The 57,671-nt window shown below is 74.6% G+C and carries 43 protein-coding genes and 1 pseudogene (1 of these 44 running past the window's edge); 23 read left to right on the forward strand and 21 right to left on the reverse strand.

All coding sequences use genetic code 11. From position 1 onward, the window contains the following. Positions 1–731: pseudogene (locus IE321_RS07100) on the reverse strand (hypothetical protein); the annotation flags it as partial. Between the two features lie 819 nt (positions 732–1,550). Here IE321_RS07100 and IE321_RS07105 point away from each other — a divergent pair. Genes IE321_RS07105 through IE321_RS07165 form a run of 13 tightly spaced genes read left to right on the forward strand, consistent with a single transcriptional unit; the run spans position 1,551 to position 16,151 of the window. After that, positions 1,551–1,727 (forward strand): hypothetical protein, encoded by a 177-nt coding sequence (locus tag IE321_RS07105; RefSeq protein ID WP_190222166.1) that lies wholly within the window; start codon positions 1,551–1,553, stop codon positions 1,725–1,727. Next, a complete protein-coding gene (locus IE321_RS07110) occupies positions 1,724–2,926 on the forward strand; it encodes a Pvc16 family protein (RefSeq protein ID WP_190222167.1) in 1,203 nt (400 codons plus the stop codon). The genes IE321_RS07105 and IE321_RS07110 overlap by 4 nt, the downstream gene beginning before the upstream one ends. Continuing rightward, complete coding sequence (locus IE321_RS07115) at positions 2,923–3,198, forward strand: hypothetical protein (RefSeq protein ID WP_190222168.1); 276 nt, start codon at positions 2,923–2,925, stop codon at positions 3,196–3,198. Before IE321_RS07110 ends, IE321_RS07115 begins: the two co-directional genes overlap by 4 nt. After that, on the forward strand, positions 3,195–3,836 hold the full coding sequence (locus IE321_RS07120; RefSeq protein ID WP_043225519.1) for a hypothetical protein: 642 nt from the start codon (positions 3,195–3,197) through the stop codon (positions 3,834–3,836). Before IE321_RS07115 ends, IE321_RS07120 begins: the two co-directional genes overlap by 4 nt. Before the next feature lie 32 nt (positions 3,837–3,868). Continuing rightward, a complete protein-coding gene (locus IE321_RS07125; RefSeq protein ID WP_043225520.1) occupies positions 3,869–4,195 on the forward strand; it encodes a LysM peptidoglycan-binding domain-containing protein in 327 nt (108 codons plus the stop codon). Next, the gene (locus IE321_RS07130) at positions 4,192–5,313 is read left to right on the forward strand and encodes a hypothetical protein (RefSeq protein ID WP_190222169.1); all 1,122 of its coding nucleotides are present in this window, start codon (positions 4,192–4,194) and stop codon (positions 5,311–5,313) included. Before IE321_RS07125 ends, IE321_RS07130 begins: the two co-directional genes overlap by 4 nt. Then, on the forward strand, positions 5,310–5,858 hold the full coding sequence (locus IE321_RS07135) for a phage baseplate assembly protein V (protein ID WP_190222170.1): 549 nt from the start codon (positions 5,310–5,312) through the stop codon (positions 5,856–5,858). Before IE321_RS07130 ends, IE321_RS07135 begins: the two co-directional genes overlap by 4 nt. Before the next feature lie 7 nt (positions 5,859–5,865). Further along, complete coding sequence (locus IE321_RS07140; RefSeq protein WP_190222171.1) at positions 5,866–6,219, forward strand: hypothetical protein; 354 nt, start codon at positions 5,866–5,868, stop codon at positions 6,217–6,219. A gap of 5 nt (positions 6,220–6,224) precedes the next feature. Next, entirely contained in the window at positions 6,225–6,587 is a 363-nt protein-coding gene (locus IE321_RS07145) for a GPW/gp25 family protein (RefSeq protein WP_051842251.1), read from the forward strand. Next, positions 6,584–9,376 (forward strand): putative baseplate assembly protein, encoded by a 2,793-nt coding sequence (locus IE321_RS07150; RefSeq protein ID WP_190222172.1) that lies wholly within the window; start codon positions 6,584–6,586, stop codon positions 9,374–9,376. Before IE321_RS07145 ends, IE321_RS07150 begins: the two co-directional genes overlap by 4 nt. Further along, positions 9,373–12,588 (forward strand): putative baseplate assembly protein, encoded by a 3,216-nt coding sequence (locus tag IE321_RS07155; protein WP_190222173.1) that lies wholly within the window; start codon positions 9,373–9,375, stop codon positions 12,586–12,588. The genes IE321_RS07150 and IE321_RS07155 overlap by 4 nt, the downstream gene beginning before the upstream one ends. After that, complete coding sequence (locus tag IE321_RS07160; protein WP_190222174.1) at positions 12,585–14,726, forward strand: hypothetical protein; 2,142 nt, start codon at positions 12,585–12,587, stop codon at positions 14,724–14,726. The genes IE321_RS07155 and IE321_RS07160 overlap by 4 nt, the downstream gene beginning before the upstream one ends. Before the next feature lie 60 nt (positions 14,727–14,786). After that, positions 14,787–16,151, forward strand: coding sequence for a DUF6519 domain-containing protein (locus IE321_RS07165; RefSeq protein ID WP_190222175.1), 1,365 nt, complete (start codon positions 14,787–14,789; stop codon positions 16,149–16,151). 14 nt (positions 16,152–16,165) lie between these two features. Here IE321_RS07165 and IE321_RS07170 read toward each other — a convergent pair whose 3' ends face one another. From IE321_RS07170 to IE321_RS07210, 9 genes are all read right to left on the reverse strand, one after another. Continuing rightward, positions 16,166–16,501, reverse strand: coding sequence for a hypothetical protein (locus tag IE321_RS07170; RefSeq protein WP_107063257.1), 336 nt, complete (start codon positions 16,499–16,501; stop codon positions 16,166–16,168). A gap of 297 nt (positions 16,502–16,798) precedes the next feature. After that, positions 16,799–17,587 (reverse strand): AfsR/SARP family transcriptional regulator, encoded by a 789-nt coding sequence (locus tag IE321_RS07175; RefSeq protein WP_308076753.1) that lies wholly within the window; start codon positions 17,585–17,587, stop codon positions 16,799–16,801. Positions 17,588–18,265: 678 nt separating this feature from the next. Beyond that, entirely contained in the window at positions 18,266–18,868 is a 603-nt protein-coding gene (locus IE321_RS07180; protein WP_190222176.1) for a DUF2165 domain-containing protein, read from the reverse strand. Positions 18,869–18,987: 119 nt separating this feature from the next. Beyond that, positions 18,988–20,922 (reverse strand): ABC transporter permease, encoded by a 1,935-nt coding sequence (locus IE321_RS07185; RefSeq protein ID WP_190222177.1) that lies wholly within the window; start codon positions 20,920–20,922, stop codon positions 18,988–18,990. A gap of 91 nt (positions 20,923–21,013) precedes the next feature. Then, on the reverse strand, positions 21,014–21,823 hold the full coding sequence (gene modA, locus IE321_RS07190; protein WP_190222178.1) for a molybdate ABC transporter substrate-binding protein: 810 nt from the start codon (positions 21,821–21,823) through the stop codon (positions 21,014–21,016). An 84-nt stretch (positions 21,824–21,907) separates the two neighbouring features. Beyond that, the gene (locus tag IE321_RS07195) at positions 21,908–22,297 is read right to left on the reverse strand and encodes a TOBE domain-containing protein (RefSeq protein ID WP_043225540.1); all 390 of its coding nucleotides are present in this window, start codon (positions 22,295–22,297) and stop codon (positions 21,908–21,910) included. Positions 22,298–22,407: 110 nt separating this feature from the next. Beyond that, positions 22,408–22,908, reverse strand: a complete 501-nt coding sequence (locus tag IE321_RS07200; protein WP_190222179.1) for a molybdopterin-dependent oxidoreductase — start codon at positions 22,906–22,908, stop codon at positions 22,408–22,410. A gap of 140 nt (positions 22,909–23,048) precedes the next feature. Beyond that, complete coding sequence (locus tag IE321_RS07205) at positions 23,049–25,856, reverse strand: molybdopterin-dependent oxidoreductase (protein WP_190222180.1); 2,808 nt, start codon at positions 25,854–25,856, stop codon at positions 23,049–23,051. Further along, positions 25,853–26,689: an FAD binding domain-containing protein gene (locus tag IE321_RS07210; protein WP_190222181.1), complete on the reverse strand. Its 837-nt coding sequence runs from the start codon at positions 26,687–26,689 to the stop codon at positions 25,853–25,855. The genes IE321_RS07205 and IE321_RS07210 overlap by 4 nt, the downstream gene beginning before the upstream one ends. 226 nt (positions 26,690–26,915) lie before the next feature. On the opposite strand from IE321_RS07210, the gene IE321_RS07215 reads away from it, so the two are divergent. Continuing rightward, complete coding sequence (locus tag IE321_RS07215; RefSeq protein ID WP_190222182.1) at positions 26,916–28,445, forward strand: PucR family transcriptional regulator; 1,530 nt, start codon at positions 26,916–26,918, stop codon at positions 28,443–28,445. 13 nt (positions 28,446–28,458) lie between these two features. Here IE321_RS07215 and IE321_RS07220 read toward each other — a convergent pair whose 3' ends face one another. Further along, complete coding sequence (locus IE321_RS07220; protein ID WP_043225548.1) at positions 28,459–28,857, reverse strand: TOBE domain-containing protein; 399 nt, start codon at positions 28,855–28,857, stop codon at positions 28,459–28,461. 217 nt (positions 28,858–29,074) lie between these two features. Here IE321_RS07220 and IE321_RS07225 point away from each other — a divergent pair, with 217 nt between their 5' ends. The 4 genes from IE321_RS07225 (at position 29,075) to IE321_RS07240 (ending at position 36,421) form a co-directional block, all read left to right on the forward strand. Then, the gene (locus IE321_RS07225) at positions 29,075–31,651 is read left to right on the forward strand and encodes a S8 family serine peptidase (RefSeq protein ID WP_190222183.1); all 2,577 of its coding nucleotides are present in this window, start codon (positions 29,075–29,077) and stop codon (positions 31,649–31,651) included. Then, positions 31,651–34,608 (forward strand): hypothetical protein, encoded by a 2,958-nt coding sequence (locus tag IE321_RS07230; protein ID WP_190222184.1) that lies wholly within the window; start codon positions 31,651–31,653, stop codon positions 34,606–34,608. Before IE321_RS07225 ends, IE321_RS07230 begins: the two co-directional genes overlap by 1 nt. Before the next feature lie 143 nt (positions 34,609–34,751). After that, entirely contained in the window at positions 34,752–35,588 is an 837-nt protein-coding gene (locus IE321_RS07235) for a DUF2182 domain-containing protein (protein ID WP_190222185.1), read from the forward strand. Between the two features lie 176 nt (positions 35,589–35,764). Then, a complete protein-coding gene (locus tag IE321_RS07240; RefSeq protein WP_190222186.1) occupies positions 35,765–36,421 on the forward strand; it encodes a DUF1326 domain-containing protein in 657 nt (218 codons plus the stop codon). A 36-nt stretch (positions 36,422–36,457) separates the two neighbouring features. Here the strand turns inward: IE321_RS07240 and IE321_RS07245 are convergent, their stop codons facing one another. The 4 genes from IE321_RS07245 to IE321_RS07260 form a co-directional block, all read right to left on the reverse strand. Further along, on the reverse strand, positions 36,458–39,097 hold the full coding sequence (locus tag IE321_RS07245) for a phospholipase D-like domain-containing protein (RefSeq protein ID WP_190222187.1): 2,640 nt from the start codon (positions 39,095–39,097) through the stop codon (positions 36,458–36,460). After that, positions 39,094–40,665, reverse strand: coding sequence for a hypothetical protein (locus tag IE321_RS07250; protein ID WP_190222188.1), 1,572 nt, complete (start codon positions 40,663–40,665; stop codon positions 39,094–39,096). The genes IE321_RS07245 and IE321_RS07250 overlap by 4 nt, the downstream gene beginning before the upstream one ends. Positions 40,666–40,747: 82 nt before the next feature. Further along, positions 40,748–42,166, reverse strand: a complete 1,419-nt coding sequence (gene pntB, locus IE321_RS07255) for a Re/Si-specific NAD(P)(+) transhydrogenase subunit beta (RefSeq protein ID WP_190222189.1) — start codon at positions 42,164–42,166, stop codon at positions 40,748–40,750. 1 nt (position 42,167) lies between these two features. Continuing rightward, positions 42,168–43,694, reverse strand: coding sequence for a Re/Si-specific NAD(P)(+) transhydrogenase subunit alpha (locus tag IE321_RS07260; RefSeq protein WP_190222201.1), 1,527 nt, complete (start codon positions 43,692–43,694; stop codon positions 42,168–42,170). A gap of 188 nt (positions 43,695–43,882) precedes the next feature. Between IE321_RS07260 and IE321_RS07265 the strand changes: the two genes are divergently transcribed. Beyond that, a complete protein-coding gene (locus tag IE321_RS07265; RefSeq protein WP_190222190.1) occupies positions 43,883–44,860 on the forward strand; it encodes an acetylxylan esterase in 978 nt (325 codons plus the stop codon). 49 nt (positions 44,861–44,909) lie between these two features. Then, a complete protein-coding gene (locus tag IE321_RS07270; RefSeq protein WP_190222191.1) occupies positions 44,910–45,839 on the forward strand; it encodes a LysR family transcriptional regulator in 930 nt (309 codons plus the stop codon). Positions 45,840–45,867: 28 nt separating this feature from the next. Here IE321_RS07270 and IE321_RS07275 read toward each other — a convergent pair whose 3' ends face one another. Continuing rightward, the gene (locus tag IE321_RS07275) at positions 45,868–46,338 is read right to left on the reverse strand and encodes a hypothetical protein (RefSeq protein WP_190222192.1); all 471 of its coding nucleotides are present in this window, start codon (positions 46,336–46,338) and stop codon (positions 45,868–45,870) included. 142 nt (positions 46,339–46,480) lie between these two features. Between IE321_RS07275 and IE321_RS07280 the strand changes: the two genes are divergently transcribed. Further along, a complete protein-coding gene (locus IE321_RS07280; RefSeq protein ID WP_190222193.1) occupies positions 46,481–47,851 on the forward strand; it encodes a carbohydrate-binding protein in 1,371 nt (456 codons plus the stop codon). A 59-nt stretch (positions 47,852–47,910) separates the two neighbouring features. Here the strand turns inward: IE321_RS07280 and IE321_RS07285 are convergent, their stop codons facing one another. From IE321_RS07285 to IE321_RS07300, 4 genes are all read right to left on the reverse strand, one after another. After that, positions 47,911–49,647 (reverse strand): methyltransferase, encoded by a 1,737-nt coding sequence (locus tag IE321_RS07285; RefSeq protein ID WP_190222194.1) that lies wholly within the window; start codon positions 49,645–49,647, stop codon positions 47,911–47,913. Between the two features lie 73 nt (positions 49,648–49,720). Then, complete coding sequence (locus tag IE321_RS07290; RefSeq protein WP_190222195.1) at positions 49,721–50,932, reverse strand: 4-hydroxybenzoate 3-monooxygenase; 1,212 nt, start codon at positions 50,930–50,932, stop codon at positions 49,721–49,723. 201 nt (positions 50,933–51,133) lie between these two features. Continuing rightward, positions 51,134–51,487 carry a hypothetical protein gene (locus IE321_RS41850; protein ID WP_226652713.1) on the reverse strand — a complete coding sequence of 118 codons (354 nt, stop codon included), beginning with the start codon at positions 51,485–51,487 and terminating at the stop codon, positions 51,134–51,136. A gap of 80 nt (positions 51,488–51,567) precedes the next feature. Beyond that, a complete protein-coding gene (locus IE321_RS07300) occupies positions 51,568–54,918 on the reverse strand; it encodes an ALF repeat-containing protein (RefSeq protein ID WP_190222196.1) in 3,351 nt (1,116 codons plus the stop codon). 472 nt (positions 54,919–55,390) lie between these two features. On the opposite strand from IE321_RS07300, the gene IE321_RS07305 reads away from it, so the two are divergent. Next, positions 55,391–55,876 carry a hypothetical protein gene (locus tag IE321_RS07305; protein WP_226652715.1) on the forward strand — a complete coding sequence of 162 codons (486 nt, stop codon included), beginning with the start codon at positions 55,391–55,393 and terminating at the stop codon, positions 55,874–55,876. Positions 55,877–55,997: 121 nt separating this feature from the next. Beyond that, entirely contained in the window at positions 55,998–57,518 is a 1,521-nt protein-coding gene (locus IE321_RS07310) for an FG-GAP-like repeat-containing protein (RefSeq protein WP_190222197.1), read from the forward strand. Positions 57,519–57,603: 85 nt separating this feature from the next. Here the strand turns inward: IE321_RS07310 and opcA are convergent, their stop codons facing one another. Beyond that, positions 57,604–57,671, reverse strand: partial view of a glucose-6-phosphate dehydrogenase assembly protein OpcA gene (gene opcA, locus IE321_RS07315; protein ID WP_043225565.1) — the end only. 847 nt of this gene lie beyond the right edge of the window; only the last 68 of its 915 coding nucleotides appear in the window; its start codon lies beyond the right edge, outside the window; the stop codon is at positions 57,604–57,606.

Here is a 57,671-nt window from a genome sequence, read left to right on the forward strand (position 1 = left end):
GTGCGGCTGGTGCGGCTGGTGCGGCTGGTGCGGCTGGTGCGGCTGGTGCGGCTGGTGCGGCTGGTGCCGACCGTACGGCCGGTGCGGACCGTGCGGCCGGTGTGGCCGGTGCCGACCGTACGGCCGGTGCGGACCGTGCGGCCGGTGTGGCCGGTGTGGCCGGTGTGAACCGTACGGCCGGTGCGGACCGTGCGGCCGGTGTGGCCGGTGTGAACCGTACGGCCGGTCGGGCTGCGGCTCGGACCTCGCCGGATTCGCCGTCCCGGCCTGTGGCTGCCGCCGGTGCCGGAGCCCATGGGGGTGCTGGTGCTGGTGCTGGTGCCGAAGCTGAAGCCGGCGCCGTGGCCCGGGCCGGTGCCGAAGTCGAAGTCCGTGCCGTGGCCCGGGCCGGGGCCGAAGTCGAAGCCCGTGCCGTGACCCAGGCCGGAGCCGGAGTCGGAGCCAGTGGCGGTGCCCAAGCCGGGGCTGGCGCCGCTGGCGAGGCTGGTACCGGTGCCGCTGGCGCTGGCGCTGGCGCTGGCGGGGCTGGTACCGAAGCCGGCACCGGTGGCGGCGTCGACGACGCGGCCGACGGGGTGCCTCCTGGTGAGCGGGGCGTGTCCGTGCTCTCGTACGTCGGCGACCCGCAGCCTTCCCGTACCGGCGCCGTGACCGGTGACCGCACCGCGTCGGACGGCTCGTCGCCGACGGGCGAGCACCGCACACGCGCCGCCGACGAGCGACAGGGGCATGGTTCCACGCACCCCGGCCACCCAGACCGTCCCAGCCACTCGGACCGTCCCAATCACCCCGACCGCCACGACCAGCCCGACCGCCGGTACCCCCGTCATCGGCCCACCCCCGGTCCCGGGCAGCGCCCGTTCGCCTTCCCGCCGTCGGGCGAGGGGCCCACGCCCGCCGTCGGCCCACCCGCCCGGACCGACCCGACGGGTCCCACCGCCACGCCGACTTCCGGCGAACCGCAGGCTTCGCCGTCCGCGCCAGGGGTGGTGCCGTCCGGATCGGCCGCTCCCCCACCGCGCCTGCGCTCACCTGCCGGCCGCACGTACCCGGGCGGATCGCCGCAGGAACCGATGCCCCGCCACGAGCCGGCGAGGGAATCGGCACCACAGCCGCGGCCAGGCACGGCTCCCGAAGTGTCGCGCACCCCGGGACAGGACCCCGCCGTGCCACGTCATCCCGCCCCCGCCCCCGCCCCCGCCCCCGCGGCGCATCCTGCCCACGCCGGTGGCCCCGCCGGGCCCCCCTCCGCGCCGACACACCGCACGTCGCCCCCCACCACGCCCCCTTCGACACCAGCGGCACCAGCAGCCACCCGCTCCGAGGCGGTCACGGAGGCCACAAACGTCGCCGAGAGCCTCAAGGCCCCCGAAGCCACAGCGACGTCACCAGGCCGCCCCGCCGCACCCCCCGTCACCGCGCACGCGCCCTCCCCGCAGTCGTTCGCCGCCCACCCCGCCGTCGACGGGTCCCGGACGTCCACACCTCCGCGTCCGCCTTCCGCGCCGCCCGTCCGCACCGCCACGGCCGTCACCCGTCGGTCCGCCCCCGTGACGCGCCGGGCGCCCTCCGACTCCCCGGCGGCGCAGCCTCCGAACACCGTCGTACGCGTCACCATCGACCGTCTGGTCGTGCGCACCGCGCCCGCCGAGCCCGTCGTCGACGCCCCGGCTCCGGGGAGGCGGTCCCGGCTGAGCCTCGACGAGTACCTCGGGAGGCGGCCGTGAGCGACGCGCTCGCCCTCGCCGCGGTGACGGAGACCCTGCGGGCCGTGCTCGGGGAGGCCGTCCGGCGCACGGTCCCCGGCGTGAAGATGACGGCCCGTCACCCCTACGACGCGGGCGGCGCCGACACCGCGGACGACGCCGGACCGGCGCTGAACGTCTTCCTGTACAGGACCGACGTCGACTCGGCCTGGCGGAACACCGATCCCGTCGGCACGCACCCCGGTGAGACCCGCCGCCCGGCGCTCGCGCTCGCGCTGCACTACCTGCTCTCCGCGTCCGTGTCGCCCGGTGACGACTCGGCCCTTCCGGAGCGGCTGATCGGAGCGGCGATGTCGGCGCTGCACGACCGGCCCGAGCTGCGCGCGGACGACCTCAGGGCCGCCGCGGACTTCAGCGATCTGCACCTGCAACAGGAACCGGTGAAGCTCACGCCGTCGGCGCTGACGGCCGACGAGATGTGCCGCCTGTGGACGTCCCTGGGCGGCGGCTACCGGCTGTCGGTGGCGTACGAGGCCCGCGTCGTGCTCATCGACAGCTCCGCTCCCGGCCGCGCGCCCCTGCCGGTGCTGCGTCGCGGGGAGGGCGGGGCCGGTCCCGCGGCCGCGCCGACGGCGGCGGCACCGTGGCCGGTGCTGGAGGCCGTACACCCCTCGGTCGCCGCACCGGGATCGGACGTCGTGCTCAGCGGCAGCGGGCTGGACTCGGGGGCGGTGAGCGTACGCCTGACGCACACGGTGCTCGGCGGGCCGCCGGTCGTGCTGCCGGCCCGTGCCGACACGGCCCGCGCGGTGCGCGCCACCCTGGGCGAGGACCTCGGTGCGGGCCGCTGGTCGGTGGTCGTGGTGCTCGCCGACGCCGACGGCGGCGAACGCACCACCCGGACCCGGACGTTGTGTGTCGCGCCGCGTGTCACGAGCCCCCTGCCGCTGACCGTCGCACGGGACCCGGAGGGAGCCGCGGTGCTGGAGGTGCGTTGCGCGCCCGCCGTTCACCCGGGCCAACGCGTGGAACTGCTCGTGGGCGGTCGGCCGGTGGCGGCCGACCCCTTCACACGGGCCACCGGCACGCTGCGGTTCCGGCTGGCCGCGGGCGGGCCGGGGCGGTATCCGCTGCGCCTTCGCGTGGACGGGGTGGACAGCCCGCTGACCGACGGGGACACCGGGCGGTTCGATGCCGACACGGCGGTGGTGATCACATGACGGCCGGCCGTGTCGACGTGCGCATCCGCCGGCTGGAGCTCGACGCGGCCGCCGCGCCGTCCCGGGCGGCGCTGTGCGCGGCCGTGGAGGCGGAACTCGCGGTGCGGCTCGGCCTCTCCCCCGCCGACCGGGGCGGGGCCGGCCCCGGTGCCGTACCGGCGGACGCCTCGGTCGCCGCGCTCGCCCGGCAGGTCGCCCTGGCCGTCCTGCGGGAGCTGGGCGCCCGCGAACCGGCGCGGCCACGGCCGCGGACAGGAGAGCGCAGGCCATGACCTCACCCGCGCCTCGCAGAGGCGGCATCGTCTTCCTCGATCCCGAGCAGGGCCGCGTGCTGCGCGTCGTGCCCTTCCAGTACAACCCCGACAGCATCGTCCGCACGCTCCGCCCGCGGGGCATCGGCGCGGACGCGGGGGACCGGCTGGAGGCGCTGCGGTTGCAGGGGCCCGCGCGCGAGACCTTCCGCGTCGACGCGGAGCTGGACGCCACCGACCGGCCGGGTGCGGCGGGCGGTCCCGCGCCCGCCGCGGAGTCCGGGCTGTTCGGGATGCTGTCCGCGCTGGAGACGGCCGTCAGTCCCACGGTCGAGCAGCTGACCCGGCAGAACGACCTGGCCGCCAGGGGCATCCTGGAGATCGCCCCCGTGGAGGCCCCGCTGCCGGTGCTGGTGCTCGGCCCGCGACGGGTGCTGCCCGTCCGGATGCTCGACATCGACGTGACGGAGGAGGCGTACGACGGGGACCTGAACCCGATCCGGGCGCGGGTGACGCTCACGGTGCGGATCCTCACCGTCGACGACGTCGGCTTCGGCCACCGGGCGGGCGGTCTGTACCTGCGGTACCAGCAGGGCAGGGAACGCTTCGCGGGACTCGTCGGATACGGCCCCGGAGCAGTCGGCTACGCGGGGAGCTGAGCCGTGCGTCACCAGGCCGGAGGAGGCCGGGCATGATCGAGCCCAACAGCAGGTACCACGCGGTGCCCACCACCACGTACACGCTGCCGGACGGCAGGACCGTCGCCCATCTGCGCCGCCGCTTCCTGCCCCGGCCCGAGGAACTCACGGCGGTGGGCGAGCACGTCGTCGCCGCCGGGGACCGGCTGGACCGGATCGCGGCCCGGAGGTACGGGGACCCCGAGCAGTCGTGGCGGATCGCCGACGCGAACAGGGCGACGCGTCCGGACGGACTGACCGCCGTGCCCGGCCGGCGGCTGCGGATCACCCTGCCCGCCGAGGCCTCCGCGCCGGACGTCGGCGGCGGGACGGCCCGGTGACGGCCCACGCCCTGCACCTTGTGCTGCTCCTCGGGGACGTCGTGCCCGCCCCGGCCCCGGCGGCGCTCGTCGACGCGCTGCACGGCGCGCGGATCACCACCGCCGGCGGCCGGACCGGCGGCTTCCAGCTGACCTTCGCCGTCAGTGCCGGGTCCGAGCCGGTCCGGGCCGTCCTGCCGGGCGGGGCGCTGCACCCGAAGCGGCGCGTCGTGGTCGCCGTGATCCTGGCGGGTCGGTGCCACGTCCTCATGGACGGGGTGATCACCCATCAGGAGCTGCACTCCGCGCGGGAGCCCGGCCGGTCGTTCCTCGTCGTCACCGGCGAGGACCTGTCGGCGCTCATGGACCTGAGACATGTCCGGCGCGCGTATCCCGGGCTGCCGCCGCACCTGCGGGCGGCCGCGGTCTGCGCTCCGTACGCGCAGTACGGCATCACCCCGCGGACCGTGGCTCCGGTGCTCACCGACCAGCCGAACCCGCTGGTCGACATTCCGGTCCAGTCGTCGACCGATCTCGCCTACCTGCGGTCGATGGCCGCGGACGTCGGCCATGTCTTCCACCTCGAACCCGGACCGGCGCCGGGCGTCAGCACCGCCTATTGGGGCCCGCGGAACCGCGACGGCGCCCTGCAACCGGCCCTCACCACCGGCTGCGGCGCCGCCGACAACGTGGAGGAACTGACCTTCGCCCTCGACGCCCTGGCCGACTGCGACCTGCGGAGCCACCGCCTCGAACCGTCGTCCACGACCGCCTCCGAGATCACCGCGCCCGATCCCGGCCTGCTGCGCCGGAGCCTCGCCGAGCACCCCGCGCAGGTCCTGCGCACCGGCCCGCTCGGCGGTCAGACCGGCCGCTCCCCGACCCGGACGCTGCTGGCCGGACTCGGCGGCCGGCTCGCCGCCGACGCCGTCACCGGCCACGGCACGCTCGACGTGCCGCGCTACGGCCACGTCCTGACCGCCCACGCCCTGGTGGGCGTGCGCGGAGCCGGACGGGCGTATGACGGGCGCTACCTCGTGGCGGGCGTCACCCACGACCTCACCCGCGATACCTTCAGGCAGCACTTCACGCTGGTCCGTGACGGACTCGGCGCCGACACCCGGACGGTGACCCCATGACACCCGTGACAGCAGGGACGACGGCCCGGACGGGGCAGTGGCAGGGCATGTACGAGGGTGTCGTCGACTCGGCCGTGGACCCGACCGGGGTCGGCAGACTCCTGGTGCGCGTCCCCGAGGTGCTGGGCACCGAGGCGGCCGTGTGGGCCGCACCGCAGCCCCCGCTGGCCGGCCCGGACTGCGGCGTGTACGTGGTGCCGCCACCGGGATCCGGGGTGTGGGTGCGGTTCCTCGACGGTGACCCGGAGCGGGCGGTGTGCGTCGGATTCCGGTGGAGCGGGCCCGGGGACGTCCCGCCGGCCGCCGGGTCGACGCCGCCGGGCGTCCCGCAGATCGTCCTGGCCACGCCCTCAGGGAACGCCCTGGTGATCAGCGACATGCCCGGCCCGGGCGGGGGCATCAAGCTCCAACTGCACGGCGAGAACGGACCGTTCATCAAGATCAACGAGATGTCGATCGAGATCTCGTGCGGGCCGGGACTGGCCACCCTGCGGCTGGCCGGTCCGCAGGTCACCGTGAACGACGGCGCGTTGTCGGTGCTGTGAGGAAGCCATGCCCGGACTGCTGCTCCACCACGGCGCTCTGATGATGTGCGCCCACCCGCCCGGCCTCGTGACCATCCCCGCGCCGGTCCAGCAGCGCGTCCTGGTGGGCCCCCACCCGGTCGCGACCGTCGCCGACACGTTCCTCGTGGCCGGGTGCGGCTTCCCGGCCGCCACGCTCGGCGCGCCGCCCTGCACGAGCGTCGTCTGGCTGCACACCTCGGCCCGGGTGCTGGTGAACGGCCTGCCGGCGCTGCTCCAGCCGTCCCCGCCCGTCGGCGTCGCCCCGGCCGTCGGCGTGGGCACGCCGCCGCCCAACCCGCCGATGGTCCAGGTCATGCAGCTCAGGGTCCGGGGGATGTGACCCGGATGGACATCGAGTTCCCCTACCGGTTCGACGCCCGCGGCCGCACGGCGACGGCGCGTCACGCCGACCACGTGCGGGACATGGTCGAACTGGTCCTGTTCACGAGTCCGGGAGAGCGCGTCAACCGGCCGGACTTCGGGTGCAACCACCTCGACCTGGTCTTCGCCGGCAACAGCCCCGAGCTGGCCGCGACCCTGGAGGTGGCCGCGCAGGCGGCGCTGCAGCGCTGGCTCGGCGACCTGCTCACGGTGGAGTCCCTCACCGTGACCTCGGAGGAGGCGACGCTGCACGTCCACGTCGCGTACGTCCTCACCGCGACCGGGGAGCAGCGCACCGTCACCGTGAGCGGAGGAGCCCCCTCATGACCGTGCTGGACGGCCCGGACGACGACCTGCGCGCGCGGGGACCGGCCGGTATCGCGGAGGTACGGGCGCACCCGGACCGGCGCGCGCTGACCGTCACCTTCTTCGGCGCCCTTCCCCGGTCCGTGAACCGGGACAGTTTCCTGATCGAGGGCGGACGGCGGGTCGGCGGGGTCCGCGTCGTGCGGGTCGCCCCCGAGGCGGGGCCGGAACCGGTCGGCGCCGGCGTGACCCGGCTGCGGCTGGACCTGGACCGGCCCGGCGACGACTCGACGTACCGGCTGCGGCTGCTCGGCCGCGGCTTCCACGGCGCCCACGACCGGGCGGACTTCACCTTCGACTCCGGTGTGCGCCGCCCGGTGCGGGACGCGCCGCACACCGTGCCCGCGGCCGGGCCGCCCCCCGCCACGGCGCCGGCGATCGACTACCTGGCCAAGGACTACGCCAGTTTCCGCCGCCTGCTCCTGGAGCGGCTGTCGCTCACCCTGCCCCGGTGGACCGAGCGGCACGTGCCCGACCTCTGGGTCACCCTGGTCGAGCTCCTGGCCCACGTCGGCGACGGGCTCAGCTACCAGCAGGACGCCGTGGCCACCGAGGCCTACCTGGACACCGCCCGGCTGCGCACCTCGGTGCGGCGGCACGCCCGCCTCGTGGGCTACTCCATGCACGACGGCTGCGCGGCCCGCACCGTCGTGTGCGTCGAGACGTCCGCCCGGCTGACCGTGCGGACCGAGGACCTGGCGTTCACCGCGCTCCCGGAGGACGCGGGCGCTCCGGCGAGCGGCCCGACGATGTCGCGGGAGGCGCTCATCGCCGGCCCGCACCCGGTGTACCAGCCGCTGGAGCGGCGCGCGGTGGACCTGCTCCCGGAGCACAACGCCGTACCGCTGTGGGCGTGGGGGCGGGACGTGTTCCCGCTGCCCGAGGGCACCACGCGGGCCGCCCTCCTCGACGGGCACGGCGGACGGCGCGCGCTCCGGCTGAGGGCCGGCGACCTCCTCGTCCTGGAGGAGACGCGCGGTCCCGGAGGCGGCGCGCCCGACCCCGGCCACCGGCAGGTCGTCCGCCTCACCCGCGCCACGCGCGACGTCGACGCCGATTCCGGCACCCCGGTCGTGAAGATCGCCTGGGCGGACGAGGACGCCCTCACCTTCCCGCTGTCGGTGCGGAATCCGCCGGGGCCCGACGGACGGCCCGGCGCGTCCGTCGTGGCGTGCGGCAACGCGCTCCTCGTCGAACACGGCCTGGACCACGGCTGGCTGCCGGGCGGGGACGCCGAGGAGACCGTCAAGGTGCCGGAGGCGGCGGACGGCGCCGTGCGGGCACGACCGCTCAGGGCGGTGGTGCGCGGCACGCCCGTCACCTGGTCGCCGCCGTACCCGCGCCCGGCCGACGTCGCCGCCGCGCAGGCCCGCCGGCTGCTCGACCTCCCGGACAGGGCGCGCGACCTGCTGCGCGACCTGCGCCACGAAGCGGCGGAACTCGACGAGGACGACCTCGCCTTCCTGCGGACGTGGTTCGGCACGTCCCCGGTCGGCGACCTCGACGACGCCACCGCCCGCCACGACACCTTCGCCCGGCTGCTGTCCCGCTTCCACGAGCTGCTCGAACCGAAGCTGCGCCGCCTGGACACCCTCGTACGCCGGGCCCGGTCCGGATACGTCCTCGATCCCGCGGACGCGGTCTGGGAACTCGGGCAGACCTGGGGGCGCGCGGCCGCGGAGGCACTGCACCGCGACAACCCCGCCCTGCACGGCCCGGCGCGCACCGCGCTGCGGCCCGACCCCCGTGAGGCGCTGCCCGTGCTGCACGTGACGGAGACCGACGAGGCGGACGACGCCGGAGCCCGGTGGACACCCCGCCGCGACCTCCTGGGGAGCGGTCCCCTCGACCGCCATGTCGTGGGCGAGACCGACGACGAGGGCGTGCTCACCCTCCGCTTCGGGGACGGCCGGTGCGGGCGGGCGCCCCGCCCGGGATCCCGGCTGCGCCTCACCTACCGGGTGGGCAACGGCCGGTCGGGCAACGCGGGCAGCGAGGTCGTCAACCGGATCGCCCACCGCGAGGGCGGGCTGTCGTCCGTGACGCGGGTGCGCAACCCGGTGCCGGTGGCCGGCGGCACCGATCCCGAGCCGGTGGACGAGGTGCGGCTCGCCGCCCCCCGCTCCCCCGCCCGCGCCCTGCTGCGCGCCGTCACCGCCGAGGACTACGCCACGCTCGCCGCGGCCCATCCCGAGGTGCAGCGCGCCGCCGCCACCCTCCGGTGGACCGGGAGTTGGTACGAGGCCGACGTCGCCCTCGACCCGGCCGGCACCGCGGTGCCGTCGCCGTCGCTGCTGGCGGACGTGCGCGCCGCGCTGCACCCGTACCGGCGCATCGGGCACGACATCGTCACCCGCCCCGCCCTGCTGGTCCCGCTCGACGTCGCGCTGTACGTCCTCGTCGACCCGCACTACGTCACCGCCCCCGTGCGCGAGGCGCTGCAGCGCGCCTTCCTCCCGGGTCGCCGGCCCGACGGCACGCCGGGGCTCTTCGACCCGTCGGCGCTGACCTTCGGCACTCCGGTGCGGGCCAGTGCCCTGGTGGCGCTCTGCATGGGCGTGCCGGGGGTCCGGCACGCCGAGGTGACGCTGCTGCGCAGGTTCCGGTTCTCCGGAGCGGAGGCCGGGGGGCAGGACGTACCGGCCTCCGGGGAGCTGCGCATGCGGGCGCTGGAGATCCCGCGGCTCGACGGCGACGTCACCCGCCCGGAGAACGGGCGGCTGACCCTGCGTCTGAGGGGCGGACGATGAACGGCACTCCCCCCGGCGGGCCGGGTACGGGCGGGCAGGATGCCGGCGGGCGCGGCCCGGCCCGGGTGTGGAACCGGCCCGGACTGCCCGCGCTGTCCTACCGGGTGGGCGGACACCGGGAGTTCCTCGACGCGATGCTGGCCAGGCTGTCCCCGGACGGCGACCGGACGCCGTCGGCCGCGCTGACCACCCGGGAACCGGACGACCCCTCGATCGCCCTGCTCGACGCCTGGGCCGTCCTCGCCGACGTGCTGACGTTCTACCAGGAGCGCATCGCGAACGAGGGGTTCCTGCGCACGGCGACCGAGCAGGAGTCCCTGACCCGGCTCGGCCGGCTGGTCGGTCACCGGCCGCGGCCGGCCCTCGCGGCCACCGCCCATCTCGCCTACACCCTGGACCCCGGAACGTCGTGCGTCGTACCGGCCGGTTCGCAGGTCAGGAGCGAGCCCGAACCCGGCGGGCTGCCCACGGTGTTCGAGACCACCGGTGACCTCACCGCCCGAGCGGAGTGGAGCACCCTGCCCGTGCGCACCACGCTCCCGACCAGGCTCACGCCCGACGTCGCCACCGGCATCGCCTCCGTCGACGTGGACGGGGTGCAGCACGCCCTGCGCCCCGGTGACCGGCTGCTGTTCACCTACCCCGACGGGCGCCTGAACCTCACCCGGCTCGTGACGGACGTCGAGCGGGATCCCGTCCTGGGGCGGACCACCGTACGGCTGCGGGTGCCCGACCCGCCGCGGCAGCTGGACAACGCGGTGGAGGCGCTGCGGGAGGACATGGAGGCGGCCGCGGAGCGCGCGCCGTCCAGGGGGCCGTTCGAGGATCTGCTGGAGACCCTGCGGGACGTGCGGGAACGCGCCGAGGAGCTGCGCGATCCGGACACCCTCGCGGCCCGGCTGGACCGCGGGCTGCGCCGGCTGCGGGAGCGTCTCTCCGGCCTCGGCGACGACGTGGACGCGGACACGCTGGCCGAGCGGGCCGCCGTACGGCTCGCGACCGTCGAGGACGCGGTCCGGCGCCTGGCCGAGGAGCCCGCGCCGGCGGCCCCGGCCGGTGAGGAGGCGGTGCTGCGGGACCTCGGCAGCCCCGGCGGGCGGGTCGTGCACGCGGTGGACCCGCTGCTGCACGCGCTCGGGCCGGGCGAACCGCCGCCCCGGCCGGCTCCCGCGGTCGCCGATGCCCTGGGCCCGGGTTCCGACGCGCTGCCCCGGCTGCTGGCGGGCAACCGGCCCGGGCTCACCGAGTCCCTCTACCGGGCGCTGTCCGCCGTCTCCGTTCCGGCCACGGCGCCGCCGGGCGTGCGGCACTTCCGTGTCGCCGCCACCCCGCTGGGCGCCTCGATCCCGGACGACGGACGGGTGAGGCGGCTGCTGCGCGCGGCGGCGCCGTCCCGCTCCGAGGGCAGCCCGCTCGCGAACGACGTCCTGCTCCTCGACGCGGTCCACGAGGCGATCCAGCCGGGCGGTTGGATCGCCGTGCAGGTGGCCGGCCGGCCGCGCGTCCGCGTCATCCGGGTCGTCGAGGTGAGCCGGCTGTCCGTCGCCAACGACCAGGACGCGCTGCGGGTGACGCGGCTGCGGCTGGCCGAGCCGTGGACGGAGGACTGCGAGGACGTTCCGGTCCGACGGGCCACCACCGTGTGGGCGGCCGGTGAGCCGCTGGTGCTCGCTCCCTCGCCCGACACCACCGACCTGGCGGGGGGCACGGTGCCACTGGACGGGGTCTTCGAGGGGCTGGCCCCCGGAAGGCTGCTCGTGGTCTCGGGCGAGCGCACGGACGTCGTACCGGAGGACGGCACGGCCACCGGTCGCCGTGCGGGCGTGCCGGGCTCCGAACTCGCCGTCCTGGCCCGTGTGCAGCACGCCTTCGACGGCACGTCCAGCGACGACCGGGTGCGCAGCACGCTGCTGCTGACGGCGCCGCTCGCGCACCGCTACCGCCGGGACACGGTCGTCGTGCACGGGAACGTCGTCCCGGCGACCGCGGGCGAGACCGTCACCGAAGTGCTCGGCAGCGGTGACGCCACCCGGGCGGGCCAGGTGCTGCCCCTGCGGCGGGACCCGCTCGTCTGGCTGCCGTCGGCGAACGCCGACGGCGGCGAGGAGTCCCTCACGGTGCGCGTCGACGACGTGGCGTGGCGGCGGACAGCCGACCTGAGCGAGGCGGGGCCCGCGGCGCAGGTGTTCAGCGTGCGGGCGGGCCCCGGCGGGCGGACCGCCGTGCAGTTCGGGGACGGCCGGCAGGGCGCCCGCCTGCCCACCGGCACGGAGAACGTCACCGCCCGTTACCGCGTCGGCGGCGGACGGGCCGGCAACGCCCCGGCCGGCCGGATCAACCAGGTCGTGAGCAGGCCCCTCGGCGTCAGCGGTGTCACCAATCCGCTGCCCGCGACCGGTGGGGCCGACGCCGACGGCCCGACGGAGCTGCGCCGGGCCATCCCCCTGCGGCAGGCCGCCCTGGACCGGCTGGTGTCGGTGCAGGACTTCCAGTCCTTCGCCCGCGCCTTCGCGGGCGTCGGCAAGGCCGTGGCGCGCCGCTGCGTGGACGACGGCCGCCCTGTCCTGCACGTCACGGTGGCCGCCGCCGACGACGCCCCGCTGGACGCCTCCTCGCCCCTGCTCACCGCGCTGCGCACGGCGCTGCGCCGGTACGGCGACCCCGCCCTGCCGGTGCGGGTCGAACCGTGCGAGCGGGTACGCCTCGTGATCGTGATGGGCGTGCGCGCGGCCCCCGGTCACCTTCCGGAGAAGGTCGAGCGGCGGGTGCGCGAGGCGCTGGCCGACCGCCTGGGATTCGCGGGGGCGCACCTGGGCCGTCCCGTGTACCTGAGCGCCGTCGTCGCCGCCGCGCACACGGTTCCCGGTGTCGACTTCGTCGACGTCGACGCCTTCGGGGGCGTACCCGAGGGCGCGGACGCGGCCTCCGTCGTGCGGTTCGCGGAACACCCCTCCGTCGTCGCGTGCGTCCCCGCCCTGCCCGCCGGCCCGCGCCTGGTGCGCGCCCCGGCGCCGTCCGGCGGCGAGCGCGATCCGGCCGCCGCCGTCGACACCGCGCAGGCCCCGACGGTCCTGCGGCGTCCCGCGGTCGCCCCGGGCCCGGCCGGCCTCCGGACCGCCGGGGCCGCACCGCTTCAGGTGATGCGCCCCGCCCAGCTGGTCCTGCTCGACCCGGCCGTGCCCGGCACCGTGATCCTGCGGAGGATGCCATGACCCCCGACGAGCTGTACGCGCTGCTGCCCGCGGTGCACCGCCGGCGTGACGCGGAGGAAGGCGGGCCGCTGCGTGCCCTGCTGACGATCGTCGCCGAGCAGGCCGCCGTCCTCCAGGAGGACATCGAGCAGCTGTATGACGACTGGTTCATCGAGACCTGCGACGACTGGGTGGTGCCCTACATCGGGGACCTCGTCGGGTACGACCTCCTGCCCGGGATCGCCGCCGCCCTGTCCGACGACACCTCCCGGGGAACGGGCCTGCCGGCCGCCGCGGTGCCCCGCCGCGACGTCGCCGACACCGTCGTCAACCGCCGCCGCAAGGGCACCCTGGCGCTCCTTGAGGACCTCGCGTCGGCCGTGGCCGGGTGGCCCGCGCGCGTCGTCGAGCACCGCCGTCTGCTCTGCGTCACGCAGCCCGTACGGCGCCGCACCTCCGAGACCGGGTCCGGGCGCCCCGGACCGGCGCGCGGCGGGCTCGTCGACGTGCGCCGCCCCGCCGCCCTGGACCGGCTGGGCGGCCCCTTCGACGACTTCGCCCGCACCGTGGAGGTACCGCGCGCCGGCTCCGCCCGCCGCCCCGGCCGCTACGGCATCCAGTCGGTCGGGCTGCACCTGTGGCGGCTGCGCCCCTACTCCGTGACACGCGCCCCCGCCTTCTGCCTGGACCGCGACCGGGCCTGCTACACCTTCAACGTGCTCGCCATCGACACGCCCCTGTTCACCGCCCCCGTGCCGGAGCCGTCGAGCTGTCACGTCGCGGACGGGACGAACGTCCCGGAGCCCATCGGCCGCAGGGCCCTCGCCGACCGGCTCTACGACTACTACGGGCCCGGCAAGAGCCTGTGCGTGTGGACCGGACCCGACGCCCTGCGCGACGTGGTGTCCCTCGACCGGATCGTCGCCGCCGACCTGTCCGGCTGGCGGTACCGCCCCGCTGCCGGGAAGGTCGCCGTCGATCCCGTCCTCGGCCGCCTGATGCTCCCGCCGGGCACGGCTCCCGCCCGCGGCCTCCGGGTGACCTACCACCACGGGTTCTCGGGCGACCTCGGCGGCGGCGAGTACCCCCGCCCCGCGCCCGCGCCCGCCGACGGCGCCGAGCGCTACCGGGTGGGTCCCGGCGAGCACCACGGCAGCATCGCCGACGCGCTCGACCACTGGCAGGCGGTGAAGCGGGGCCACCCGCACAAGGCGGAGGCGATCGTGGAGATCACCTCCAACGACGTCTGGGCGGAGCCGGGCGACATCCGCCTCGACCCGGGAGACCGGCTCACCCTGCGCGCGGCCGACGGCGTCCGTCCCGTCATCCGGCTGTTCGGCCGGCACGGCGACGACAGTCCGCGCGCGCTGACGATCACCGGTCCCGAGAACGGGCTCCCGTCCGAGGCCACGGCGCGGGTCGTCCTCGACGGGCTGCTGATCGTGGGCGGCTGCGTGCGGGTGCGCGGTGGCGTGGAGCGCCTCGTCGTGCGGCACTGCACCTTCGTACCGGGCTGGGAGCAGGGCGTCCACGGCAGGCCGTCGGCGCCGGGAGCGCCCAGCCTGGACATCGCCGGGGGCCCGGTCCGCACCGAGATCCGGCACAGCGTCCTCGGCGCCGTCGCGGTGGCGGGCCGCGACGGGCGGGAGCCCCACCGGGTCGACGTGTGCGACAGCGTGCTGGACGCGACCCTGCGCGAGGCGACGGCGGTCGGCTCCCCGGACGGCGGCCCCGCCGACGTCGTCCTCACGGCCCGGCGCACCACCGTCATCGGGTCCGTGCGCGCCCGGGCCGTGGACGTGCTGGAGAACTGCCTGCTGGACGGCGAGGTGCGCGTCGACCGGCGCGACCAGGGGTCCGTACGGTTCTGCTGGCTTCCGCCGGGCTCGGTGACACCGCCCCGCTTCCACTGCGAACCCGACCACTCCGGCGATCCGGAGCGGGTGGTGCTGCGCTTCGCCGACACCCGGTACGGCTCACCCGACTACGTGCGGCTCGCCGACACCTGCGCCGCGGAGATCCGGCGCGGCGGCGACAACGGCTCGGAGCCCGGCGCGCTGCACCACCTCTTCCAGCCGCAGCGGGAGGACAACCTGCGCACCAGGCTCGCCGAGTACACGCCCGCCGGATGCGACGCCGGGCTCTACTTCGCCACCTGAGCCCCGCCCGGAACCGCCCCGCCCACCCCGTACCGTCCGCCCCCGGCAGGAAGCACACGCATGCACGGCGACTTCTCCCGCGTCATCTTCGATCCCGCTCGGCGTTTCTCCTCCGTGCTGTCCCAGCAGGGCCGGGTCCAGCTCGACGCCGACTTCAACGAGCAGACGGCGATCCTCCTGCACTACGTGCGCACCCTGGCCTCCGACCTCCTCGGTCCCGCGGCGTACCCGCCCGACCCGGACGGCCTCGGCGGCTTCGGGATCGACGGCTACGACGGGGACACCTTCTCCGTGGCCCCGGGGCGCATGTACGTCGACGGCATCCTGTGCGAGTGCGACGGGACCGACTACTGGGACCAGCCCGACGGGCACCTGGACCCCGAGCTCGACCAACTGCCCGCCGGTCCCTTCCTGGTGTACCTGCGGGTGTGGGAGCGGTTCGTCACCGCCCGGGAGGCGCCGTGGATCCGGGAGACGGCCCTCGGTCCGAACGGTCCGGACACCACGGCGCGCACCCGGGTCGTCTGGCAGGTGTGCGTCCTGCCGTTGGAGCCGGGCGCGGACACGCCCGACATGCGCAGCGCCGCGCGCTTCGTGCGGGACCGCGTCGGCGGCCGGTTCGAGCCGCGCGGCATGCTCGCCGCGCGGACCCGGCGCCCCGAGGAGGCGGCCGCCCCGGCGGACGGCCCGGTCCCCTCGTCCGGCTACCGGGGGCCGGAGAACCAGCTGTACCGGGTGGAGGTGCACCGGGGCGGCAGGGAGGGCACGGCGACCTTCAAGTGGTCGCGGGAGAACGGCTCCGTGGTCCTGCCCGTGCGGGGCGTGTCCGGCCCCGTGGTCGAACTGGAGACGCTGGGCAGGGACGACAAGCTCGGCGTGGACGTCGGTGACGTGGTGGAGATCGTCGACGACGCCGTGGTCTGCCGCGGGGCGTCGGACCGGAGCGACGAGGCCGGCGGCCGGCTCTACACCGTCCAGGGGATCGACTACGACGCGTACCGGGTCACCCTGGACGGCGATGTCACGGAGGACCCGTTCCACCGGTCCGCCGGCCAGGTGCCGACGCGTCATCCGCTCCTGCGCCGCTGGGACCACGGAGCGGGCGGGTGGGACGGCGTCCCCGCGGAGGCCATGGGCGTTCCCCTGCGCGAGGGCGAGTGGCTGCCGCTCGAGGACGGGGTCGAGGTCCGGTTCGAGACCGGCCAGGACAGGCCGCGCGTCTACCGCAGGGGCGACTACTGGCTGATCCCCGCCCGGGTTCTCACCGGGGACGTCGAGTGGCCCCGCGGCCGCCAGGGCCAGCCCCTCAAGCGCCGCCCGCACGGCGTCCGCTACCACTACGCCCCGCTCGCGCTCCTGGAGCCTCGGGACGCCGACGACTTCCGGCTGGTGGACCTCCGGATGCCGTTCGCCCCGCGGCGGTAGCTTCCGCGTCCGGGTCAGCGGCCCGCGAACGCGAAGAGGTAGACGGCCCAGGCCGCGAAGAGCGCGAACGCCAGGACGACCAGGGCCACGGGCGTGGAGCGGGCGGACACCTCCGCGCCCGTCGTCAGGTTGTGCAGCCGCTTGACCCGCAGCGTGCCCCGCTTCACCTTGCCGTGGGCACGCACCCGGTCCCCCTCGTTGACGGCGCCCTCGAAGGAGTGGCCGCGCATCTCCACGGGGACGAGCCGCAGCGGACGGCCCTGCCGGTCGTGCACCTCCACGCGGAAGTTGCACACGACGGTCGAGCTGGTGTTGCCGGAACTCCCCTGCACCTCGGTGCGGAGCTGCACGTTCCGCGCCACTCCCTCGACCAGGCCGCTGCCCGCCAGGGTGCCCACCGGGAGCGGCGGGGCGGGTGGGGGCGGCGGATCGTTCCGGACCGGAGGCCGGACCGGAGGCCAGGGCGGGAGTGGAGGCGGCGGTGGGGGCGGAGGCGGAGGCGGCCGGAAGATCCGCCGTACCGGCCTCGGTTCGGGCGCCTCGCCGTCGTCGTACAACGGGACGTAGGCGTGGCACACGGGGCACCGCTGCGCGCCGTGCGGCACGTCCGTTCCGCACATCTCGCAAGCCCAGCCGCCCTCCACGGTCTAGTCGCCCCGGTAGGTGACGCAGGAGACGGATCCCTCCACGGGGCTCGGCACCTCGTTCACGGACGCGCCGGTGCCGGTGGCCGCGTGGACGCGGTAGGCGTCGAGGAGGGTGGCGGTGGCTGCCATGGCTTCTCCTGTCGTGCTGTCGTGGCGTCGGTGTGTCGTCCTCGGCGCTTCAGGGGACGTGGTGTCCTGCCGCGACCCGCGGCGGCAGCCGCTCGGCGAGCAGGCGCGTGAACCGGAACGAGGGCTCGACACCCAGTTCCTCGTTCGACAAGGTGCGGAACATCGCGTAGTGACAGAGCGCTTCTCCCACGTCGCCCTCCGCGAGATGGACGACACGACGACCCGGTGCGCGCTCTCGCGCAGCGGCTCGGCGCGGATGCCGGCCCGCGCCACCTCCATCGCCAGGGCCGTCCTGCCCTGCCCGATCAGGGTCTCCGCCAGTGAGTCGAGGGCGTGCAGGCGCAGTTGGCGCAGACGCTCGCGCTCCAGCAGCACCCAGTCCTCGTCCCAGCCCGGCAGGAGGTCCTCTCCGGTGAGGAGCCCGAGCGGGGGCCGGTGGCCCGGCTGCGGGACACAGCCCGCCATGACGCCGAGGGCCGTGCGGGTGAGGACGTGGATGTCCACGCGCAGCGACGGAGCGACCGTCAGCACGTCTCCACGGCAGCGGACGAGCGGGAGTTCGCCCCGGGAAAGCTTCCACAGAGTGGTCCGCAGGCTGCCCCCGGCGTGTTCCTCGGCGACCTCGGGCCACAGCGTGCCGGCGAGGACGGTGCGGGGCACGCTCTCGCGCAGGCTCAGGAGGGCCAGGAGACGTCGACCATTGCGACACGGCTCGATGCTCCGCCCTCCGCGTTCCAGTCGGAAGGGGTCGAGCAACCGCAGCTGAGCGGAGGGAGTCACGTTCATGATCGCCTCGCGCGCCGGGATCTCGCGTGAGCGCGCCTCCCGGAAGCCCTGCCATGGCGTCGGCGTCGCTTCCCGGCCCGCTGAGATCCGTCGAATCGGCTCGGGGTCCACAACCTCGGACGAGGCCTGCCCTCCCTCAGTCTCTTCCGCCCCCTCCCCCTCTGCAACTTGGTGCTCGACCGCACCGGAGACGGCCGGCCGCCCGCCACCGGAGCCTCCCCGGGCGCCGCGCGGGCGGCCGTGATGACGGCGGTGTGACGCCGGGCTGACGGCGGGTCCGCAGCTTCGGTCACGGTGGCCGAGTCCATCGCGGGGGACGAACGAGCGACGACATCCCCCTACGACCCGTCCGCGAGCACCTGGGGCGGAACTCCGAGGTCGCCGGCCCCATCAGCGGCTACAAGCCGGCCGGCCTGAACCTGGCCGACGAGGATCCGGAGGGCGGCAGATGGGTCGGCCACGTCCCCCTGCCCGACTCGACCAGGACGATCCTCGGTGACGACTCGCGGGTCCGCCCCGCCGTGACCGGGTGGAACTGACGGGAGCGGGACATCACGGTCGCTCCCGGCCGGCACCCGGCCGGCGGACGCCGGGCAGGTGCACCACGAGGAGCGTGAAGGCCGCCAGGGCGACGTTGCGGGCGGCGGCGTCCAGACCGTTCCAGTCGGACGACTGCCACATGACGAACCACTCGCCGCCGATCGCGATGAAGCCCATCCCGAAGAGCAGCAGCATCATCACCAGCCCCGCCGTGCTCGCCGCGCGGGCACGGTCGTACGCGTCGCGGCGCAGCCCGGTGGCCCAGAGCCAGGTGGCGAGGAGGAGGACCAGCGCGGCCAGCGCCTCCCAGACGATGACGGCGACGTAGGCGGCGTTCTGGAGGGCGCGGGATTCGACCGCGCGCCACATCAGGTCGGGGTCCTTGAACGTGGTGTCCATGCTCAGGACGTGCTGGACGAACTGCTGGTTGGTCCCGAAGTCCGTGATGTTCCCGAAGGCGACCAGGGTCATGTACAGCGCGACGGTCGCCGTCAGCGCCGTCGCCGCGACGGGCGGGGCGCCCAGCCGGAGGAGCCGGTCGCGCCGGGCGGCCGGGACCGTCCCCGGGGTGTGGGCGGCGGAGTCGGTGCCGGTCGGCCGTGGGGCCTGTGCCATGGGTCCTCCCTCGTCGTCCCGCGGGCGCCTGGGCCACGGGTCCGTACCGTCCCCTCCCCCCTCCCACGGGCGTCAATCCGCCCTGGAGACCCCGGAGACCACAGGTCCCTCCCGGGGAGTCAGAGGGTGACGACGGTGGTCTCGGTGGCCTTGACGCTGGTCCAGACGGGTACGCCGTCGGCGAGGCCGAGTTCGGCGGCGGCCTGGGGGGTGATCTCGGCGACGAGGTCGGGGGTCTCGGTGGAGGTGACCAGGACGCGGAGGCGGCTGCCGCTGGTGGTGATCTCCCGTACGGTGCCGGGCCAGACGTTGCGGGGGCTGCCGGCGGGCTTCTCGCGGTGCAGGGAGACCGCCTCGGGGGCGACGATCGCGAGGGCCGGGGTGCCGGACGGCGGCGGCTCGGCGGCGACGAGTGTGCCGCCGCCGTCGAGGGCGAGGCCGTCGGGGGTGGCCGTGCCGGGCCAGGCGTTGCGGCCCAGCATCCGGGCCACCCAGGGCGAGCGCGGGTGGCGGGTGACCTCGGCGGGGGTGGCGTCCTGGAGGGCGCGGCCGTCCTGGAGGACGAGGACGCGGTCGGCGAGCGAGACCGCCTCCACCGGGTCGTGGGTGACGATGAGGCAGACGCCGCCGAAGCCGCTGAGGTGGGTGCGCAGGGTGTGGCGCACGTGCGCGCGGGTGGTCTGGTCGAGCGCGGCGAGCGGTTCGTCGAGGACCAGCAGCCGGGGTCGGGCGGCGAGCGCGCGGGCGAGGGCCACGCGCTGGGCCTGGCCGCCGGAGAGCTGCGCGGGCCTGCGGTGCGCCAGGTGGCCGACGCCGAGCCGGTCGAGCCACGCCCGCGCGTCGCGGCGGGCCTCGGCGCGGGGGACGCCCTGGGCGCGGAGCCCGTACGCGGTGTTGGCGAGGGCCGACAGGTGGGGGAAGAGGGCGCCGTCCTGCGGGACCCAGGCGACCCGGCGGCGGTGCGGGGGCAGCGCGGTGACGTCCTCGTCGCCGAGCCGGAGGCCGGCGTGGGCCCGGGGGGTGAGGCCGAGCAGGGCGCGCAGGAGGGTCGTCTTCCCGGCGCCGTTGGGGCCGACGACGGCGATGGTGGTGCCGGGGTCCGCGTCGAGGGCGAGCGTGGTGAAGCCGGTGACGTCGGCGTGCAGCGCCCAGCGTCCGGTGGACGGGGCGGGCGGCTCGTGGTCGGGCGCCGGCTCGGCGGGGACGGCGTCCGGGTCCGGCGCGGGCCCCTCGTGACGGGGCCGGCCGGCCGGGGTGCCGGTCCAGCGGCCGCGCAGGGCGATGAGCACGCCCATGGCGATGGCGAGGAGGAGGAGCGAGACCGACGTGGCGGCCTCGGGCTCCTCCTGGAGGAGGAGGTAGACCTGGAGCGGCAGGGTCTGGGTCGTGCCGGGCAGGTTCCCGGCGAAGGTGATGGTCGCGCCGAACTCGCCGAGCGCCCGGGCCCAGGTGAGCGCCGCGCCGGCGAGCACGCCGGGCGCCACCATGGGCAGGGTGACGGTGAAGAAGACCCGGACCGGGGAGGCGCCGAGCGAGGCGGCCGTCTCCTCGTAGCGGGGCCGCAGGCCGCCGAGCGCTCCTTCCAGGCTGATGACGAGGAAGGGCATGGCGACGAAGGTGGCCGCAAGGACGGCGCCGGAGGTGTGGAACGGCAGGGTGATGCCGAAGGTGGACTCCAGCCAGGGGCCGAGGAGTCCGCGGCGGCCGAAGGCGAGGAGCAGGGCGACGCCGCCGACGGTGGGCGGCAGCACCATCGGCAGCAGGACGAGCGAGCGGACGAACGCCTTGCCGGGGAACGGCACCCGGGCCAGCAGCCAGGCCAGCGGCACCCCGAGCAGCAGCGAGAGGCCGAGGGCCCAGAAGGAGACGAGGAGCGACAGCTTCAGCGCCTCGACGGTGCCGGGCGAGGTCAGGTGTCCGGCGAGCTCGCTCCACTCGGTGCGGACGAGGATGCCGAGCAGCGGGAGGGCCAGGAAGGCAACCGCCGCGAGTGCGGGCAGGGCCAGGGCGAGGGGCGGGCGCGCACCCGGGGTTCGTACGCCTGCTCGTTTCATCGGAGATCCTGGAGGGGTGAGGACATGAGGCCGAGGGGCTGCCCGTTCCCCCGAAGCGGGCAGTCCCTCGCGGTCTACGCGATCCCGGGGGTCACGGCTTCTGGAAGCCCGCGTCCTGGAGGATCTTCTGGCCCTCGGGCGAGGACAGCCAGGCGACGAACGCGGCGGCGGCCGCGGCGTTCTTCGAGTCCTTGATCGTGGCGGCCGGGTACTGCGCGATCGCGTTCTGGTCGTCGGGGATCTCGACGGCGTCGACCTTGTCCTTCGCGCTCTCGGCGTCCGTCCTGTAGACCAGGCCTGCGTCGGCCTCGCCCATCTCGACCTTGCTGAGCACGGCGCGGACGTTGGGCTCCTGGGAGACCGGCTTCACCGCGACGCCCTGCTTGTCGAGGATCTGCTTGCTGTACTTGCCGGCGGGCACCTCGGGCGCGGCCAGGACGACCTTGAGCTTGCTGTCGGCCAGGTCCTTCAGGTCGTCGACCTTGAACGGGTTGCCCTCGCCGGTGGCGATGACCAGCCGGTTCTTCGCGATGATCGCCGGGGTGCCGGTGTCGGCCCTCACCTTGTCCATGCTCTTGGTGTCGGCGGTGACCAGGACGTCGGCGGGCGAACCCTGCGACACCTGGGCGACGAGCTCCTGCGAGCCGGCGAACGAGAAGGTGAGCTTCGTGCCGGGGTGTGCCTTCTCGTAGGCGGCGCCGGCGGTCTTGAAGACGTCGGTGAGCGAGGCGGCCGCGAGGACGGTCAGGTTCGCCCGCGGCGCGGCGCTCGCGGACCCGGAGGGGGTGGAGCCGGCGGTGTCCTGCTTCGCGTCGTCGCCCGACGAGCAGGCGGCGAGCGGGACGAGCAGGGCGGCGGTGAGCACGGCGGCGGTACGACGTCTGGTGACGGTGAGGGACATGAGGGTGGGAACTCCTTGCGGCGGAACGGAATGAGGACAGGCGGCCGCGCCCACGGCCGGGTGGTGCGTACTGCGTGAGGGGTGTCAGGTGCGGTCGATGTGCACGCTGGTCGACTTCACGCGGGCGGTGGCCTGCATGCCGACTTCCAGTCCCAGTTCCTCCACTGCCTCACGGGTGAGAAGGGAGACCAGACGGTGCGGACCGGCCTGGATGGTGACCTGGGCCGCGATGTCGCCGAGCTTGATCCCGGTGACGATGCCGGGGAAGGCGTTGCGCGCCGAGGTGTACGACGCGTCGTCGTCCTCGCTCTGCGCGAGCTCCGTGGAGAACGCCGCGAGCGACGGGCCGTCGATGACGCGCCGGCCGCTCTCGTCGCGGTGGGTCGCGACCCGCCCCGCGTCCGCCCAGCGCCGCGCCGTGTCGGGGCTGACGCCCAGCAGACGGGCCGCCTGCCCGATGGTGTAGGACTGCATATGCGACACGGTAGGCCGCCTTCTCTCTCAGTTGCAACAATGTCGTGGGACTCTCCATCGCGAATGAGAGATCACTGGTAGAAAGCGACGAGACGCTCCGCCCGGTGGTCTCACGCCTCGGACGACGACGCTCCGATGGGCCGGTGGCGACCGATCCAGACCCCTGTGACGCCACTGACGTAACGCGCTCCGCACCGGTCGGAGGGGACGACCAGGTGGGTTCCCGCCGCGTCCAGGTCCGCGCCGTCCATGCGGGTGGCCAGCAGGACCGGCGCGTCGCCGAAGTCCGCGTCGACCTCCGCCCAGGACAGCACGGCGTGGTGCCCGTCGGTGTCGTTCACCGCGAGCAGGAAGCGGGAGCGTTCCTTGCGGCGGGCGGGGTCGAAGGCCGGGCCCGCCCCGGCGACGACCTCGCGCAGCAGCGGGCCCTCGAAGACGTGGCGCTGCGGGCCGGCGGTGGCGCAGTCGAAGACGACCTCGGCCCGGTGCCGGGTCCAGCCCGCGCGCAGGTCCGCGACCGTCAGCGTGGTGGGCGTGGCGACGTCCCCCCAGACGACGAACGCGCCCGGCCTGACCGTGGTCGTCCCCGATGCGGAGCTGAGCAGACTCATCGTCGTTCCCCTTCGGGCCGGTGGACGCCCGGAGCGGCGGCCGAGCCCACTGATACCCGAACCCCGGGTCCGGAAATCATCGATGCGACCCGGAACCGCTCTTCTCGCTCGCGATTGTGAGGTTGCTCCGCGTACGGTGCTCACTTCCGCCCGTCCTCGGACCCGACCGTCCTGGTGCGTCGGGCCTCCCGGTCCAGCGCGAGCCACACCCGGTCGCGGGTGACGGGCAGTTCGGTGAAACGGATGCCCGTGGCGTCGCGCAGGGCGTTGGCGAAGGCGGGGGCGACCGGGTTGAAGGGGCTCTCGCTCATCGACTTGGCACCGAGCGGGCCGATCGCGTCGGAGGTCTCGGTGAAGTGGACCTCGGTGCGGGGCACGTCGGCGTACTGGGGAAGGCGGTAGCGCCGGAAGGCCGCCGTGGTGACCTCGCCGCGCCCGTCGATCCGGACGGTCTCGAAGAGCGTGGCACCCAGGGCCTGGGCGACGCCGCCCTCGACCTGGCCCCGGCACTGCATGGGGTTCATGACCTTGCCCGCGTCGGCCGAGTGGACGCTGCGCAGGATGCGGATCTCGCCGGAGCCGGGGTCGACGGCGATCCGGAACCACTGAGCGTTGAAGGCCACCGAACGCGGCGAGCCGCCCCAGTGCCCGTCGGCCGCCAGTTCCTCCGCCGCGCCGAGCGCGTGCCCCGCCTCGTACAGCTCCTTGAGGGTGACGAGCCGGCCGGCGCAGTCGACGGACTCGGCGCCGAGGACGCACAGGTGCCGGGCCACGCCCGTGTGGCGGGCGGCCAGGGTCCGCAGCCGCTCGGCGAGGGAGGTGGCGGCGAGGAGGACGGCCTTGCCGGCGACGACGGTGCCGGCGGAACCGAAGGCGCCGGTGTCGTGGCGGACGACGTCGGTGTCGGACTGGCGGACGGCGATCCGGTCCTCGGTGGTGTTCAGGGCGCCGGCGGTGATCTGTTCGTGGACGGTGGTGGTGCCGTTGCCGAACTCGGCGGTGCCGACGGCGATGTCGTACGTCCCGTCCTCCAGGAGCGAGACGCGGGCGTCGGCGTAGTGGCCGCCGGGCGGCCCGGTGGCGATCATCGCCATGCCGGTGCCCTGCCCGACCAGCCACCCCTCGGGGGCGTCCTCGGCGCTGCGGTCCTCGGCCATCGCCTTCCGGACGACGGACAGGCACTGGTCGAGCCCGTAGGAGGCGATGTACAGGTCCTCCTCCTCGCCGATCGGGCTGTGCATCGCGTCCCCGGGCCCGATGATGTTCTTCTCCCGGAGGACCAGCGGGTCCGTGCCGAGACGGCGGGCCAGCTCGTCCATGACGGACTCGACGGCGAAGGTGACCTGGCCGAGGCCGTAGCCGCGGAAGGCGCCGGCCGGGACGACGTTGGTGTAGACGGAGTAGGCGTCGACCTTCTTGTGCGGGGCGCGGTAGACGGCGAAGGACTCGCCGACGCTGTGGAACATCACCGCCGGGCCGTGGTTGCCGTAGGCGCCGGTGTTGGCCACCACCCGCATCTGGACGGCGGTCAGCGTGCCGTCGGCGCGGGCCCCGACCTTGATGCCGATGGTGAAGGGGTGCCGGGTGGTGGCTCCGTAGAACTGTTCGGCGCGGGTGTACTCCAGCTTCACCGGCCGGCGCAGCTTCAGGGCGGCGAGCGTCACGACGTCCTCGGTGAGCATCTCCTGCTTGCCGCCGAAGCCGCCGCCGACCCGGCCCGCGATCACCCGGACCTCGTCCTCCGGCAGGCCGTACAGCGCGCACAGCGCCCGCCGGGTCAGGAACGGCGTCTGGGTGGAGGAGCGGACCGTGAGGCGTTCGCCCGTGCCGTCCTCCTTCGGTTCGAAGTACGCGACGCAGCCGTGGGTCTCCAGGCTGGCGTGCTGCACCCGCTGGGTGCGGAAGGTCTCCTCGTACACGACGTCCGCCTCGGCGAAGCCGTCCTCGACGGAGCCGATCTCGCCGTGGACCTCGCCCGCCACGTTGTTCTCGACCCGGGCGATGCGGACCTCCGGCCCCTTGCCCGCGTGGATCACGGGGGCGCCGGGGCGCATCGCCTCCTCCGGGTCGACGACGTACGGGAGTTCCTCGTACGTCACCTCGATCCTGCGGCAGCCCTCCTCCGCGGCCTGCTCGCTGTCGGCGACGACGGCCGCGACGCGCTGTCCGACGTACCGCACCACGTCGTCGAGGACGCGGGTGTCGTCGGGGTCCTCGGTGGGGTGTTCGTGGCGGGCGGAGGAGTACAGGGTGTCCGGGGCGTCCTCGTGGGTGAGGACGGCGACGACGCCGGGGACGCGCAGCGCGGCCGACGTGTCGATCGCGAGGATCCGGGCGTGCGGATGCGGGGAGCGCAGCAGCTTCATGTGGAGCAGGCCGGGGACCTCGACGTCGAAGGTGTAGCGGGCCGTGCCGGTCACGACCTGGGGGCCGGCGGGGGCGGCGACGTTCCGGCCGACCGCCTTTCCGGCGCCGGGCCGTTCGACGTGCCGGACGCCCCGGACGGCGTCCTCGATCGCCCGGTAGCCGGTGCAGCGGCAGATGTTGCCCTTGAACGCCCGGGGCAGGTCGTCCAGCTTGCCGTCGTCGTGCGGGGTGCCGCGCTCGGCCTCCAGGGCGGCCGTCGTCATCAGGAACCCGGCCGTGCACATGCCGCACTGGTAGCCCTGGGCGTCCAGGAACCTCTGCTGGACGGGGTGGAGTTCGCCGTCCGGGGAGGCGAGTCCCTCCACGGTCGTCACCGCCCGGCCTTCGGCCCGTACCGCCGGGTAGAGGCAGCTGTGCACCGGTTCGCCGTCGACGTGCACGGTGCAGGCGCCGCAGTCGCCCGCGTCGCAGCCCTTCTTCACGCCGAACCAGCCCCGCTCCCGGAGGTAGGTGCGCAGGCACTGGCCGGCGCGCGGTTCGGTGTCGAACGGGCGTCCGTTGACCTGGATGTCGAAGCTCATCGGGCACCTTCCCCGGGGGTGTGGGTCAGTTCGCGGCGGACCTCCTCGGCGAGGCGCAGGCCCATGTGCCTGCGCCACTCGGGCAGTCCGTGGATGTCGTCGAACCATTCGGGCCCGGTCACCGCCGCGTCGATCACCGCGCGAAGCCGCCCGGCGGTCGGCGGCAGCGGGAACCAGAAGCGGAACGGGCGGGTGGTGGCGGCGGTCACCGTCACCGCCATCGACCCGTCCACCGGGTCGAGCGTTCCGATCACCAGGGCGCCGGAGCGGCCCAGCCCGTACAGCGACGCCTGCCGGAAGGCCGTACGGCACTCCAGCGCCCGCCCGGGGAGCGTCACCGACCGCAGCAGCTCGCCCTCCGCCAGGTCCTTCACCCCCGCGCCCCGGATGAAGTCGGCCACCTTCACCTCGCGCGTCGACCCGTCCTGGGCCATGAGGAGACAGCTGCCGTCCAGGGCGGCGGTGAGCGAGATCATCGGCCCGGCGGGGAGGCCGTTGCACAGGTTCCCGCCGACGGTCGCCATGTTCCAGATCTTGAAGGAGGCGAGGAAGGCCCGGCAGCACTGTTCGACGAGCGGGGCCGCCGGGGCGTCCAGGAAGCGCCTGCCGTGGCGGGACAGTTGGGCGATGGTGCAGGTCGCGGCGATCTCCAGCGAACCGTCCGGGTGCCGGGTGAGCGGCTCCCAGTCCATCCGGCTCAGGTCGACCAGCCGCCGCAGGCGCGGCTGGGGCTCGGAGAACAGATACGTCCCGCCGCCCAGCCACGCGTCCCCGGGCCGCCAGGGCTCGCGCGTCCGCGCGTCCCTGACGTCCGTGATCGTGTTCAGATCCATGCCGCCCCTGCCTCCCGGCCGATGTCTTCAGGCCAGTGAAGCCCGGCGCGGCCCCCCTGCACGACTGGACGGGGACCCGGAAAACATCCATCGGTCAGCCCTCCCCGCTGGATGATCAACCAAGAGGCATTTTCGACAAGAGCCCGGGCATTTACGATGCACCGACTCACACCTGCCTCGTGAATGTGAGTGCGGGCATGGCCCGCGACTGCGCAAGGAGCCTCATATGCACGTCGACCACCTCCTCCGCCTCGACCGCCTGGACCTCTCCCTCGTCTGGGGCGACGAGGCGCTGCTCGGCCAAGAGATCGCCGGGGTCACCGCGACCGATCTGGAGGACCCGGCGCGCTTCCTCCAGCCGGGAGAGGTCGTCCTGAGCGGGCTCGTCTGGTGGAGCCGCGACGGCGGCGCCGCCAAGACCGACCGCTTCGTCTCCGCCCTGCGCGAGGCGGGGGCCGTGGCGCTGCTGGCCGGCGAGGAGACCCACGGCCACGTGCCGCGCGAACTCCTCGACGCCTGCCGCAGGCATCGCGTCCCGCTCGTCGCCGTGCCCCCGCACACCAGCTTCCGGGCCATCACCGAAGCCGTCTACCTGCGCCAGTGGGCCGAACTCAACCGCCACCCCGCGAGCCACCACGCCCTGCCGGAGAACGTCCGCCTCGATCTCGACCGCGCCCTGGAGCACCGCGCGACGGCCGGCGAACTCCTCGACCGCGCCTTCGCCCACCTCGGCACGCCGGTCTGCCACCTCCTCACCGCCTCGGGCCGTACCGTCGCCCGCACCGGCGCCGCCACCGGGCTCCCCGCGAGGGAGTCCCTGAAGGCGCTGGCCGGCGCGCGGGGCACGACGCTGCGGATCGAGGCGGAGGGAACCGACTTCGACACCTGGTACCTGCACCTGCCCGAGGAGGGACGGGTGCCGCCGAAGATCCTCCAGGAGATAGCCGAACTCCTGGGCCGCCACCGGCGACGGGAGGACAGGGGACGGGCCGAGCGAGGCCCCGCGGCCGGCCGGCTGCTGGAGGCCATCGGCACGCTCCGCGCCGACCCCGGCCGCCTCCAGCGCGCGCTGGCCTCCTGCGGGCTGGCCGGCCGGCCCTCCTACACGGTCGTCGCCGCCGCTCTGGAACCGGACGGGAACGCCGGGGCCGACGGCGTCGCCGCGCTCACCGAGGCCCTCGGACACCTCCCGTCCACCCCGTTCGCCGTCGCCCTCGGCGACGACGACGCGGCGACGGCCGTCCTCGCGCACGGCGACGACACGACGCACGTGACGACGGAACGTCTGCGCGAGGTCGCGGAGCTGATCCGGTCCTGCCGTCCGGAGAGCGCCTGGCGCGTCGGCCTGAGCGAGCCCGTCGCCGCGACCGCCCTGAACACCGCCCTCGCACAAGCCCGTCACGCCCTCGCCGGGACCCGTACCTCGGCGCCGTCGTCACCGCGGGTCGCACGCCTGCGTGATCTCGACGGGCTGGAGATGCTCCTCGCCGGCGTCCCCGGGCACGTGCGCGAGATCTACCGCGAGACCGTCCTGGGCCCCCTGACGAGAGCCGGACGAGGGTCGGCCGCCATGCTCCTGGAGACCCTGGAGGTGTTCCTGGCGCACGACTGCTCCTGGACGCGGACCGCGGAGGCCCTCCACGTCCACGTCAACACCGTCCACTACCGCGTCGCACGCATCGAGACCCTCACCGGCCGCGACCTGTCCCGCCTCGACGACCGGGTGGACCTGCGCGCCGCGCTGCTGAGCCGCTGACGCCGCGAGCGGCTCAGGGCAGGTCGATGTGGACGCTGGTCGACTTCACCCGGGCCGTCACCGTGACGCCGACCTCCAGCGCCAGCTCCTCGACCGCCTCGCGGGTCACCAGGGACACCAGCCGGTGCGGGCCCGACTGCACCTCCACCTGCGCGGCCACGTCGTCCACGCGGACGCCGGTCACGATCCCGACGAAGGAGTTCCGCACCGACGTCGGCACGTCGTCCTCGGGCACCGCGTGCAGCCCGGCGCCTCGCTCCTGGGCGAAACGGGCCAGGGCCACACCCTCGATCACCCGTCGGCCGGCGCCGTCGCGCACCATGGCCAGCCTGCCGCCGTCCGCCCACCGGCGAACGGTCTCCGAACTCACTCCGAGCAGCCGCGCGGCCTGCCCAATGCTGTACGACGCCACCCTCGCACTCTAGGCCACGGCCCCGCCCCGGGGGTCGCGCGGAGGGCCCGCCGGGTGCGGCCCTCATGATCACGTCCCACCGGCCGGCGCCCCCGGAATTCCCGGTAATGCCTCAGTAACGCGGCCCTCCTAGCGTGTGGCAGCGCTCGGTCCCCGCTGGTGAGAACCACCTGCCGGACCGGCGGTCCCCCCGTTTCGGAGAAGCGAGTTCCCTTTGATGAATGTCTCCCGCACACCCCGGCGCCGGGGCGGCGCGTGGGCGGCGGTCACCCTCGCCGCCGTGCTCGGCGGTTCGGCCGTCGTGCTCCCCCAGTCCGCCGCCGCCTCCGCCCCGCGGCAGGCCCGCGTCGACGCCGCCGTGCTCGACGCCGTCTCGGCCGGCGAGCGGTCACGGTTCTTCGTCGTCCTCAAGGACCAGGCCGACCTCTCCACCGCGAAGCGCGCGAAGGGGCACGGCGCCCGGGCGAAGTCCGCCTTCGAGGCCCTCCGGACGGAGGCGGCGGACAGCCAGAAGCCGCTGCGCGCGTTCCTGGACCGCAAGAAGGTCGGGTACGAGTCGTACTGGATCGCCAACACCCTGCTGGTGACCACCGACGACAAGGCCGTCGTCGAGGAGCTGGCCGGCCGGGCGGACGTGGCGAGCATCGTCAAGGAGCGGACGTACCGCCTCGACGGCGTCGAGGCCGCCTCCCGGGACACCGGTGCCGCCGGCTCCGCGACCGCCGCCGGGGCCGCCGGTGACGCCACCCCGGAGTGGGGCGTCGCGGACATCCGGGCCGACCAGGTCTGGGACCAGTACGGCGACCGCGGCGAGGGCGTCGTCATCGCCAACATCGACTCGGGCGTGCAGTACGACCACCCGGCGCTCGTCGGCAACTACCGCGGCAACCTGGGCGACGGCGCCTTCAGCCACGACTACAACTGGTACGACCCGACCGGCCAGTGCGGCACCGGCGGCACCCCCTGCGACAACAACGGCCACGGCACCCACACCATGGGCACCATGGTCGCCTCCGGCGGGGCCGGCGTCGCGCCCGGCGCCACCTGGATCGCCGCCAAGGGCTGCGAGTCCAAGTCCTGCTCCGACGCGTCGCTGCTCGCCGCCGGGCAGTGGATCCTCGCGCCGACGGACCGCAACGGGCAGAACCCGCGCCCGGACCTGGCGCCGAACATCGTCAACAACTCCTGGGGCGGCGGTGACACCACCTTCTACCAGGACATCGTCGAGGCGTGGAACTCCGCCGGCATCTTCGAGGCCTTCGCCGCCGGCAACGACGGCGACGGCACGACCTGCTCCACCGCCCACGCGCCCGGCTCCCAGGCCCCCTCGTACGGCGTCGGCGCCTACGACTCCACCGGGAAGATCGCCTCCTTCTCCGGCTTCGGCCCCTCCCTGGTCGACGGCTCGGCGAAGCCGAACATCTCCGCGCCGGGCGTCAACATCCGCTCCACGTGGCCGGGTTCGACGTACAACACCATCAACGGCACGTCGATGGCCACGCCGCACGTCGCGGGCGCCGTCGCCCTGCTGTGGTCCGAGGCCCCCTCGTTGGTCGGTGACATCGACGCCACCCGCGCGCTGCTGAACGGCGCCGCCCGCGACGTCGACGACACCCACTGCGGCGGCACCGCCGGGATGAACAACGTCTGGGGAGAGGGCAAGCTCGACATCCTCGGCGCCGTCGACGCCGCCCCGCACACCGCCGCCGTCGTCACCGGCCGCGTCACCGACGGGGCCACCGGCGCCCCGCTCGGCGACATCGCCGTCAAGGCGACCGGCGACGCGGCCACCCGCACCGTCACCACCAGGGCCGACGGCTCGTACCGGCTGACCCTGCCCGCCGGAGACTACGCCCTCACCCTCGGCGGCTACGGCTACGCCGCCGCGGGCCAGACCGGGTTCGAGGTCACCGCCGGCGGCGACACCACCAAGGACTTCGCGCTCGACGCCGTCCCGCACCACGCCCTCACCGGCACCGTCCTGGACGTCACCGGCAAGCCGCTCCCCGGCGCCACCGTGAAGGTCGCGGGGACGCCCGTCGCCGCCGTCACCACCGACGCCTCCGGCCGCTTCACCGTCCCGGACGTCGCCGAAGGCGCCTTCACCCTCACCGCCGCCCCCGCCGCCCCGGTCCGCTGCAACGGCCCCGCCGCCCAGCCGCTCACCGTCGACGGGGACGAGACCGCCACCGTGCGCCTGCCGAACCGCACCGACGCGGGCGGCACGTACAGCTGCGCCCCGGTCGCCTCCTCCTGGATCGCGGGCGGCACCAAGGTCGCCCTCACCGGCGACGAGGACGCGACCACCGTGTCCCTGCCCTTCCCGGTGCGCCACTACGGCACCGCCTACACCCGCGCGTCCGTCACCACCAACGGCCTGGTCAACTTCCTCGCACCGCGCCTGGGCGACTACGCCAACACCGCCCTGCCCAGCACCACCCAGCCGCACGGCGTCGTCGCCGCCTTCTGGGACGACCTGGTCCTGGACAAGAAGTCCAGCGTCCAGACCGCCACCACCGGCACCCCCGGCGCCCGCCGCTTCGCCGTCGTCTGGAACAACGCGGCCTTCGTCGCCGCCCCCTCGGTCCGGATCTCCTTCGAGGCCGTCTTCGACGAGGCGACCGGCGCCGTCACCCTCCAGTACAAGGGCATCGGCTCGAACCCGCTCCAGCGGGGCGCCTCCGCCACCACCGGCATCGAGAACCAGGCCGGCACCGACGGCCTCGGCCACTCCTTCGACTCCGCCGTCCTCAGCGACGCCACCGCAATCCGCTTCACCCCGAAGGGCGCGTGATGAGCAGCATCGACCGACGGGGCCTGCGCCTCGCCTCCGCCCTGGTCGCCGCCGGACTGGCCCTCGGCGCCGTCCCGGCCGTCGCCCAGGCCGACGACTCCGGGCTCCTGACCCTCACCGACACCCAGGCCGCGACACTGGCGGGCCGCTTCCAGCCGGACGTCGACGGCGACGGCACCACCGCGGCCGCCGGGGTCGACGCGCTCGACACCGCCAGGGCCGCGCGGGAGGCCGCCGAGAGCGCCGACACGGCCGACGCCGCGACCACCGGCACGGAGAGCGGCACCGCCGCCTCCGGGACCCTCAAGATGACGAACCGTTCGGCCGTCGAGGGCGTCCAGGGCGCCGCCAGGACGATCGCGGTCGGCGGCGCGGCCGGCGACTACTTCACCGTCCACGCGCTGGGCGTCGTCCAGCGCATGAGCGCCGACGGCAGGCAGCTGTGGAAGCGGGACTCGGGCTCGCTGCACACCGACTGGCAGGTCACCCCGACCCCCCGCGGCGCCAAGGAGCCGTACCCGGCGGCGATCGTCATGGGATTCAACGCGGTCAGCCCGTTCTCCGCGTCCTCCGACGACGGCTACGCGACCGGCGACCTGACCGGCGACGGCGTCGACGACCTCGTCTTCACCGCGAAGGTCGGCGTGCAGCCCTACCGGCCGTTCACCTCGCCGGGCTCGACCCTGCCCAACGGCACCTTCGTCACCGTGCTCGACGGCTCCACCGGCAGGACCCTCTGGTCGAAGCTGTACGCCGGCGCGTACAACGTCGAGCTGGTCGGCAAGACCCTCGTGGTCGCCGACTCGGCGTACTACAACCTCAACTCGCCGGCCGGTTCGAAGACCACGCTCAACGGCATCCGCTTCTCGTACGCCGACGGCCGGCTCACGCCCGCCGACACCTGGACGTACGACGCGGGCACGTACACCGGCGTCTCCTGGGGGTCCCTGGAGCCGATCGGCGACGGCCTCGTCGCCGCCTCCTGGAACCAGGCCCTGCGGTACGCCCCCGACCGCACGCCCAGCGGCCACACCCTCGTCATCGACACCGCGGACGGCAGCCTCCGCTGGGAGACGTCGGGCCGGAACTACGTCCGCCAGCTGCGCCTCGACCCCGCCCGGGACCGGATCGTCGCCCTGGAGCAGTCGGACTACAACGAGGGCATGTCGTACCAGATCGCCTCGTACGACCCCGCCGACGGCACCCGCACCACCCTGACCACCCGCGTCAACGCCCTGGCCACGGCGCTGGAGATCGGCGACATCCAGGGCGACGCGAGGCCGGAGTACACCGTCGCCGAGGCGACCGTCGGCACGGCGGGCCCGTTCGTCGACTCCAGCAGCATCCGGGCCCTCGACGGCGACGACGCCTCCCCGCTCTGGGCGCGCACGGTCAAGCCGTCCGAGAACAGCGGCGCGGACGTCAGCACCCCGTGGCAGCTCAAGGCCGTCGACGGCAGGATCGTCGCCTCGTACCTGGACGACCGGGACTCGACCCTCGCCGCCAACCGCGGCGGGGCCCACTACGCCCGCCTCGCGGTCCTCGCCGGCAAGAACGGCGCCGTGAAGTGGGAGAAGCGCGGGATCGTCGCCTCCCAGATCGGCGCGCAGGCGTACAAGAAGGGCGGCGGCTGGCGGCTGCGGACCGTCGACACCCACCAGAACGTCCACGTCTACCACCTGGCCAACGGCAAGGAGGAGAGCGTCACCCCGATGCAGGGGCCGGTCTCCTCGGGCGTCGCCCTCGACCTCACCGGAGACAGGAAGCAGGACGTCGTCGTCGGCGGCGTCTCCCGCGGTCTGTTCGCCTACGACGGCCCGTCCATGGCCGCGGGCACACCGAAGCGACTGTGGACGGCCGTCCTGCCCGGGCGGGTCGACCAGATCGTCAAGGCCGACACCACCGGCGACGGCCGCGACGAGCTGATCGTCGCCGCCGACACGGCCGCGGCGGTCGTGGACGCCGCCACGGGCAAGGTGCTCACCGTCATCGACGGCGGCGGCGAGTACGTCCGCAACGTCGTCGCCTCCGACCTCGACGGCGACGGCGCCGCCGAGGTGGCCGTGGCCACCGACAAGGTCCGCGCCTACGAGGGCACCGGCGCCCTCAAGTGGGAGTGGGCCGCCCCCGCGGAGATCGGCACCCCGGCCTTCGCCGACCTGTCGGCCTCCGAGGGCAAGGTCTACGCCCAGTACCAGACCCGGGGGCTCAACCCGGGGAACACGGCCGGCGTCCCCGTGGGCGGGGTCGCGCTCGACGGCACGGACGGCTCGGTCACCTGGTCGTTCACCCAGAAGGCACCCGCCACCGGCACCACCGGCGCCGTCCTCGGCATCCCGCTGCGCGCCGGCACCTTCGCCGCCCCCGGCATCCCCTACGCCGACGGCCACGCGGTGGTCTTCACCTACGTGATCCGCGGGGACTCCACCCAGCTCCCGCCCAACCAGCTGGCCAACATGGTCCAGATCCGCAACAGCCGCACCGGCGCGGTGCTGCACGAGTCCCAGGCGGGCGGCTACGCCACCCTCGCCAACTGGTACACGGCCCCCGAGGGCCTGATCGGCAGCAGCCTCGTCGCCCTGCGGACCTACTCGGGCGACCCGGCCGCCTACCAGCAGGTCCTCACCCTCGGCGAGATCCGCAGCAGCGCCCTCGTCACGGGCCCGGACGGCCGACGCCTCGTCGTGGCCGGCGGCGACACCTTCGCGTCGGTCTACGACGCGTCGCTCCTCACCTCGGGCGCCCGCTACCCCGCGGCCGTGGCCTCCTACGACGCCCTGGGCGCCCGCGAGTTCCTCACCGCCGACCTCGAAGGCGACGGCCGGGAGGAAGCCGTCCTGCTGAACCTCGACGTCTACGGCGCGGACCGCAGCGCCGAGCTCGTCGGCAACACGGCGGCCGTCGGCACCTACACCGCGATCCGCTCGATGATCACCCTGACCATCGACAAGGTGTGACCGGGTGGGTCACGGATCCCCGTGACCCACCCCTCCCTCCGCCCCGGAAGGCCCCACGTGGTGCCGGCCGGGGCGGACCCGTACCCGGTCGCGTCGCGCCGGGACGTGTGCTGTGCTGGAAGGAGCCGCAGAAAGGCGCGTCGATGCGTCGGAGCCGGAGCCCCGCCCTCGTACCCGCCCGGCCGGTCGGGCCGACCGGGGACGGAGGGGGGCTGCTGCCGAAGCGGGAGCTGGCGGCGGCCTGGGGCCTGGTCGTGCTGATCGCGGTGCCCGCCTGGGTGCTGACCATCGGTCAGGCGCGGGACATGGGGGTGGAGCCCGGCACGATGGGGATGGCGCTGCCGCTGTTCCTGCTGCTGTGGGTGACGATGATGGCGGCCATGATGCTGCCGTCCATGGCTCCGGTGGCCATCAGCTGGGTGCGCGGGATCGGCCGTCGGTCCTCGGGGTGGACCCGGACCGGACGGACCGTCGCGTTCGTGTGCGGGTACCTGCTCGTGTGGACCGCCTTCGGGCTGCTCGCCTACGCGGCGCTGGCGCTCACCGGCGGGCTGGTCGACGATCACCCCACGGCCGGGCGCTGGATCGGCGCGGTCGCCTTCCTGCTCGCCGGGCTGTACCAGCTCGGCCCCCTGAAGAACGTCTGCCTGCGGCACTGCCGTGACCCGATGGGGCACCTGGTGCGCTACGCCGGGTTCCGGGGACCGGCCCGGGACCTCCGGGTGGGCGTCCACCACGGGGTGTACTGCGTCGGCTGCTGTGCGGGGCTGATGGTCGTGCTCGTACCGCTGGGCGTGATGAACGTGGCGGCGATGGCGGGACTCGCCCTGGTGATCTTCGTGGAGAAGCTGTGGTCCCGCGGCGTCCTGCTCGGCCGGGTCGTGGGCGTCGCCTTCCTCGTCCTGGCGGTCCTCGCGCCGTTCCAGGACTGGATGCTGCCGGGGCTGGAGGGTTCGATGCCGCCGATGGACGACATGTGATCCCGCGTGCGCACGGGGTGAGGCTCCGGGGCCGTGACCGGCGGCCCGCGGGTTTACCGCCGGGAGCATCGGGTGCAAGCTGGAAGGGAGGCCGCACCCCGACACCCGGGTGCGCGCCCGGGACGCGGTCTCGCCACTCCGAGTGAGCTCCTCGGGGCTCGGCTGGAGGCAGCGACATGACTGAGCAGGCCACCGGCGGCACGCGCTGGCACCTGGCCGGCGACTGGTTCGACGTGTGCAAGTGCGCGATCCCGTGCCCGTGCACGTTCGCGCAGCCCCCGACGTACGGCGACTGCGAGGGCGTCCTGGTCTGGCACATCCGCGAGGGCAACTTCGGCGACGTGCGCCTCGACGACCTCAATGTGGTGATGCTCGGGTCGTTCGAGGGCAATCCGTGGGCCGGTACGCACACCGAGCCGTACGCGGCGGTCTTCCTGGACGACCGGGCCGACGACCGGCAGCGGGCCGCGCTCGGCACCGTCTTCGGCGGGGAGGCCGGCGGATGGCCGGCCGAGTTCGGGGCGATGTTCCACCCCGAGATGCGGGGCATGGACGTCGCCCCGATCCACGTCGAGATCGACGAGGACCTCTCCACGTGGCGGGCCGAGATCCCGGGCCGGGTCACGGCGGAAGCCGAGGCGCTCACCGGCCCGACCACCCCGGACGGCGCCCGCGTCCAGGTCCTCAACGCCCCGGGCGCCGAGGTGGGGCCGGGGCAGGTCGCCACCTGGGGGCGGGCCACCGTCGACCGCGCCGACGCCTTCGGCTTCGCCTGGGAGCGCACCGGCAGGTCGAGCAAGTACTTCCCGTTCGACTGGAGCGGGCCCGACTGACGGACCCCGCCGGGCGCGGGCCGTGCGACGGCCGCGTCAGCGCGCCGCCGGGGACTGCTGGAGGTGGAGGAAGACGCTCACCGGGTCGAGGCCGGCCTCGTCGAGGAGGGGGCCGAGACCGCGGCGGGCCTCGTCGCCCTGCGCGGTGGGGCGGGGGGCGGCGGACTGGAAGGTGGCGAGGGGGGTGGCGGGGGCGGTGATGCGGAAGGCGGTCCACTGCCGTCCGCGCTGGCGGATGAGGAGGGGCCTCGACCAGGCCATGAAGCAGGGGACGCCGGTGCCCCGGGCGTGGGCGCGGGCCAGGACGGGGCCCGGCCGGAGGGCGGCGAGGAGGGTGACGGCCTTCGCACAGGCCGCCTGCGGGTTGCTGAACTCGCCGGCGAGTTCCCAGACCCCGTTCTCGTAGGTCGCGCCCACGTGGGCGGCTTCGAGGGCGCGGTGCGCCTCGGCGACGGGGTCGGGTACGTCGCGGGCGCGTTTGGCGAGGGCCTCCACGTCGGCCTCGGTGGCCACGGGGGCGCCCCTGCGGCCCGGCGGCAGGCAGAGGTCGGCCGCGTGCTCCGGCTCGGCGCGGGCCACGGCCGTACGGGCGAGGCTCCAGGCGGCCGCCGCGAGCGGGTCCGCGTCCGGGCCTTCGAGGTCGCCGTGGAGTCCGAGGAGGGACACGCACACGGCGGTCACCGCGTCGAGCCGCTGCCGCTGCTCGTCGGGCACGTCGTCGTCCGCCGCGTCGAGGGCGTGCAGGAGGTCGGCGGTGACGGGCCGCCAGCCGTAGTCGTTCTCGTCCCAGGCACCGGCGGCGAGGAGTTGCAGGTGGAGGGCGGTGACGAGGAGGGTGGTGGGCACGGACCAGGGGCGGGCGCGGGCGGCCGTGTCGTCGCCGGCCTCGGCGGCCAGTCTGCGGGCCAGTCCGGCGATCCACGCGCGGGCCTGCTCGCGGGCGCTGTCGGGGAGCGCGGAGGCGTCCTCCTCCGCCTCGGGGTCCTGGCCCGCTTCGGGCGTCTCGTCCTCCGCGTCGGCGGCGAGGTACTCGGAGATCCGCCAGCCGCGTGCGGCCGGTGCCTGCGGCAGCCGCGGGAGGTCCGACGCGAGGGGGCCGAAGGCGAGCTCGGTGAGCGCGGGCCCCAGGGCCCGGAGGCAGTCGGCCACGGTCGCGTGCGCCGCGCCGCCCGGACCCGCCGCACGCGCCGCCGCGTCCGTGACGACGAGTTCGCGCAGCCGGGTGACGTCCTGCTCGAAGCGCCGCGCGGCCGCCGGGTCGCGGAACAGCTCGTCGGCGGTGTGGTCGCCGGAGAGGCGCGGCACGGTGCCGGCGGCGCCGCGCGGTGCGCAGCCCTCGGGGTCGTAGAGGAAGGCGGCGGCGGATTCGACGTACGTGCCGTCGGCGAGGAGGCATCTCGCCCGTACGGCGGCGCCGGGGGCGCCGGTCCACGGGAAGGTGCCGGTGTCCCGGTCGGCCGGGATCGGTCCGATCGGGTGCCACGAGCCGGGCGCGCCTCCGTCCGTGGAGATCTCGACGGTGACCTCCTGGCCGGCGGGGCGGCGGCCGAGCACGGCCTCCAGAAGGAGGCCGTGCTCGCGCACGCCGAGCAGGACGAGCGCCGGGGGCCGCTCCGTCGCGTCCTGGGGGGTGACGGTGGATCCGGTGAGTTCCCGGACGGGTCGTACGGGGCCCACGTCCGGCAGCAGCGGGGCGGTGTCGTGGGCGATGACGGCGAGTTCGCAGTTGCGGGCCGGTCCTTCCGCCGTCGTCCCGGTGGCGTCGCCCACCGCGCGGGCGAGGGCCGCCCGGGTCAGGTTGGGGCTTCCGGTGAGGGCGTGCCAGGTGTCGCCGACGCGCCACTCGACGAGCTTGCCGTGGCGCGTCCGGGTCTCGGCGAGCTCGCGCACCCGGGCGGCGGGGTGTCCTTCGAAGGCCCTGCGCACGCCGTCGGAGTCGTAGCGGGACCAGCGGCGCTGGATGCCGAGGGTGATGTCCGCGGGGGACATCCGCTCGCGCAGGAGGCGGAGCAGTTCTCCCGAGGGGTCCACGAAGGGGGCGTACAGGCGGAGTTCGTCGACCGGACGCTCGGGGAGCCGGTCGATCAGGGGCGTCCACAGGTTGTGCGCCAGCTCCACCTCGGGTCCCTCGGTGTCGGTGGGCGGGGCCTCGCAGTGCAGGACGGTCAGCAGTTCGGCGAGGTGACGCAGGTGGTCCGCCCACCACGGGGTCATGGCGACGGCGTCCGGCAGAGAGTCCAGCCAGTCCGCGAGGTCGGCGAGCAGGGGGTGGGAGGCCCCGTCGTCGGTGGCGACGACGGTCCACAGTTCGTCGTTGGCGCCCCAGCCCGACGGGGTCGGGTTGCCGGAGCCGATGGCGACGCGGCAGGCGTCGTCACCGAGGAGCAGGGCCAGTTTCGGGTGGAAGGCGCCGTGGCAGGAGGCGACGCCGTGGAGGTAGCCGCGTCCGGCCAGGCGGACGTCGACGGCCTCGTGCAGGGCGTGCCCGGCGTCGCCCAGGATCGCGACGCGGGCCCCGAGCGCGCGGGCCCTCGGCACGGCGACGGCCTCCAGGAAGGGGAGGTCGGTGGTGTAGCCGAGCACGAGGAACTCGCGCAGGGGCCCCTTGCCGTCGTTCTCCCAGTCCCCCAGGAGGGAGACGGGTGAGGCGTATCCGGTGTGCACCGCGGTGGTCATGGCATCACGTCCAGGCTCGTGCGTGCGTGGTCCGTCAGGGTCAGTGCGCCGCCCCGGGCGGTGTCGGCGGTGAGGAGGCCGAGCTGCCGGGCGACCGAGGCGAGCGGGTGGACGCGGAGGCCGATCTCCGCCTTCGACTCCTCGCCGAGCCGGTAGTAGCGGTCGTCGTCGCGCAGGTGCAGGCGGGAGAAGAGCCGGTAGCCGCCGGTCCTGGGGTCGACGCGCAGTTTGCGCAGGGCGACCCGGCGGGACTGGGCCAGCATGTCGTCGACGAGGCGGGAGGCCAGGTCGCGCGCCGGGCGGAGCTCGTACTCGCGCAGCAGGCCCGCCGTCCACCTCGGGTCGAGGAACTCCTTGCGGTCGCCGAGGAAGGCGCGCCGGACGGCGGCGGAGCGCCGGTCGGTGGGGTGTGTGCCGGTCTCGGCTCGCCGGGCGCGCAGGCCGCCGGTGAGGAGGACGAGGACGTCCCGCCAGGGTTCCGCGCGGCCCCGGTCGTCCAGGAGTTGCCGTTCCACCGGGAGGGGGTGTCCGAAGTGGTCCTGGACGGGGCCGAGTTCGTCGAGCGCCCGGGCGACGGTCCCGTCGGGCACGCGGTCGCAGAGCCAGTCGCGGAGGTCGGCCGCCGACCGGTCCCGTCCGCCGTCCGGACCGTCGTCGGCGCCGACCTCGGCCACGAGGTCGGCCCACAGGCGGCGCCAGGCGGATACGGAGTAGTGGCGCAGCAGCAGCCCCCGCCAGGCCGCGGCCTCGGGTATCGCGGAGAGGACGGGGTCCTCGGCGAGGAGCGGGCCGAAGGCCACGGTCTCCCTCAGGGCCATGGCGGGCGAGTCGCCGCCGTGCAGGACGACGGAGCGGGCGAGCACCCGCAGGGTGGCGCGCCGTGTCCGGTCGGTGGCCTCCCAGGCGTCCGCCCGGTGGGTCCCTCCGGCCGTGGCGGTCAGCAGGGCGGCGAGCCATTCCCGTTCGGCCTCGCAGGGCTCGCCGAGCGCGGCCCTTCCGGCCTCGGCGAGTTCGGCGGGCCGGGCCGCGGGCCGCCCGGCCGCGGCGAGGGCGAGGAGGGGCGCGAAGAGTTCGCGCACCTCGGCGGGGCAGGGGTGGCGTCCGGGCCGGAGCCCTTCCCCGCCGGCCTCGACGATGCCGAGGATCTGGGCCGGCGCGGTGTACTGGGACCAGAAGCCCCAGGCGCGGGGCGAGTAGTCCCGCGCCGCCCGGTCCAGGTCGAGGCCGTCGTCCGGCGAGAGTGCCGGGCGGACGCCGTCGTGGCCGTGCGGGAAGAGTCCGGCGGGGATGCCGTCGGGCGAGCGGCTGATCTGGGCGGCCGCGAGCAGTGCCTCCGCGCGGCGCAGCAGCGCGCGGCACTCCACGGCGTCGAGGCTCCGCCGTCCGGCCTCGGCGGCGACGGCGGCGTAGAGGGTGTAGTAGCGCGCGTACTTGGTGACGCTGGAGACGCCGGGCACGAGCCGGTCGACCAGTCTCCACACGGGTCCTTCGACGGCGAGCGGGAACTTGGGGCTCCCGTGGCCGAGTCCTGCCTCGGCCCACGCCGGCCCCGCCGTCCGTACGCCCATGCCGCCGTCCTCCCCGTCGCCGTCCCCTCGGCCGTCGCCGACGATACCGCCGCCTTCCGGCGGGGGGCGGCGCGGGGCGGGGTCACAGGGCGCTGACGATGTCCTCCACGCGGTCCTTGGCATCGCCGAAGAGCATGGTGGTGTTGGGGCGGAAGAAGAGGGGGTTCTGGACGCCCGCGTAGCCGGAGGCCATGGAGCGTTTGAAGACGATGACCTGGCCGGCCTCCCAGACGGTGAGGACGGGCATGCCGGCGAGGGGGCTGCCGGGGTCCTCGGCGCCGGCCGGGTTGACGGTGTCGTTGGCGCCGATGACGAGGACGACGTCGGTGTCGGCGAAGTCGCCGTTGATCTCGTCCATCTCCAGGACGATGTCGTACGGCACCTTGGCCTCGGCCAGCAGGACGTTCATGTGGCCGGGCAGGCGGCCGGCGACGGGGTGGATGCCGAAGCGGACGTCGACGCCCTGGGCGCGGAGCTTGGAGGCGAGTTCCGCGACCGGGTACTGGGCCTGGGCGACGGCCATGCCGTATCCGGGGGTGATGACGACGGAGCGGGCGGCGGCGAGGACCTCGGCGGCGCCCTGGGCGGTGATCTCCTGGTGCTCGCCGTAGTCGACCTCGGAGCCGGCCGGGGCCTCGATGCCGAAGCCGCCGGCGATGACGGCGAGGAAGGAGCGGTTCATCGCCCGGCACATGATGTAGCTGAGGTAGGCGCCGGAGGAGCCGACGAGGGCGCCGGTGACGATCAGCAGGTCGTTGCCGAGGAGGAAGCCGGAGGCGGCGGCGGCCCAGCCGGAGTAGCTGTTGAGCATCGAGACGACGACGGGCATGTCGCCGCCGCCGATGGAGGCGACCAGGTGCCAGCCGAGGGCGAGGGCCAGGGCGGTGGCCGCGATGAGCAGCCAGAGGGCGGGGGCGACGGTGAAGCGGACGGTGAGGACGAGGAAGAGGGCGAGGGCGCCGAGGTTGAGGGCGTTCTTGCCGGGGAGGGTCAGCGGCCGGGAGTCGACGCGGGCGGCGAGTTTGAGGTAGGCGACGACGGAGCCGGTGAAGGTGACGGCGCCGATGAAGACGCCGACGAACACCTCGGCGTGGTGGATGCCGAGGGTGCCGAGCGCGTCGAGGGCGGCGGCCTCGGCGCCGCCGGGGTGGTGCTCCACGTCGAGGTAGCCGTTCCAGCCGACGAGGACGGCGGCGAGTCCGACGAAGGAGTGGAGCAGCGCGATGAGTTCGGGCATGCCGGTCATCTCGACGCCGCGGGCGCGCCACAGGCCGATGAGCGCGCCCGCGAGCATGGCGGCGGCGAGGAGTCCGGCGGCGCCGGCGCCGATGCCCCGGTCGGCGGCGAGGACGACGGTGGCGACGAGGGCGACGGCCATGCCGAGCATGCCGAAGGCGTTGCCGAGGCGGGCCGATTCGTGCTTGGAGAGTCCGGCGAGGGCGAGGATGAAGAGCAGCGCGGCGACGAGGTAGGCCGCCTGGGCGGCGTGGGTGGCGGACATGTCAGCTCCTGTTGAACATTCCGAGCATGCGGCGCGTCACCGCGAAGCCGCCGAAGACGTTGATGCTCGCCAGCAGGATCGCGACGGCCGCGAGCGCGGTGACGAGGGTGGAGCCGTGTCCGATCTGGAGCAGCGCGCCGACGACGATGATCCCGGAGATCGCGTTGGTCACCGACATCAGCGGGGTGTGCAGGGCGTGGTGCACGTGGCCGATGACGTAGTAGCCGATGACGATGGCGAGGACGAAGACGGTGACGTGGGGCAGGAGCGCGGGCGGGGCGAAGCCGACGACGAGGAAGAGCGCGAGGGCGGTGAGGGCGACGCCGGTGAAGCGCCGCCGCGCCGTCATCGGGGTCCTCACCGGTGACACGGGGACCGGGGTCGCGCCGGTGGTGGGGGCCGGGGCGGCGGAGACCTGGACGGGCGGCGGCGGCCAGGACGGTTCGCCGTCGTGGACGACGGTGACGGAGCGCTGCACGGGGTCGTCCATGTCGAGGACGAGGCGGCCGTCCTTGCCGGGGGTCAGGAGCTTCAGGAGGTTGAGGAGGTTGGTGCCGTAGAGCTGGGACGCCTGGGCGGGGAGGCGGCCGGCGAGGTCGGTGTAGCCGAGGATGGTGACACCGTTGGCGGTGACGGTGCGCTCCCCCGGGACGGTGCCCTCGACGTTCCCGCCGTTGGCGGCGGCCATGTCCACGATCACCGAACCGGGCTTCATGGCGGCGACGGTCTCGGCGGTGATCAGCCGGGGCGCGGGGCGGCCGGGGATGAGGGCGGTGGTGATGACGATGTCGGCCTCGCGGCACTGCCGGGCGTAGAGGGCGGCTTCGCGGGCCTTGTAGTCGTCGCCCATCTCCTTGGCGTAGCCGGTCGCCGAGACCTCCGTCTCGGGGGACTCGATCGCCAGGTACTCGCCGCCCAGCGAGCGGACCTGGTCGGCGACTTCGGGGCGCGGGTCGGTGGCCCGGACGATCGCGCCGAGCGAGCCGGCGGTGCCGATGGCCGCGAGTCCGGCGACGCCCGCGCCGACGACGAGGACGCGTGCGGGCGGCACCTTTCCGGCGGCGGTGACCTGGCCGGTGAAGAAGCGGCCGAACTCGTGGGCGGCCTCGACGACGGCGCGGTAGCCGGCGATGTTCGCCATCGAGGAGAGGACGTCCATGGACTGGGCCCGGCTGATGCGGGGCACGGCGTCCAGGGAGAGGACGGTGAGGGGGCGCCGGCCCAGGTCCTCGACCGTCGCGGGATCGGAGGCGGGGGCGAAGAGCGCGATGACCGTGGCGCCCGGGCGCAGCCGGTCGAGGTGGTCCGGTGGCGGGGCGTTCACGCCGAGCACGACGTCCGCGGTCACCGCCTCGCCGGTGCGGGCGCCGGCCGTCTCGTACGCGGCGTCGGGGAAGCCCGCCGCGGCGCCCGCGTCCGGGTCGACGACGACCTCGTGGCCGAGCGCGCGGATCTTCTCGACCGTGGCGGGCGTCGCCGCCACGCGCCGCTCGCCGTCCCGCGCCTCCTTGAGGACTCCGACAATCACCACACCCCTCCGTTCGTCGCTGTCGTCCCCACCTTGGCCCGTGCGGGCCGCCGCGTGAAGAAGGCTCGCGCGCGGGAGATCGAAGATCATTCACGTATATGAATCAGACGAGTGTGCGGGCTAGGGTGGTTCGGGCCGGAGTGGACCGGTCGACATTTCGAACGTGACGACCTGACCAGGTGGTGTTCATGACCCTGTTCGACATGCCCCTCGACCGGCTGCGCGAGTACCGCAGCGCCTCGGTGGAGCCGGAGGACTTCGACGCGTTCTGGGCGAAGACGCTCGGGGCGTCGCGGGAGCACGCGCTGGACGCGCGGTTCGAGCGCGTGGCGACGGGGCTCACGACGGTGGAGACGTACGACGTGACGTTCTCCGGGTTCGACGGGCAGCCGGTCAAGGGGTGGTTCGTCGTCCCGGCCGGGGTGACCGAACCGGTGCCGGTCGTCGTCGAGTTCCTGGGGTACGGCGGCGGGCGCGGGCTCGCGCACGGCCATCTGCTGTGGGCCTCGGCGGGGTTCGCGCACTTCGTGATGGACACCCGCGGCCAGGGCAGCGGTTGGGCGCCGGGCGACACCGCGGACCCGGTGGGCAGCGGACCGGCGTTCCCGGGGTTCATGACGCGGGGCGTCGAGGACCCGGAGACGTACTACTACCGGCGGCTGTACACGGACGCGGTGCGCGCGGTGGAGGCGGCCCGTTCGCATCCGCTGGTGGACGCGGGGCGCACCGCGGTGACCGGGATCAGCCAGGGCGGCGGCATCACGATCGCCGTCTCGGGGCTGGTGCCGGACCTGGTGGCGGTGGCGCCGGACGTTCCGTTCCTGTGCGACTTCCCGCGCGCGACGACGGTGACGGACCGGAAGCCCTACCGGGAGATCGGCGACTACCTGAAGACGCACCGGGGCCGGGTGGCGCGGGTGCGGGAGACGCTGGCGTACTTCGACGGGGTGCACTTCGCGGCCCGGGCGACGGCGCCGGCGCTGTTCTCCACCGCGCTGGAGGACCAGACCTGCCCGCCGTCGACGGTGTTCGCGGCGTTCAACGCGTACGCGCACGAGGACAAGGCGATCGAGGTCTACGACTTCAACGACCACGAGGGCGGCGGCGCCTTCCAGCAGGCGGCGCAGCTGGGCTGGCTGCCGGAGCGGCTCCGCGCCGCCCGATAGCCCCACCCTTGGTCTGGACCTGTCAGCCGCAGGGCGTCAAGCTGGGTGCATGGACTTGGAGTTGCGGCACCTGAAGACGGTCAGGGCCATCGCCGAGGCCGGCAGCCTCACGCGCGCGGCCACCGCCCTCGGACTGGCGCAGCCCGCCCTCAGTGCCCAGCTCAAGCGGATCGAACGGGCCCTGGGCGGAGCCCTGTTCGTGCGCGGCCGGGACGGCGTGCGGGCCACCGCGCTGGGCGACCTGGTCCTGGAACGGGCCCGGGTGGTGCTGCCCGCCGTGTGCGAACTCCAGGAGGAGGCCGTCCGGTTCGCGCGGGACGGGGCCGCGGGACACCGCCTCGGCGGCACCCACGGGCCGCTGCTCGGCGGCCTCGTGGACCGGCTCGCGCGGACGGAGCCGGACGCGCGGGTCACCACGTACACCTCCTGGTCGGAGCGGGAGATCGCCTGCGGGGTGGTGGCCGGGCGGCTGGACTTCGCGCTCGTCGGCGTCTGCGGGGAGAGCTCCCCGCCGGAGGCGGGACGGCTCGCCTGGACGGAGGTCGCCCGCGATCCGGTGTACGCGATGCTGGCGACCGGTCATCCCCTGGCGTCCCGCCCCCGGGTCGCGCTCGCCGAACTCGCCTCCGAGGACTGGACGGACGTGCCCGGCGACGGCTGCTTCGGCGACTGCTTCGCCGCCGCCTGCGTGCGGGCCGGTTTCACCCCGGCCCGGGTGTACGAGACGGACACCGCCTCCTGCGTCCACCTGGTCCAGGTGGGCCGGGCGGTCGGCCTGTGCCGGGCCACCTTCCCCGCCACCCCCGGCCTCGTCACCCGCCCGCTGACCGGCTCCCCCCTGGTCTGGCGCCACCTCCTCGGCTGGCACCCCGAGGGCCGGGCCGCCGCCCGCGCCCCCGCCGTCCTCGCCCACGCCCGCGCCGCCCACGCGGAGGCCCTGGCCCGCAGCGCGGGCCACCCGGCGGACAGCGCCGACTGAACTCTCGTCAGGTGTCGCAGGGCCCCTGTCAGGTGTCGTAGAGACCGTCCCAGGGAGCGGAGAACCCCAGGCCGTCGGGGTAGAGCTCCGCCCAGTCCGGCTCCCCGCCGTCCTCGGCGTGCGCCTCCACGACCAGGCCGAACAGCGCGCCCTCGCACCGCACGGCGAAGGGAGCCACGGCGATCGACCCGTACCGCCGGCCGGGCAGGGCCTCCAGCCGGCCGTCGAGGAGCCGCCGCGCGGCCTCCACCGCCCGCCGCTCCCCCTCGGCCGTCGTACCGGTGGACACGATGCTCGACTCCAGGTGCCCGCCGGCCTCGTCGAACCGGTGGAGAACCGCGTACCAGCGCTTGTGCTCCCGCCAGTCGTCGCCCGCGTCCAGGCCCTCCGGGAAGGCGGCGGTGACCGAGGCGAGGAACTGGCCGCCGTCCCACCGGCCGATGGTCGACGTGCGGTAGTCGGGCTCGTACGCGATCGGGATGACCTCGGGAACGCTCATGGGCGCACCGTAGCCGCCGCCACCGACAGCGGGCCCCGGGGCCATAACGCCGGGGAAGGGGTCAGGTGGAGGCTCCCGCTCCCCCCGGGGGCCTTCCTACGGTTCTCCGCAGATCCCCCACCGAGAACCGAGGAGACTCCCCATGCTCCGACGACACGCCCGCGCGGCGTGTACCGCGCTGGCCGCCGCCGGGATGGTGCTGGCCGGGCTTCAGGCCGGGTCCGCGACCGCCGCGCAGCCCTCCCCCGGGACCGGCCCGGGCGCCCTGAGCGCCGCCCGGGCGCTCGGCGCCACCGAGGCGCGGCCCGAGCTGCTGGCCGCGATGGGCCGTGACCTGGGTCTGACCCGGGCGCAGGCCGAACGCCGGCTCGTCAACGAGGCCGAGGCGGGCGCCGCTGTCGCCCTGCTCCGCGACCGGCTCGGCGTCTCCTTCGCCGGGGCCTGGGTCGCCGGCGCCGAGTCCGGCTCGCTGACCGTGGCCACCACCCGCGCCTCCGACCTCGCCGCGATCCGGGCGGCCGGGGCCGAGGCGGCGCTCGTCCGCCACGGGCTGCCCGCGCTGGAGCGGGCGAAGGCGGCCCTGGACCGGGCGGCGACCGCCGACGCGCCCGTGCGGTACGTGGACGTCCGCGCGAACGCGCTGGTCGTCGAGGAGACCCGGGCCGGTGCCGGGAAGCGTCTGGTGGCGGCCACCGGCGTGCAGGCGGAGCTGGTGCGGGTCGTGCGGTCCGCCGAGGCGCCGCGCCCGCTGTACGACCTCCGGGGCGGCGACGCGTACTACATGGGCGGCGGCGGGCGCTGCTCGGTCGGCTTCCCGGTGACCCGGGGCACCACGCAGGGCTTCGCGACGGCCGGGCACTGCGGCCGCGCCGGGCAGACCACGAGCGGCTACAACCAGGTCGCGCAGGGCAGCTTCCAGGCGTCGATCTTCCCCGGGAACGACATGGCGTGGGTCGCGGCCAACTCCAGCTGGACGGCGACGCCGTACGTGAAGGGCGCGGGCGGGGCGAACGTCCAGGTGACGGGCTCCGTGCTGCAGCCGGTGGGCGCGTCCGTCTGCCGGTCGGGCTCCACCACCGGCTGGCACTGCGGCACCATCCAGCAGCACAACACGAGCGTCACCTACCCGGAGGGCACGATCAGCGGGGTGACCCGCACGACCGTGTGCGCCGAGCCGGGCGACTCCGGCGGCTCGTACATCTCCGGCAGCCAGGCCCAGGGCGTGACCTCGGGCGGCTCCGGCAACTGCTCCAGCGGCGGCACGACGTACTTCCAGCCGCTGAACCCGATCCTGTCGAACTACGGCCTGACCCTGAAGACGACCGGCACCGACCCGGGCCCCGGCCCCGGCCCCGGTGAGCCGGAGCCGGGCGGCACGTGGAAGGCGGGCACGGTGTACGCGGCCGGCGCCACGGTCACGTACGGCGGGTCCACCTACCGCTGCCTCCAGGGCCACCAGGCCCAGGCGGGCTGGGAGCCGCCGAACGTGCCGGCCCTCTGGCAGCGCGTCTGAGGCGCGCCGCCCGTCGCACGAGCGCCACCCGCCCCCGCCGGGCGGGTGGCGCTCCGGCGTCAGCTCGGGCGTCTGCGGGCGTGCAGGGCGTGGGCTCCCAGGGCGAGCGGGGCGCGGCCCACGAGTTCCAGTCCGCAGTCGGCCAGCAGAGCGGCGTACCGCTCCGCCGTGCGCTCCCGGCCCCCGGTGTTGCACAGCATGTGGAGGTCCCACGCGGTGGCGAGCGAGGGGGCGCCGTCGGTGGGCAGGAGCCGCTCGACGACGAGGAGGTCCGCGTCCGGGGTCATGGCGGCGGCGCAGTGCCGCAGGATGCTCCGGCAGCGGTCGTCGTCCCAGTCGTGCAGGACGCGGGAGAGCAGATAGACGCCGGCCCCGGGGGGTACGTCCGCGAAGTCGCCCGCCCGGAGCTCGCAGCGCCCGTCGAGGCCGGCGGCGGCCAGCCGGGGCCGCGCGGCGGCGAGGACGTGGGGGCGTTCGAGGAGGACCCCGCGCAGGGTGGGGTGGGCCGTCAGGACACGGCCGAGGAGCTCGCCGGTGCCGCCCGCGACGTCGACGACGGTACGGGCGCGTCCGGGTTCGGTGGCCGCGGCCGTGAGGACCGGGTGGCCGGGCAGCGCGTCGAAGAGGGGGGCGCTCGACACCATGGACCGGTCGAAGAGGTCGGCGAGTTCGGGGTCGCGGGCGAAGTGGTCGAAGTGGTTCTCGCCGTAGAGGTGGTCGAAGCCGGGCTCCCCGCTCCGGACGGCGTGGGCGAGGTGGGCGAAGGACTGGTAGAACGGGCCGCCGTACATCAGCGCGAGGGGACGCATGGAGTGGGCGGCCCGGGCGTCCAGGAGCGCGCCGGAGTCGGTGAGGCGGAAGCCGTCCGGGCCCTCGGAGACGACGCCCAGCATCGCGAGGTACCGCAGCAGGACCGCCAGGCCCTCCGGGTGGGCGCCGACGGTCCGGGCCAGCTCCGGGGCGGGCGTGCCGGTGTGGCGGTCCAGGGCCTCGGGGAGCCGGAGTTCGGCGCAGGCCGCGAGGGCCTGGGTGGTCCAGGCGCCGGTCAGCAGCCGCAGCAGCGTCTCGGCCGGCTCCGGGGTCCCGTCCAGGTGCTCGGCCAGCACCTCGCGGTGGTCGCCGCGCGCGTACAACTCCACGCGGCCGTAAGGGGTCTTGGTGGTGGAGGGGGCGGTGAAGTAGAAGACCGTGCCGTCCTCGTGCGGGTTGTAGCCGCCCCCGTCGGCCGTCGCGCCGTGCCGGGCGAAGCCGGCCAGCAGCCCGCGCAGCACCAGCGGGTCGGGGCGCTCGACGTCGAAGGCGAGGTGCGCCTCGCGGTCCCGCGCCCGCTCGGCGGCGGCGATCGCGGCCAGCGGGGATCCCGGCGGCACGGCCAGCGCGAACACCTCCACCGCCCGGTGCTCCCCGGCGGGGCCCCGGACCCCGGGGCGGAGAATCCTTACGTCAAGATCGGCGGGGCGGTGGGCGTACCGGGCGGCGAGGCGGTCGCGGACGACGACGCTGGGCTGCGCCCGCGCGTCGGGGGCGAGCCCGCAGGCGGCCAGCTCCGCCCGGAGGGCCGCCTCGTCGGAGGGGAAGACCAGCAGGGCGGCGTGGGCGAAGCGGCACCGGTCGGTGAGGGCCCGCAGCTCGGGACCGTCGAGGCCGGGCAGCACGTGCGCGAGCAGGAGGGAGGTCTCCTGCTCGCGGACGAACCGGGCCGCCGCGTCCAGTCGTTCCGCGTCGCCGGTGACGGTGACCGGCACGGTCGCCGTCGCCTCCCGGCCGGGCAGGAGGGGATGCGGGCGTGCGGGCATGGTGAGGCGTGGTTCGGAGTGCATTCCCTGTCCAGGGTGAAGGTGGGGTGGGGAGAGAATAAGTGAGGGTGCGTCAGATGCCGGTGTAGTTCTCGGCGAACCAGTGGCGCTGGGGCGCGGAGTCGCGCAGCGCGGCCATCCGGGCGGAGCGCAGTCGCTCCTGGAAGTGCGCGGTGCCCTCGGGGTCCGGGAGGCGGTGCAGCAGCCGGATCATCCAGTGGGAGAACTCCTGCGCGCGCCAGATGTGGGCCAGGCAGCGCTCGGAGTAGCGGTCGAGTCCCGAGGAGTCGCCCTGGGCGAGGGCGTCGGTCAGGGCGTCGGCCAGGATCTCGGCCTCCAGCACGGCGAGGTTCGCGCCCTTGGCGGCGGAGGGGCTGATCAGCGCGGCGGCGTCGCCGGCGAGGAACAGCGCGCCGTGACGCAGCGGTTCGATCACGTCGGAGGCGAGGGGGACGACGGAGCGCCGGATCACCCGGCCGCGCCGCAGGGGCCCGTAGTCGGGGGCGCGCATGCGCAGGTCGAGCTCGTCCCAGACGCGGTCCTCGCTCCAGTCGTCGGCCCGGGTTTCGCGCGGGCACTGGAGGTAGTAGCGGGTGATGTCGGCGGAGCGGGCCATGTGTCCGGCGAATCCGCGCGGGTGGGTGGCGTAGCCCACGGCGTCCAGGCTCGGTGGCGCCTCAGCGAGCAGTCCCAGCCAGGTGACGCCGTGGTCGCGGTGGTGGTGGCGCACCGAGCCGGGAGGGAGGGAACGCCGGCCGGCTCCGTGGCGGCCGTCGCAGGCGGCGACGTAGCGGGCCCGCCACCGGCCGGGGCGGCCGTCCCCGTCCCGTACGGTCACCGTGGGCGCGGGTCCGTCGGCGTCGGCGACGGCGACCGCCTCGGTGTCGAAGCGGATCCGCCCGCCGCCGTCGAGGTAGTGGTCGAGCAGGTCGGCGACCAACTCGTGCTGGGGGTAGACGGTATGGGGGTCGCCCGTGCCGAACTGCCGGTAGTCGATGCGGAAGCGGCCGTCCTCGGTGCGGAACTCGCAGACACCGTGCTCCCGGCCTCGGCGCCCCAATCCCTCGGCCAGGCCGTGGCGTTGAAGGATCCGCACGGTGTTCGGGGCGAGGAAGCCCGCGCGGGCCCGATGGGCGACGTCGTCGCGGCCGGCACGTTCCAGCACGACGCAGTCGACGCCCCGCCGGAGGAGGAGGTTGCCGAGCACGAGGCCGGCCGGGCCCGCTCCGATGATGACGACGTCGGCCGTGTCAGGCGCCGCCCGCCCTTGTTCACTCTCTGTCACAGCAGTGGATCTTAAGCACGGAAAAGCATACGGACGGCCCAAGATCACCCGTATGCACCCCTGGGAGAGAAAAGGATTCTCCGGACAGGGTTCCACTCCCTCGAATGCTCCGTTCCGAGCCGCCGGGCGTGCCGGGCCTCGGCCGGCGCGCCCGATCCCGGGAACCTCCCCGAGGGCGCTCCTCGCAGGGTGACCGCCGTGTCAGCGGGCCAGCACCGAGGCGGCGATCGCACCCCCGGTGACGCAGAGCACGCAGAAGGCGAGATGTGAGCGCGGCCAGTCGTAGCGCTCGCGCGTCACGCCCCGGCCGATCTCGTGGCTCCACAGGGTCAGGAGTCTGCGGGTCGGCCAGAGACCGACCGTCAGCCCCACGAGGCTGAGCGCGTAGAGGCGGACGTCCACGGCCGGCGCGACGACGGCCCCGCAGCCGACGATGGCGAACGGGTACACGATCCGGAACCGCCGGACCGGGATCCACGCCGCCATCGCGGAACAGTGGAGCGCGGTGATCACGGCGGCGGCCGACCACCATCCGCCGTCGGCGGTTCCGATCATCGGTGGGCCTCTCTCCTGGTTCCGCCGGGAGCGGCGGCCGGTGCGGCCCCCGCTCCCGGCGTACGGGACACGGTGTCAGGTCAGAACCAGGTGGACAGGGTTCCGACGATGGGCGAGACGAGGTCGTGGGCGAACTGGGTGACCTTCGTTGCCGCCTTGGTGCCGCCCAGCGCCCCGATCCACTTGGACTGTCCGAAGGTGACCAGTCCGAGGAGGGCGCTTCCGGCCGAGGCGGCGAACTCGCTGCTGGTGAAGCCGTACTCCATGCCGGTGAAGACCGCGCTCAGCGCGCCCGCGCCCAGGGACACGTAGCCGAGGACCACGGCTCCCACGGCCAACGGCGGGAACGCCAGGCTCGCGATGCCGAGACCGGCGGCGAGGAATCCGGTGCCGATGCTGACGTAGTTGGCCGTGTCGGCCCACCACTTGGCGTCCTCGTACCACTTCTCACCGCCGGCGTTGCTGCCGTTCGGGTTGACCTGGTCATGGGTGGAGCTGTCGGCCGGGTCGGTGGCGCTGTCCCGGTCGCGCTGGGCCTGGACGGCCGCGACCCGTGCGGCTTCCGCGATCTCGGCCTGCCGCTTCTGCGTCGCGATGCGCCGGGCGTCGGTCGCCGCGGAGGCCGCCGCCTGGGCGCTCTGTCCGGCGGCGAGCGCGGACTGGCGAGCGCTCGCGGCCGAAGCCTGCGCGCTGTAGGACGAGTCGAGTGCCCGACGGGCCGCGTCGACGGCCCGGTTCGCGGAGTAGTTCGCCGACCGTGCCGCGCCGCGGGCGGTCTGCGCGGCCGCACTGGCCGTCGCCGCGGATGCCTTGGCGTCCGCGGCGGACTTGTCGGCCGCGTCGGCGAACTGCTGCGCCTTCGCCGCGTGCGCGGCGGCGGTGTCCGCCGCGATCTGGGCCTTGTCCGCCCAGTCGGACGCTTCCTGGGCCGCGTTCCTGGCCTCTGCCGCCACCTTGGACGCCAGCGCGGCGTTCCGCTGCGCGTGGGCCGCGATCTTCGCGGCGGCCGCGATGGCGCCCCGGATCGCCGAGATGTGGGTCACCGAGTCCTGGTCCAGCTGCGCCGCCTTGTGCCGCTGCAGGTCGACGAAGTTCCTGCGCATCCAGGTCGGGCCCTCAAGGGCCACCTCGGCGTACGCCCTGGTGTACTGGCCGCCCGCGCTGAGCAGCGTCGCGGCGACCACGGCGTCGTCCTCCCGCACCGCCGCCGCGTAGCCGGTCTCGAAGAAGGCCTGGAGGGCCGTGGCGGTCTCCGCGTCGACGGCGGCCTCGGCGGCGGCCCTGACGGCCTGGCCGGGGTTGCTGCCGAGGATCCGGAAGATCTGGACGCGGTTGTCGGGCGCGGCGGCCTCGACCATCCCCGAGGTGAGGAAGGCGCGTGTCGCCTGGGTGTCGGCGCTCGCCAGGGCCTGGTGCGCCGCCGTGCCGATCGCGGGTGACGAGATCTGGGCGACGTAGAGGGCCGTCTCCCGGTCGTCCTGGCCCTGCGCGAGCACCCGGTCGGTGTCGATCCAGGCTCTGACGTCGGCCTCGGTGCCGCAGAGCGCGAACTGTGCGGCCTCCCGCGTCCAGGCTCCTCGTGCGCCGAGGAGGCCGACGGCGGCCTTGCGGCCCAGAGTGACGGCCAGCGTGAGGTCGCCGTCCGCGAGGGCCTGCTCGGCCTGGGTGATCAGGGTCTGGAGCGCCTGCTCGGTCTGCTCGGACTGTGTCCGCTTGCGGGCCAGTTCGGCCTGCTCCTTGGCCTCGATCTCGGCGAGCAGCCGGGCCTCCGCCATGCCCTGCTGCTTCTGTTCGTCGAGCCGGGCCGTCTCCGCGTTCCGCGCCGCCAGCTCGACCGCGATCGCCTGCTCGACCGCCGTGGTGGCCGCGTCGGCGGCCTTGACCGCCGCCGCGGCGTGGGCGGTGGACTTGTTCGCGAAGTCGATCGCCTGGCCGGCGTACTTCGCCGCCTCCTCCGCGGCGGACGCGGCGTTCTCCGCGTGGGTGGCGGCCGAATTGGCCGCGTCGCGCGCGGTCCGCGCGGCGGTGGCCGCGGTGTCGGCCAGCGCCTTGGAGGTGGAGGCGGCGTTGGTGGCCAGATTGGCGGCGCTGCTCGCGATCTGCGCCTGCCGCTTCGCCTCGGCGGCCTCCTTCTGCGCGACGCCGGAGGCCTGGGCCGCCTGGGCGGAGGCGTTCGCGGCGGCGGCCGCGTTGCGGGCGGCGGACGCCGCGGCGGAGCCGGCGCCGGCGGCCTTGGCCGAAGCGGTCGCGGCGTAGTCGGCGGCGGCGGCCGCCGACCGTGCCTGGGAAGCGGCGTTGCGCGCCGCGACGGCGGCGTTCTTCGCGGCCTCCGACTTGGCGGCGTCCTTCGAGGCGGCGATCGCCGAGCCGTAGGCCACCGAGGCGGCGTTCCCCGCCGTCGCGGCCGCCTGGGACGCGGCGGTGGCCGCCCAGGACGCGCGACGCGACGCGGTGACCGCCGCATGGGACGCCCTGATGGCGTTCCGGGCCGCGTCGGCCGCGCCGGAGGCGGCCTTGGCCGCCTTGGTGGCCGCGCCTCGGGCCTTGGCGACGTCCGCTCCCGCCGCCACGGCTTCCGCCGCGGCTTCCTCGGCGGCCGCCTTCGCCTTGTCGGCGGCGGTCACGGCCCGCTCGGAGGCCTCCACGGCCAGGTCGGTCTCGGCCTGCGCCCGCTTGCCCTCGCGCTGGACCACGGCGACGAGTTCCTCGATGGTCGCCGACTCCTGGTCGCGCGCACGCGCGATGTGCTGGCCCGTGTCCAGGAACCAGCGGACGTCCGACTCGCCACCGCTCAGCGCACGGTCGGCGTACTTCCGCACCTCCGGACCGGCGTTGAACATCAGGGTGGAGGCCTGGACGCGCATGTCCTCCAGGTTCGCCGTGAACCGTCCGGCGGAGAGGAACGCCTCCAGGGCGGTCTGCGTCCCGGCCTCCAGCGCCTTGGACGCCTCTCGCCTGACCGCCCGGCCGCCCGTGGACGACACGGTGGCCGTGGCGACGCGCAGGTCCTCCAGGAGCGCGGGCTTGAACCCCTCGGAGAGGAAGGCGTTGATGGCCGCGTCACCGTTGTCGATCGCGGCGGTCGCCTCGCGGCGCAGCCCCTTGCCGGCGTGGGCCAGGTACGTGAACAGCGCGACGTAGTTGTCCTGCTGGGTCGCCTTCGGCAAGGTCTGCAGGAGGAAGGTCTGGATGTCGGCGTCCGTGCCGTAGAGGGCGTCCGCGGCGGCGGCCTTGACCGCCCGGCCCCCGGTCATCCACGCCTTGACGACCTTGGCACGTTCGCTGTCGGGAAGGGTGAGCGGGTCACCGGGCACATCCTCGGCGGTGGCCGCGCGACTGACGGGCGCGAACGCCATGGGTGAGGCCGCGGCGGCGGCCACTGCGGCCGCCGCACCGACGAATCGCCGCCGGCTCAGAAAAGTGTTCTGCATCAAGGCACTACCCCCCAGACTATTTGGCCCGCAGTGCGAGCCGACGACACGGAACGCCGATTGCAACCGATCAGGCGGCATCAACCTACGTTCATCCGACCGCTATTTCAATGAATCTCCTTCCTTCCTCAAAACGAGAAGGGAGCTGTCCAGAACGGAGACCTACTAGGTTTCAGGTAGGGCGATTTACTCTCATAGAGATTGATCTACCGACACGCGATCCCATCCCATGTGGCATACGTCACAGCTTATTTGCGCCACTCGAACGCGAACCTGACGAACTATGCGTAGACAAAATGATCTTCAGTGGATTTCATGGGCGGGTCGTCGCAGGAAGTGGAATTCGAGCACGCCGAAACACATGCGGGAGAACCCGGGGGGGATATTTCGTGCTGCCTTCTGCCACTCAAATCCCTCCGGAATCCACAGGGAATCGAGGAACGAGACAGTCATGAAGTTCATTCGTCGTGCAATGATCGCGACCGCAACCGCGGGGGCAGTTCTCGGCCTGTTCGCAGCCGGTGCCGTGGGCAGCCCCGAAGCCGTCGGGTCGCCCCGCATGACGGCGGCGGCGGACGAGGCCCCGGGGCCCGCGGTCGAGGACTTCGCCTATCCCGACGCCGCCAGGATCCTGGCCGAGCAGGGCATCGTCCTGAAGCGGGGCGACGGGCACATCCTCCTCGCCACGTGCGGCGGCGAAGCCGGGCTCATCGAGGTGTGGGCCCGGGGCCGCGACAAGGTCTGCTTCAAGGTGACCGGTGCCGGCGGCTACCTGAGCCTGGACATCCCGGCCGTCTTCGCCATCAAGGGCAACGACTACACGACCACCGTCGACATGACCGTGGGCACCGAGCAGAAGTCCTTCGCCGTCACCCAGAACGCCTGGACCTCGGTCGGCGAGTCCGCCGACCCCGAGGCACGCGACCACGCCCTCGTGGAGATCACCGCCAAGCGGTAGCACCCCGAACGCCGTCGCGTCCGCCGTCGGCCGCGCGCCCCTCCGGCGCGCTGGACCACCCACCCCACCCGCCGAGGCACCCTCCCTCCCGGAGGCACCTCACCGCAAAGGACCGTTCACCATGACCAAGCGCTCGCGCGCCCTGTGGGCCACCAGCGCGGCGGTGGCCTTCACCGCCGTCCTCACCACCGCTTCCGCCCACGCCCTCGACGGCGCCGCCGCCACGAACGAGCTGGCCTACACCGCCAAGATCCAGGTCGGCGAGAAGACCGCCTGCACCGGTGCGCTCGTCGCTCCGCAGTGGGTCCTGTCGGCCAAGAGCTGCTTCGCCGACGCCACCGGCAACGTGCCCGCCCAGCCGCCGGCCCCCACCACCGTCACCGTCGGCCGCCCCGACCTCACCCAGACCACGACCGGTGGCGTCCGCACCGCGACCGCACTCGTCGCGCACCCCGACCGTGACCTGGTCATGGTCCGGCTGTCCACCCGCGTCAACAACGTCCAGCCCGTGGCCCTGGCCGCCACCCCCGCCGCCGGGAACGAGAGCCTCGACGCGGCCGGCTACGGCCGCACCAGGACCGAGTGGGTGCCCGACCTGCTGCACACCGCGTCGTTCACCGCCGCCGCCCCCGCCGCCACGGGTGACATCGACCTCACGGCCTCAGGTGACGCGGTGATGTGCAAGGGCGACGCCGGCGGTCCCGTCCTGCGCGGTACCGGCACCACCCGCGAGCTGGTGGCCATCGCGAGCCGGTCCTGGCAGGGCGGCTGCCTCGGCATGGACCCCGCCGAGACGCGGACCGGCGCCGTCGCCACGCGCGTGGACGACGTGCGCTCCTGGATCACGTCGACCGCGTTCCGTGCCCAGGGCGACATGACCGGGGACAAGATCTCCGACCTGACCGCCGTGTGGGACGACAGCACCCTGCACTCCTACCCGGGTCTCGGCACCGGTCAGCTGGGCAACCAGATGCCGCTCGTCGGCGGCACCACCTGGTCCACGATCAAGCACCTGACCAAGGGCGACTTCACCGGCGACGGCATCGCCGACCTGATGTCCATCTGGGGCGACGGCACGCTGCACTACTACCGCGGCAAGGGCGACGGCACGATCGACACCCAGCGCGTCGTCACCCTCGGCGGCGACACGTGGCTGCCGATCAGGAACATCGCCGCCGGCGACTTCAACAAGGACGGCGTCGACGACCTCATCACCATCTGGGGCGACGGCACCCTGCACCTCTACACCGGCAAGGGCGACGGCCAGCTCAACAACGGCATCACCGTCTCGCAGGGCGCTGCCACCTGGCTCACCGTCAAGCACACCGCCGCCGGTGACTTCAACAAGGACGGCGTCGCCGACCTCATGGCCATCTGGGGCGACGGCAGCCTGCACCTCTACACCGGCAAGGGCGACGGCCAGCTCAACGCCGGCACGACGATGATCGGCGGCACCACCTGGTCCACGATCAAGCACCTCACCGCCGGCGACTACAACAAGGACGGCGTCGCCGACCTGAAGGCCGTGTGGAACGACGGCACCCTCCGCTACTACAGCGGAAAGGGCGACGGCACCATCAACGGCCAGATCCAGGTCACCGTCGGCGGCACCACCTGGGGCTCGGTGCGACAGCTCGCCTGACCCCCCGACGACAGAAGCGGAGGCCCCGGGCGATGCCCGGGGCCTCCGGCGTGCCGCCCCGTACACCGGGCGAGCGCGCGGCGGCTCAGGAGGAGCGGCCCTCCAGGGCCGCCGCGTAGGCGTCGTCGGGGTCGAGGTGGCGCAGCTCCTCGG

The sequence above is a fragment of the Streptomyces hydrogenans genome (assembly GCF_014656075.1).
Classification (GTDB): Bacteria; Actinomycetota; Actinomycetes; order Streptomycetales; family Streptomycetaceae; genus Streptomyces; species Streptomyces hydrogenans.

What these genes read in the sequence shown, in the direction of transcription:
- IE321_RS07115 (WP_190222168.1), top strand. Translation starts at nt 2,923, where the DNA reads ATGACGGCCGGCCGTGTCGACGTGCGCATCCGCCGGCTGGAGCTCGAC.
- IE321_RS07120 (WP_043225519.1), top strand. Translation starts at nt 3,195, where the DNA reads ATGACCTCACCCGCGCCTCGCAGAGGCGGCATCGTCTTCCTCGATCCC.
- IE321_RS07125 (WP_043225520.1), top strand. Translation starts at nt 3,869, where the DNA reads ATGATCGAGCCCAACAGCAGGTACCACGCGGTGCCCACCACCACGTAC.
- IE321_RS07135 (WP_190222170.1), top strand. Translation starts at nt 5,310, where the DNA reads ATGACACCCGTGACAGCAGGGACGACGGCCCGGACGGGGCAGTGGCAG.
- IE321_RS07140 (WP_190222171.1), top strand. Translation starts at nt 5,866, where the DNA reads ATGCCCGGACTGCTGCTCCACCACGGCGCTCTGATGATGTGCGCCCAC.
- IE321_RS07145 (WP_051842251.1), top strand. Translation starts at nt 6,225, where the DNA reads ATGGACATCGAGTTCCCCTACCGGTTCGACGCCCGCGGCCGCACGGCG.
- IE321_RS07150 (WP_190222172.1), top strand. Translation starts at nt 6,584, where the DNA reads ATGACCGTGCTGGACGGCCCGGACGACGACCTGCGCGCGCGGGGACCG.
- IE321_RS07155 (WP_190222173.1), top strand. Translation starts at nt 9,373, where the DNA reads ATGAACGGCACTCCCCCCGGCGGGCCGGGTACGGGCGGGCAGGATGCC.
- IE321_RS07160 (WP_190222174.1), top strand. Translation starts at nt 12,585, where the DNA reads ATGACCCCCGACGAGCTGTACGCGCTGCTGCCCGCGGTGCACCGCCGG.
- IE321_RS07165 (WP_190222175.1), top strand. Translation starts at nt 14,787, where the DNA reads ATGCACGGCGACTTCTCCCGCGTCATCTTCGATCCCGCTCGGCGTTTC.
- IE321_RS07180 (WP_190222176.1), bottom strand. Translation starts at nt 18,868, where the DNA reads ATGGCACAGGCCCCACGGCCGACCGGCACCGACTCCGCCGCCCACACC.
- IE321_RS07185 (WP_190222177.1), bottom strand. Translation starts at nt 20,922, where the DNA reads ATGAAACGAGCAGGCGTACGAACCCCGGGTGCGCGCCCGCCCCTCGCC.
- modA (WP_190222178.1), bottom strand. Translation starts at nt 21,823, where the DNA reads ATGTCCCTCACCGTCACCAGACGTCGTACCGCCGCCGTGCTCACCGCC.
- IE321_RS07195 (WP_043225540.1), bottom strand. Translation starts at nt 22,297, where the DNA reads ATGCAGTCCTACACCATCGGGCAGGCGGCCCGTCTGCTGGGCGTCAGC.
- IE321_RS07200 (WP_190222179.1), bottom strand. Translation starts at nt 22,908, where the DNA reads ATGAGTCTGCTCAGCTCCGCATCGGGGACGACCACGGTCAGGCCGGGC.
- IE321_RS07205 (WP_190222180.1), bottom strand. Translation starts at nt 25,856, where the DNA reads ATGAGCTTCGACATCCAGGTCAACGGACGCCCGTTCGACACCGAACCG.
- IE321_RS07210 (WP_190222181.1), bottom strand. Translation starts at nt 26,689, where the DNA reads ATGGATCTGAACACGATCACGGACGTCAGGGACGCGCGGACGCGCGAG.
- IE321_RS07215 (WP_190222182.1), top strand. Translation starts at nt 26,916, where the DNA reads ATGCACGTCGACCACCTCCTCCGCCTCGACCGCCTGGACCTCTCCCTC.
- IE321_RS07225 (WP_190222183.1), top strand. Translation starts at nt 29,075, where the DNA reads ATGAATGTCTCCCGCACACCCCGGCGCCGGGGCGGCGCGTGGGCGGCG.
- IE321_RS07230 (WP_190222184.1), top strand. Translation starts at nt 31,651, where the DNA reads ATGAGCAGCATCGACCGACGGGGCCTGCGCCTCGCCTCCGCCCTGGTC.
- IE321_RS07235 (WP_190222185.1), top strand. Translation starts at nt 34,752, where the DNA reads ATGCGTCGGAGCCGGAGCCCCGCCCTCGTACCCGCCCGGCCGGTCGGG.
- IE321_RS07240 (WP_190222186.1), top strand. Translation starts at nt 35,765, where the DNA reads ATGACTGAGCAGGCCACCGGCGGCACGCGCTGGCACCTGGCCGGCGAC.
- IE321_RS07245 (WP_190222187.1), bottom strand. Translation starts at nt 39,097, where the DNA reads ATGACCACCGCGGTGCACACCGGATACGCCTCACCCGTCTCCCTCCTG.
- IE321_RS07250 (WP_190222188.1), bottom strand. Translation starts at nt 40,665, where the DNA reads ATGGGCGTACGGACGGCGGGGCCGGCGTGGGCCGAGGCAGGACTCGGC.
- pntB (WP_190222189.1), bottom strand. Translation starts at nt 42,166, where the DNA reads ATGTCCGCCACCCACGCCGCCCAGGCGGCCTACCTCGTCGCCGCGCTG.
- IE321_RS07265 (WP_190222190.1), top strand. Translation starts at nt 43,883, where the DNA reads ATGACCCTGTTCGACATGCCCCTCGACCGGCTGCGCGAGTACCGCAGC.
- IE321_RS07270 (WP_190222191.1), top strand. Translation starts at nt 44,910, where the DNA reads ATGGACTTGGAGTTGCGGCACCTGAAGACGGTCAGGGCCATCGCCGAG.
- IE321_RS07275 (WP_190222192.1), bottom strand. Translation starts at nt 46,338, where the DNA reads ATGAGCGTTCCCGAGGTCATCCCGATCGCGTACGAGCCCGACTACCGC.
- IE321_RS07280 (WP_190222193.1), top strand. Translation starts at nt 46,481, where the DNA reads ATGCTCCGACGACACGCCCGCGCGGCGTGTACCGCGCTGGCCGCCGCC.
- IE321_RS07285 (WP_190222194.1), bottom strand. Translation starts at nt 49,647, where the DNA reads ATGCCCGCACGCCCGCATCCCCTCCTGCCCGGCCGGGAGGCGACGGCG.
- IE321_RS41850 (WP_226652713.1), bottom strand. Translation starts at nt 51,487, where the DNA reads ATGATCGGAACCGCCGACGGCGGATGGTGGTCGGCCGCCGCCGTGATC.
- IE321_RS07300 (WP_190222196.1), bottom strand. Translation starts at nt 54,918, where the DNA reads ATGCAGAACACTTTTCTGAGCCGGCGGCGATTCGTCGGTGCGGCGGCC.
- IE321_RS07305 (WP_226652715.1), top strand. Translation starts at nt 55,391, where the DNA reads ATGATCGCGACCGCAACCGCGGGGGCAGTTCTCGGCCTGTTCGCAGCC.
- IE321_RS07310 (WP_190222197.1), top strand. Translation starts at nt 55,998, where the DNA reads ATGACCAAGCGCTCGCGCGCCCTGTGGGCCACCAGCGCGGCGGTGGCC.